Below are 55,531 nucleotides of genomic sequence, written 5' to 3' on the forward strand. Positions count from 1 at the left end.
GGCGCGCACCCGGACGTCCGGGTGCGCGCCTCCCACGCGTGGGCGCGGTGGTCGTCACCAGGACGTGGTCGCGCTCTTCTCCGTCGGCAGCAGCAGCCACAGCGCCAGGTACAGCAGGAACTGCGGACCGGGCAGCAGACAGGACACCAGGAAGATCACGCGCATCGTGGTCGCGGAGGTGCCGAAGCGCCGTGCCAGCGCTGCGCACACTCCGCCGATCATCCGTCCGTCGCGGGGGCGGGCAAGTGCGGCCATGGGGTGCTCCTTCACGAGTCCTTCGTCGGAGCCCCTCCGTCGGGCTCCCGATGACTCCATGTTCACCCGGAACCATCGGAGAATGCGTCGCTCTACGGGGCGATCCCGACCCTGGGAATCGTAGGGGTGGGCCCCTGAGGAGCGTCCTCCCGGAGCAGGGGTCCCCGGTCCTTCCCACGGCGTGCCGGGCGGCGTCCCGAGCGCCCGCGCCGCAGCCGGGCCCGCCCGGCGGGAACGACGAGGAGATGGGCCAGCGCCACCCCGGCGGTGTTGAGCAGCAGCGAGTCCACGTCGACGACCCGGCCCGGCACCGCGGTCTGGAGCAGTTCGATGCCCAGGGACAGCAGCGCCCCCGCCGAGACCGTGCGCGCCAGTGAGGCCCAGGGGGAGACGGCGAGCCTGCCGCCCGCCATCGGGAGCAGTATCCCGAGGGGCGCCAGGAGCAGCAGTCCCTCACCGATCCGGCGGGCCGCGTGGAGGGGGCCCGCCGCGAGGTCGGCCTTGATGCCCGCCAGCGGTTCCAGGTTCGCCGCCGTCACCCACGGCACATCCAGAGGGCGGAGCGTCAGCCACGCCACGAGAGCGAGATGTGCGAGCAGGAGGACGCCTCCTGCCACGCGGAAGCGGATGGCGGCGCTGCCGCCCGAACCTTGACGCTGCACGCCCCCCAAGACGCGACGACCGGCGGGATCGGTTCCGTTCCGGTCGCGCCGGAATCGCTCACCCGCCGGAGCCTCGTCAGGAGGCGGCCGGCGACGGCAGCGGGCCGGCGGTCGGCAGGGCCGTGTCCGGACGCTGCTTCACCGAGTCCGTGCAGCGGTAGCCGCGCGGCGCGTACTCGCCCGGTCCCGCGAGCACCACCGTGCCGCCCGTGCTCGCCGCCTCGCTCTCCGCCAGCGTGCACACGACCTGCGCAAGCGCCGTCGGCGGCAGGTCCTCGGGCTGCCGGCTCAGCCGCAGCGTGCCCGCCGGATCGCCGTCACGCGGCGGGGAGACCGTCAGCGGCCCCCGTACCAGACTCGCGAACCCGGCCTCCCGCTCGGTCTCCGACGGGTCCTCCCGCAACTCCTGGACGAGTGCCTGGGCGATCCGCACCCGGTTGCCGGTCCGTCCCTCGGCGATCGGGACGGTACGGTCCACCGCCTCCAGCGCCGACGCGCAGACCAGGTACACCCGCACCGGCATCTGCGGCTGGGGCCGGGCGGCGGTCTCCTTGCCGGAGAGGGTGCACGGCACCCGGGAGGGCGCCGGGCCGGCGTCGACCGGGACCGCGGTCGTCCTGATGCCGCAGCCGCCCACGGCGGCCACGAGGGCGAGGGCACCGGCCACGGCCACCGCGGTCCGGCGCAGTCCGGGCCCTGCGGGGCCCCGGCCCGGCCCGGCCCCGCGTGACCCACGTACTCGGCTCACCGTGCGCCGCCCTCCTCTTCCTGCTCGCCCTCGCGCTCCCGGGACGCCGCCCGCCCGTGGCCCTCCGGGGTGAGGTCGGAGGCGTCACGGGGCAGCCGCAGCACGAACACCGCACCGCCGTCGCCGTCCGTGCAGTTGGCCGCGGTGATGCCGCCCCCGTGGATCAGTGCGTTCTCCATGGCGATGGACAGCCCCAGGCCGCTGCCCTCGGACCGCGGCCGCGAGGCGCTCGCCTTGTAGAACCGGTCGAAGACGTGCGGCAGAACGTCCTCCGGAATGCCCGGACCGTGGTCCCGTACCTCGATGAGCAGCTCCTCGCCCTCCGTGCGCACCGCCACCCGCACCGGCGAGCCGCCGTGCTTCAGCGCGTTGCCGATCAGATTGGCGAGTATGACGTCGAGGCGGCGCGGGTCGAGACGGGCCATGATGCCGCGCTCCGCGTCCAGTTCGACGGCGTCCAGCCAGGCCCGCGCGTCGATGCAGGCGGTGACCTGGTCGGCGACGTCGACGTCGTCGAGGACCAGTCGCGCGGTGCCCGCGTCGAAGCGGGTCACCTCCATCAGATTCTCCACCAGGTCGTTCAGCCGCCGGGTCTCACTCACCACCAGTTCCACGGCCGGGGCGATCATCGGGTCGAGGGCGTCCTGTTCGCCCTCCAGGATCTCCGTCACGGCGGTCAGTGCGGTCAGCGGTGTACGCAGCTCGTGCGACATGTCGGCGACGAAGCGGCGGCTGGACTCCTCCCGGGCGCTCATGTCCGCCATCTTCTTCTCCAGCGACTCCGCCGCCTTGTTGAAGGTCCGGGACAGATCGGCCAGTTCGTCCGTGCCGGACACCTGCAGCCGGGTGTCCAGCTTGCCCTCGCCGAGCTGCCTGGCCGCCTGCCCGAGCCGCTGGACCGGCTTGAGGACGGTCGTCGCGGCGGCCTGGGCCAGCAGCGCCGAGCCCGCCAGGGCCAGGGCGGTGGCGATGCCCAGCGACCAGGCCAGTGAGTTCAGGTCCTGGCGCTCCTGGTCGAGTGACTTGAACAGATAGCCCGTGGGCCCGCCGCCGACGACGCGCGTGCCGGCCACCAGATAGGGCGTGTTGCCGCGCTGGGTGCGCACCCAGAACAGACGCGGCTGGTCGTTCACCGCCTTCCGCAGCTCCGCGGGCACGTCGTCGAGGGTGAAGACGTCGGGGTCGGAGGCGCCGACGATCGGCTTGCCGGCGGCCCGTTCCCCGAGCAGCAGCACGCTGTATCCGGCGGTGCCGTCGGCCATCTGTTCAGCCGTCGTCTGCAGTTCGCTCTCCGTGGGCCGGGCGGGCAGCGATGCGGCACGGTTCTGCATCTGCTGCCGGAAGTCGCCCAGCGCCGCGTCCTGCGTACGGGTCAGCACGGCCTCCCGGTTCAGCCAGTACGCGATCCCGGACGCGGACACGGCGGCGGTCAGCGCGACCATGCCGAACACGACGACGAGGCGCAGTCTGAGACTGGTCCAGCCAAGTCCCGCGAGTATGGCCCTCTTTGCGGCACCGCTCACTGAGGAGTGTCCAGCCGGTAGCCCACGCCTCTGACCGTGCGGATCAGCGTCGGCGAGGACGGCACGTCCTCCACCTTCGCCCGCAGCCGCTGGACGCAGGCGTCCACCAGCCGGGAGTCGCCCAGGTAGTCGTGCTCCCACACGAGGCGCAGCAGCTGCTGGCGGGACAGGGCCTGGCCGGGGCGCCGGCTCAGCTCCAGCAGGAGCCGCAGCTCGGTCGGCGTGAGCTGCAGGTCCTCGCCGTTCTTGGTGACCGTCATCGCGGAGCGGTCGATGACCAGCGAGCCGAAGGTCGCCGAGTCCGTCGACTCGCGCTCACCCCGCCGCAGCACGGCGCGGATCCGGGCGTCGAGCACCCGCCCCTGCACGGGTTTGACCACGTAGTCGTCGGCGCCCGACTCCAGCCCGACGACGACGTCGATGTCGTCGCTCCGCGCGGTCAGCAGGATGATCGGCAACTGGTCCGTGCGCCTGATCCGCCGGCACACCTCGAAACCGTCGATGCCGGGCAGCATCACGTCCAGCACGATCAGATCCGGCCGCTGCTCGCGCAGCAGTTTCAGGCCGTCCTCGCCCGTCGCCGCGGTGGCCACACGGTGGCCCTGGCGTGACAGGGAGAGTTCGAGGGCCGTGCGGATGGCGTCGTCGTCCTCGATCAGCAACAGGAAAGGCACGGAGGTCATTCTGGCCCATGCGGCCCCGACAGTTCGACCGCCGGACCGCCCCGGCCCCGTCCCGCCGGGGACACGGGGCCCTGTGACAGGCCTGTGACAGTCGGCGGACAGCGGTGTGAAGTCCCCCGGGCAGAGTCTTCTCCACAAGGCACGAACGGACACCTACCGACGGGGGGCGCGGGATGAACGCACTGCACAGCACGTCTTCGAGCGCGGTTGTCACGCGTCTCCACGACGTCGTACGGAACACCGAGAAGTCCGGCGCCGTGAACGGGCGGGGGTGCGTTCGCGGCGCCGGGCGCCAGTACCGGCCGTCGACCGCCGATCAGGGGCGCACGTCCCTCATGACGGTCGTCGACGCCAGGGCAGAGGGGGGCCACGGGGGAAGCGCGTACGGGGAGGCCGCGGGGGAGCGGAGTGTCCCGGGGGAGCAGGCGGACGCCGAAGCGGCGTTCACCGCCTACGTCCGGGAGCGCCGCGCCTCCCTGTACGCGACCGCCTACCACCTGACCGGCGACCGCTACGAGGCGGAGGACCTGCTGCAGAGCGCGCTGTTCTCCACCTACCGGGCGTGGGACCGGATCAGCGACAAGGCTGCGGTCGGCGGCTACCTGCGGCGGACGATGACGAACCTGCACATCAGCGCCTGGCGCCGGCGCAAGATCGACGAGTATCCGACCGAGGAGCTGCCCGAGAGGGCGGGCGACACGGACGCCATGCGCGGCACGGAGCTGCGCGCGGTCCTGTGGCAGGCCCTGGCCCGGCTCCCCGAGCTGCAGCGCACGATGCTGGTGCTGCGCTACTACGAGGGACGCACGGACCCGGAGATCGCGGAGATCCTCGACATCAGTGTCGGCACGGTGAAGTCGAGCATCTGGCGCTCCCTGCGCCGGATGCGCGAGGACGACGCCCTCAGCTTCGGCCGTGACGAGGAAGAGTCCTTCGGCGAGCTGGTGGCCTGAAGGCGGTACGGGGGATCACGGGGGATCCACGGGGGAAACGAAGCGGGGCCGTACAGGACCGGGGGTTCTGTACGGCCCCGCTTCGCACGTCCGCGGGCGGGCGGCCGGAGCCGCGGGCGTCGCCGCGCCGCCACGTCGGCGGACGGTTCCCCGGGGGCTCGGGCCTACACAGCTTCCTTCGCCGGGACGCGGCGGCAGTGTCCCGCGGCGGCCGTGGCGAGACGTCCCAGCGCCTCGTCCGGGCCGCAGGGGTGGGCGCCCAGCGCCGTCTGACGCGCGACGATGCCGCGTTCGGCGCGCATCAGCCGCCAGCCGCGCCGGAACAGGAACGGCGCCGACTTGCGGCCTTCGCGCAGATCCCGCACGAGCCGGCGGCGGAAGGTCGTCGAGGGCCGTCCGCGCAGGCACAGGGCGTCCGCGAGAATGCCGAGCTCCCGACAGCGTTCCACGATGTCCGCGGCGAAGACGCCTTCCGCGACGAAGAGCGGGCTACGGGAGATGTCGACGGACTCGGCGCCGGTCCGGGAACTGGTGGCGATGTCGTACACGGGGACCGTCGTCCGTCCCGTACCGCACAGTTCGGCGATCGCGAGGACCGCGGCGTCGGCGTCCCAGGAGTCGGGGGAGTCCCAGTCGACGGCCGTGGTGCCCGCCATCAGCGGAAGGCTGGGGTCGTTCCCCTCCTTGTAGAAGTCGTCGAGGCGCACCACCGGGAGGCCGGAGCGGGCGGCGAGGGACGATTTTCCGGAACCCGAGGGCCCGGACAGCAGGACGACGCGCGTCGGCGGGGGTTGGGAACTCACGGGACACCAGTGTGAGGCATTGACCCGTGCGTGGGATCCCCCGGAGGTCCGGTTGGTATCGAGCGTCACATCGCAACTACGCTGCGTCGTCGACCGGTTACTACTGGAGGCAGGATTCCATGGCAGGCACGAAATTCCTCAGGGCGGCCGGGCTGACCGTCACCGCGCTGGGCGCGGCGCTCGGAGCCGGGGCCGCACCGGCCCAGGCGGCGCACGCGGACGGCCACGGCTCGGCGACCGTGAACGCCCTCGCGGACAGCGTCGGGTACGTCGGGGCGCCCGTCGAGAACGTTCCGCTGAACCCGCTGGCGCACACCGGTGTGGACCCGCTCGACAACGGAGTCGGCACCCAGGTCGCCGACTTCCAGGCGCTCGACACCCGCCACGTCACCGGGTCCCTGGGCAGTCCGCGGGAGGTGCCGGTCGCCGGCCCGCTGCTCGGCGGGCTCGTCCCGGGCTGACCGGAGGGTGCACGCTCGGCGGGCCCGCGGGGATCGTTCCCCGCGGGCCCGCCGAGCGTGCGGCGCGGTGCGCGCACCGCGGGCTCAGTACGCCGAGCCGGAGGCCCCCAGCGAACCCGTGGGGTGCCAGACCGTCTTGGTCTCCAGGAAGGCCGTCATCCGGTCCGTGCCGGGGTCGGCCGTCCAGTCCTCCTCGCGGGGCCGCAGCACCCGCTTGAGGTTGTCCGCGGCGGCGACCTCCAGCTCCTTTGCGAGCTGCGCCTCGGCCCCGGTGAGGTCGATCGCGTTGACGTCCTGGTGCGCGGCCAGCGGGGCGGCGATCTCGGCCGTGCGGCCGGAGAGGACGTTGACCACGCCGCCGGGGAGGTCGGACGTGGCCAGCACCTCGCCGAGCGAGAGCGCCGGCAGCGGGGCCCGCTCGGAGGCGACGACCACGACCGTGTTGCCCGTCGCGATCGCGGGGGCGATCACCGACACCAGCCCGAGGAAGGACGACTCCTGCGGGGCCAGGACGGTGACGACACCGGTCGGCTCGGGCGTCGACAGGTTGAAGAACGGGCCCGCGACCGGGTTCGCCCCGCCGACGACCTGGCCGATCTTGTCCGTCCAGCCCGCGTACCACACCCAGCGGTCGATCGCTGCGTCCACGACCGCGCCCGCCTTGGACTTCGACAGGCCCTCGGCGTCGGCCACCTCGCGGACGAACTGCTCCTTGCGGCCCTCCAGCATCTCGGCGACGCGGTAGAGGATCTGGCCGCGGTTGTACGCCGTGGCGCCCGACCAGCCGCCGAACGCCTTGCGTGCGGCGACGACCGCGTCGCGGGCGTCCTTGCGTGAGGACAGCGGCACGTTGGCCAGCCACTTGCCCTTGCCCTTGCCCTTGCCCGCCGCGCCGGAGGCTGATGTCGCTGTGGTCACCTCGTACACCCGGCCGCTCTCGCTGCGGGGGAACTTGCCCCCGACGTACAGCTTGTAGGTCTTGAAGACGGACAGACGCGTCGACTCAGACATCGAGGTAGGCCTCCAGACCGTGGCGGCCGCCCTCGCGGCCGAAGCCCGACTCCTTGTATCCGCCGAAGGGCGAGGTCGGGTCGAACTTGTTGAAGGTGTTCGCCCACACGACACCCGCGCGGAGCTTGTTCGCCACCGCGAGGATGCGGGAGCCCTTCTCCGTCCAGATGCCCGCCGACAGGCCGTACTGGCTGTTGTTGGCCTTGGCCACGGCCTCGTCCGGGGTGCGGAACGTCAGCACCGACAGCACCGGGCCGAAGATCTCGTCACGGGCGACGGTGTGGGCCTGGGTGACGTTGGTGAACAGCGTGGGGGCGAACCAGTAGCCGGACGACGGCAGTTCGCACGGTGCCGTCCAGCGCTCGGCTCCCTCGGCCTCGCCGGTCTCGGCGAGGGCCGTGATCCGGGCCAGCTGTTCCGCCGAGTTGATGGCGCCGATGTCGGTGTTCTTGTCCAGCGGGTCGCCGAGGCGCAGCGTGGACAGCCTCCGCTTGAGGGAGTCCAGCAGCTCGTCCTGGATCGACTCCTGGACGAGGAGGCGGGAGCCCGCGCAGCAGACCTGGCCCTGGTTGAAGAAGATGCCGCCGACGATGCCCTCGACGGCCTGGTCGATGGGGGCGTCGTCGAAGACGATGTTGGCGCCCTTGCCGCCCAGCTCCAGCGTGAGCTTCTTGTCGGTGCCCGCGACCTCGCGGGCGATGGCCTTGCCGACCGCGGTGGAACCGGTGAAGGCCACCTTGTTCACGTCCGGGTGGGCCACGAGCGCGGCGCCCGCGTCGCCGTAGCCGGGAACGATGTTGACGACGCCCTTGGGCAGCCCGGCCTGGCGGCAGATGTCGGCGAAGAACAGCGCGGACAGCGGGGTGGTCTCCGCGGGCTTCAGCACCACGGTGTTGCCGGTGGCGAGCGCCGGGGCGATCTTCCAGGCCAGCATCAGCAGCGGGAAGTTCCACGGGATGACCTGGCCGGCGACGCCGAGGGGCCGGGGGTCGGGTCCGTACCCCGCGTGGCCGAGCTTGTCGGCCCAGCCCGCGTAGTAGAAGAAGTGCGCCGCGACCAGCGGGAGGTCGGAGTCGCGGGTCTCCTTGATCGGCTTTCCGTTGTCCAGGGTCTCCAGGACGGCGAGCTCGCGCGAGCGCTCCTGGATGATCCGGGCGATGCGGAAGAGGTACTTGGCGCGCTCGGAGCCCGGCAGCGCGGACCACTTCTCGAACGCCTTGCGCGCGGCCCTCACCGCACGGTCGATGTCCTCGGAGCCCGCCCGGGCGACCTCGGACAGGACCTCCTCGGTGGAGGGGGAGACGGTCTTGAAGACCTTGCCGTCGGCGGCGTCGGTGAACTCGCCGTCGATGAAGAGGCCGTACGACGGGGCGATGTCGACGACCGACCGCGACTCGGGTGCGGGCGCGTACTCGAAGAGAGAATGCTTGTCCATGGTCATGGGGTCTCAGTCCACCGTCACGTAGTCGGGGCCGGAGTAGCGGCCGGTCGCCAGCTTCTGGCGCTGCATCAGCAGGTCGTTCAGCAGGCTGGACGCGCCGAACCGGAACCAGTGGTTGTCCAGCCAGTCCTCGCCCGCGGTCTCGTTGACGAGGACCAGGAACTTGATGGCGTCCTTGCTGGTGCGGATGCCGCCGGCGGGCTTCACGCCGACCTGTACGCCGGTCTGCGCGCGGAAGTCGCGGACGGCTTCCAGCATGAGCAGGGTGTTGGCCGGGGTCGCGTTGACGGCGACCTTCCCGGTCGACGTCTTGATGAAGTCCGCTCCGGCCATCATGCCGAGCCAGGAGGCGCGGCGGATGTTGTCGTAGGTGGAGAGCTCGCCGGTCTCGAAGATGACCTTCAGCCGGGCGGGGCCGGAGGCCTCCTTCACGGCGCGGATCTCCTCGAAGACCTTCAGGTAGTCGCCCGCGAGGAAGGCGCCGCGGTCGATCACCATGTCGATCTCGTCGGCCCCGGCCTCGACGGCGTCACGGGTGTCCGCGAGCTTGACGTCCAGGGCGGCGCGGCCGGCGGGGAAGGCGGTGGCGACGGAGGCGACCTTGACGTCCGCCCCGCCCAGGGCGGCCTTGGCGGTGGCCACCATGTCGGGGTAGACGCAGACGGCGGCCGTCCTCGGCGCGGAGCGGTCGGTCGGGTCGGGGTTGACGGCCTTGGCGGCGAGCGCCCGGACCTTGCCCGGGGTGTCCGCGCCTTCCAGCGTCGTCAGGTCGATCATCGAGATGGCCAGGTCGATGGCGTACGCCTTGGCCGTCGTCTTGATGGAGCGGGTGCCGAGAGACGCGGCGCGCGCTTCCAGGCCGACGGCGTCGACACCGGGCAGCCCGTGCAGGAAGCGGCGCAGTGCGCTGTCGGACGAGGTCACGTCAGCGAATGCAGGTGCAATGGTGGGCATGGTCACCAGACCAGCATATCTACGCGCGTAGCAACCTGTACAGGGGGCACCGGGGACTCGTCATCCGGCGCCACTCGCCCATGGGGCAGAATCGTGAGCATGAAGAGCCCCCAGCAGCCGACCACCGAGCCGGTCTACGCCGACCGCGCCTACCGTTCGCTTTCCGGCATCGCGGCCGGTGTGCTGCTGCTCGCGCTCACCGGCTGGATCGGCGGCGACGCGCTCGTCCGCGGTGAGGGGCTCACGCCCTGGATCGCGCTCGCCGGACTCCTGGTGCTGGTGCCGCTGGTCGTCGCCTTCACGCTGCGGCCGGCGGTCTTCGCCAACGACGACCGGCTTCGCATCAGGAACCCCTTCCGCACCATCGAGCTGCCCTGGCGGACGGTCGCGGAGGTGCGCGCCGCGTACTCCAGCGAGGTCCTCACCGAGGACGGCGCGAAGTACCAGCTGTGGGCCGTGCCGGTGTCGCTGCGGCAGCGCAAGACGGCCGCCCGCAGGCGGTCGAGGGCCGCCGCGGGCGACTCCGGGGGCACCACCGGGCCGGGCGGCGTCCCCACCGCGGGCGGTGCGTCGCACATGGCGCCCGGTGACCGGACGATCGCCGAACTGCGGGAGCTGTCCGAGCGGGCCGCGCACCGGCCGACCGCCGCGGGCGAGCCGCGAGTGCGCTGGGCTTACGAGATCGCCGGACCGGTCGTCGTGGGAGCGGTCGCGCTGCTCGTCCTGCTCGCCCTGGGCTGAGCGGCGCCGGCCTCCCGGGCCGGGTGCGCGGACCGCGGCACGGCACGGAGCCCGCCACGTGCCCCTCACGGCGGGCCCTGCCACACCAGCAGCAGATGCCCGCCCAGCCAGGCCGAGGACAGCACCGCACCGCCCAGGACCAGCAGCGCCGCCGCCCTCCGCGCCCGCGCCACCGCCACCGCCACGGGCAGCAGCAGCGGGAACGCGGGCAGCAGGAACCGGGCGCGCGGGAAGTAGACGCCGCCGCTGCCGAGGACGACGAGCAGCAGCACACCGGTGAACACCACCAGCACCAGCGGCTGCCGGTCGGCGAGACAGAGCAGGAACAGCCCGGTGGCCAGCACCAGGACGACGGAGACGAGCAGCATCAGCAACTGCGGGTCCGGGTCGTACGCGAGTTGCTGGGTGAGCTCCTCCAGCGTCACCTTCCCGCCGTCCCACACATTGGCCCACTGCCGCTGCACGGCGAAGTAGCCGTCCCAGCGACCGAGGCGGAGCGCCACCCAGGCCACGTAGCCGCACCATCCCAGCGGGGCGACCAGCGCTCCCGCGAGCGCCCGTCGGCCGCGGCCGCGGCCGAACGCCACCAGTCCGGCCACCGCCACCGCCGCGGCGATCGCGACGCCCGTCGGCCGGGTGAGCCCGGCCAGGGCCGCCAGCCAGCCGGCCCAGAGCCAGCGGCCGGTGAGCGCCGCGTACAGCGACCACGCCACGAGCGCCGTGAACAGCGATTCGGTGTAACCCATCCACTGGACGACCGCGACGGGCATCGCGCCCCAGAGCACCGCCAGCACGGTCCCGGCGCGCCGGCCGTGCAGCCGTTCGCCGACCGCGAAGACACCCCACGCCGCGGCGACGGACGCCACCACCGAGATCGCCAGGGCCACCGAGGCGAGGCTGCCCGGGCTCACCGCCGCGACGGCCCTCACCAGCACCGGGTAGAGCGGGAAGAACGCCAGGTTGTTGGTGTTCAGGGCGGGTCCGAGCTCGTGGTGGTAGCCGTGGCCGGCGATCCCCAGGTACCAGTGGGAGTCCCAGGAGGCGGCCAGCGTCGGCCAGAGGCTCTCGCCCTTGAGGTGGGCCCACCGGGCGAGCACCAGGAGCCCCGTCAGCCGTACGGCCAGATAGCCGAGCAGCGCCGGGGCGGCCCGGTTCAGCGCCTGGAGCAGCCGGCTCTCCCCGCCGGGTACGGCACCGCCTCCCGAGCCGGGTGCCCGGCGGGAGGCGGGGACGGTGGCGTGGGGGGTTGCGGTCGGGGGCACGGGGGCTCCGGTGATTCGGCGGGCGCTACCGGGGCCACCTTCGCCCGCAGGACACGGAGGGGCACGGCCAGGTAGGTCGGTTGCCGTACGGAAATCACCCGCAAGAAGACCGCCCGCGTCCGCCCACGTCCACCCGCGTCCGCCCGCGTCCGGCCGCGGACGGGCGGCTCCGGCCCGGCGGGCCGTCAGATCCCGGCGGCCTCGGCGAGGTCCCGCTTGACGGCCGCGAGGACCTCGGAGGCACGGGTCCGCGCGGAGGCCAGCTCGCCCGGACCACCGACCGGGACCACTACCTCCAGGTAGCACTTGAGCTTGGGCTCGGTGCCGCTCGGGCGGACGATCACGCGGGCGGCGTACTCGCCCTCCAGGTAGTACCGCAGGCCGTCCGTGGGCGGCAGCGACTCGGTGCCCTTCGACAGGTCCTCCGCCGACACCACCCGCAGCCCGGCCAGCGCCACGGGCGGCTTCCCGCGCAGCCTGCGCATGGCCTCCGCGATGACGTCCAGGTCCTCCACGCGCACCGACAGCTGGTCGGTCGCATGCAGACCGTGGGCCACGGCGAGGTCGTCCAGCAGGTCCGTGAGCGTACGGCCCTCGGCCTTCAGCTCCGAGGCCAGTTCGGCGACCAGCAGCGCGGCGGTGATGCCGTCCTTGTCGCGCACGCCGTCCGGGTCGACGCAGTAGCCGAGCGCCTCCTCGTAGCCGTACCGCAGGCCCTCCGCCCGGGAGATCCACTTGAAGCCGGTCAGGGTCTCCTCGTAGCCGAGCCCGGCCGCGGCGGCGATCCGGCCGAGCAGCGACGACGACACGATCGACGTGGCGAAGGTGCTGCTCGCGTCCTTCGCCGACACGCCCTTGCGGACGAGATGGGCGCCGAGCAGCGCGCCGACCTCGTCGCCGCGGAGCATGCGCCAGCCGCCGTCCGCGCTGCCGTCGGGGACGGCCACCGCGCATCGGTCGGCGTCGGGGTCGTTGGCGATGACGAGGTCCGGCCCGGCCTCGCGCGCCTTCGCGAACGCAAGGTCCATCGCGCCCGGCTCCTCCGGGTTGGGGAAGGCGACCGTGGGGAAGTCGGGGTCCGGCTCGGCCTGCTCGCCGACGAGCACGGGGGCGGGGAAGCCGGCCCGCTCCCAGGCCGCCAGCACCACGTCGCCGCCGACGCCGTGCAGGGCCGTGTGGACCACGCGGGCCGTGCGCGGCGAGTGCGGGCTGAGGACCGCGTCCGTGCGCTCCAGATACGCCTCCAGGACCTCGTCCCCGAGCGTCTCCCAGCCGCCCTCGGGGCGCGGCACGTCGTGGATGCTGCCAACCGCCTCGATCGCCGCGGCGATCGAGGCGTCGGCCGGGGGCACGATCTGGGAGCCGTCCCCGAGGTAGACCTTGTAGCCGTTGTCGCGCGGCGGGTTGTGGCTCGCGGTGACCTCGACGCCGGCGACGGCCCCCAGGTGCCGGATCGCGAACGCGAGCACGGGCGTGGGCAGTGGGCGCGGCAGCAGCGCGGCCCGCAGCCCGGCACCGGCCATGACGGCGGCGGTGTCGCGGGCGAAGTCCGCGGACTTGTGCCGGGCGTCGTAGCCGATCACGACCAGGCCGCCGGCGTGGCCCTGCGCCTTGAGGTGGGCGGCCAGCCCGGCCGCGGCGCGGATGACGACGACGCGGTTCATCCGCATCGGCCCGGCCCCGAGCTCCCCGCGCAGACCGGCCGTGCCGAACTGCAGGGTCCCGGCGAACCGGACACCCAGTTCCGCCGTGTCCCCGGCCTCGATGATCCGGCCCAGCTCGTCGCGGGTCTCCGCGTCGGGGTCCTCGGCCAGCCAAGCCCGGGCCTGCGCGATCAGGTCCTGCGCCACGGTGATGTGCCTCTCTGGTGTCGTCGTGAGCATGAGTGCCGCCGGCTGTGTGCCCGGCAGCGCCTGTGCCCGCCCGTGCCGGGCGGCGGTGTTCCCGCTGCGCTCCGGGCGGCGCGCCCGGCACGCGGGGTCCGTGCCCGGCGCCGCGCCGGCGCCGGGGCGGCGACCCGTCAGATCCGGGCCAGCACCCGGGTCAGCAGCTCGCCCATCCGCGCCGCGGAGTCACGGCCCGCCTGCAGGACCTCTTCGTGGTTCAGGGGCTCGCCCGACAGCCCCGCCGCGAGGTTGGTGACGAGGGAGATGCCGAGCACCTCGGCGCCGGCCTCGCGGGCCGCGATGGCCTCGAGCACCGTGGACATGCCGACCAGGTCACCGCCCATGACGCGGACCATGTTGATCTCGGCCGGGGTCTCGTAGTGCGGGCCGGGGAACTGGACGTAGACGCCCTCCTCCAGCGTCGGGTCCACCTCCTTGCACAGCGCCCGCAGCCGCGGCGAGTACAGATCGGTCAGGTCCACGAAGTTGGCGCCGACGATCGGGGAGGCCGCGGTGAGGTTGATGTGGTCGCCGATGAGGACCGGCTGGCCGGGCCGCATCCCCTCGCGCAGACCGCCGCAGCCGTTGGTCAGGACGACGGTCTTGCAGCCGGAGGCGACGGCGGTGCGCACACCGTGCGCCACGGCGGCCACGCCGCGACCCTCGTAGTAGTGGGTACGGCCGAGGAAGACGAGCGCCCGCTTCTCACCGATCCGGTACGAGCGGATCTTGCCGCCGTGGCCCTCGACCGCCGGGGGCGGGAAGCCGGGCAGCTCGGTGACCGGGAACTCGGCGTCGGGGGCACCGAGGGCGTCGACTGCGGGCGCCCAGCCCGAGCCCATCACCAGGGCGACGTCGTGGGTGTCGGCGCCGGTCAGCTCTCGCAGGCGCGCGGCCGCGGCGTCGGCGGCGGCGTGGGGGTCCGGGGTAAGGGAAACGTTCACGAGAAAAGCCTAGCCTGAGAAACCCTACGCGCGTAGATGACGATGCTCACGACTCTGCAACCGTTTCCTCGTGGAAATGCACAAAGGCGCGCGAAAGCCCGCCGGGCGCACGGCTCGACGGGTCGGGGCAGCCGGTGCGCCCCTCGGAAGGGCCTCCTGGCGCCCCGGTCAGCAGGGGCGCTTGCGCAGCTCCATCACGTAGTCGTGGGGGGCGCCCGCGGATTCGGCCGCGTCGGCGATCTCGCCCAGGTAGCGGGCGGAGGGCAGCCCGCCCTCGTAGCCGTTCAGGACGTACACCCAGGCCGGCTCCTCGCCGTCCAGCGTGTGCACCCGCACCCGCATGCGGCGGTAGATGTCGAGCCCGACGCCTTCCCAGCGGTCCATCGAGTCCTCGTCGAGCGGGGCGATGTCGTACAGCGCGACGAAGACCTGCGAGCGGGGAGCCTCCACGATCGTGGCCAGCGCCCCCTCCCAGCCCATCTGCTCGCCGCCGAACGTCAGCCGCCAGCCGTTGAGCCAGCCCGTGCCGCGCAACGGGGAGTGCGGTGCGCGGCGGGTCATCAGCCGCGCGTCGAGGTTGCCGGCGTACGCGGCGTAGAGCGACATGGGATCGAGGGTACGGGAGGGGAAGCGGTGGCCGCCCGCCCCGATCCCCCGGGGCGGACCCGCGGGGAGGACCGCCGCCGTACGGGCCGGGGCGCGTACTCGCAGGTCCCGCGTCCGCGCCGGGTCTCCTCCTCCTCTCCGCCCGTTCCCTCCCGGTCCGCTCCCGGCCCGGGAGAGCCCCGGGCGCGAAGCAGGTTCCCGCGTGCGGGAGAATGGAGGGGACGGACACCCGGCAGAGCGAGAGCGCGAGGCGTAACCCCAGTGACCCGGATCGTGATCATCGGTGGCGGACCCGGCGGATACGAGGCGGCTCTGGTGGCCGCCCAGCTCGGCGCGGAGGTGACCGTCGTCGACTGCGACGGCCTCGGCGGAGCCTCCGTACTCACCGACTGCGTACCCTCGAAGACCCTGATCGCCACCGCCGAGGTGATGACGAACTTCGACTCCTCGCACGAGGAGCTCGGCATCATCGTCGCGGACGACACCCCGCACATCGAGCAGGCCGCACGGATCGTCGGCGTCGACCTCGGCAAGGTCAACCGGCGGGTCAAGCGGCTCGCGCTCGCCCAGTCCCACGACATCACCGCCGCCGTGACCCGAGCGGGTGCGCGCGTCATGCGCGGCCGGGGCCGGCTGGACGACGGTCAGGCCCTGGACGGCTCCCGCAGGGTCGTCGTCACCGCGGCGGACGGCAGCGAGGAGACACTCACCGCCGACGCCGTGCTGATCGCCACCGGGGGGCACCCGCGCGAGATCCCCGACGCCCAGCCGGACGGCGAGCGAATCCTCAACTGGACCCAGGTGTACGACCTGGACGAGCTGCCCGAAGAGCTGATCGTGGTCGGCTCGGGCGTGACCGGTGCCGAGTTCGCCGGCGCCTACCAGGCGCTCGGTTCCCGGGTCACGCTTGTCTCCTCCCGCGACCGGGTGCTGCCGGGGGAGGACCCGGACGCCGCCGCGGTCCTCGAGGACGTCTTCCGGCGCCGCGGCATGAACGTCATGGCCCGCTCCCGGGCCCAGTCCGCCAAGCGGGTCGGCGACCGGGTCGAGGTGACGCTGGCCGACGGCCGGGTCATCACCGGCACCCACTGCCTGATGGCCGTCGGTGCCGTCCCCAACTCCGCGGGCATGGGCCTGGAGGAGGCGGGGATCAAGCTCACCGAGTCCGGTCACATCTGGACCGACAAGGTCTCGCGCACCACGGCGCCGGGCGTGTACGCGGCCGGCGACGTCACCGGCGTCTTCGCGCTGGCCTCGGTGGCGGCGATGCAGGGACGCATCGCCATGTACCACTTCCTGGGCGACGCGGTGACCCCGCTCAACCTGAAGACGGTCTCCTCGAACGTCTTCACCGACCCGGAGATCGCGACCGTCGGCTACACCCAGGCGGACGTGGACGGCGGCGTCATCGAGGCCCGGGTCGTCAAGCTGCCGCTGCTGCGCAACCCGCGCGCCAAGATGCAGGGCATCAGGGACGGCTTCGTGAAGATCTTCTGCCGGCCCGGCACCGGCATCGTGGTCGGCGGTGTGGTCGTTGCGCCGCGCGCTTCGGAACTGATCCACCCCATCTCGATCGCGGTCGACAACAACCTGACGGTGGAACAGATCGCAAACGCCTTCACCGTGTACCCGTCGTTGTCCGGCTCGATCGCGGAGGTCGCGCGCCAGTTGCACACCCGGAAGGCGACCGGAGGGGCGTAGCGCGGGAGCCGCGGGGATCAACCCCGGCAAGCCGGGACGATAGGGCAGCGGGCCTATACCACTGCCAGTACCCCCGTGTAGGCAACTTCCCGTATTCGGCGCAAAGTGCTGAAAAGCATCGACCGCTGGGGTTACTGTCAGTTTCGTGTTCGCTGCAGAACGTCGTCAATTGATCCTCGAAATGGTGCGCGCCAACGGGGCGGTTTCGCTCCGTGAGCTCGCCCGCGTCGTCCAGACCTCCGAAGTGACCGTACGGCGGGACGTGCGGGCTCTGGAGGCAGAAGGACTGCTCGACCGCCGGCACGGCGGTGCGGTGTTGCCGGGTGGATTCACGCGAGAATCCGGCTTCCCGCAGAAATCCCATCTCGCGACCGCGGAGAAGACAGCCATCGCCGATCTCGCGGCCGGCCTGGTCGAGGAGGGCGAGGCCGTCGTGGTCGGCGCCGGCACGACCACGCAGGAGCTGGCCCGCCGGCTCGCGCGGATCCCAGGGCTCACCGTGGTCACCAACTCGCTGCTGGTCGCGCAGGCGCTGGCGCACGCCAACCGCGTCGAGGTCGTCATGACCGGCGGCACGCTGCGCGGCTCGAACTACGCGCTGGTCGGCAGTGGGGCGGAGCAGTCCCTCCAGGGGCTGCGGGTCTCCCGGGCCTTCCTGTCCGGCAGCGGTCTGACGGCCGAGCGCGGGCTGTCCACGTCCAACATGCTGTCGGCGAGCGTGGACCGGGCGCTGGTGCAGGCGGCCTCGGAGGTCGTCGTGCTGGCCGACCACACCAAGCTGGGCACGGACACGATGTTCCAGACCGTGCCGACGGACGTGATCACCCGCCTGGTGACGGACGAGCCGCCGCAGCACGACGACCGGGCGGCGACGGAGCTGCAGGCGCTCGCGGACCAGGGGGTGCAGGTCGCCGTGGCGGGCACGGCGGCCGACGCGACCCACCCGCGTCGCGAGGTCCCCCTACCGGGCCAGCGCCGCACGACCCACCCGACCACCCCGCTCCGTCCGGCCGCCGCCCTCGCCGCCGAGCCCCCGGAGCGGCGTGTGGCGGACCTGCGCCGCCGCTGAGGGCGCCGGACCGCCGCGACCGCGGGACCGGGGTCGTGGACAGGGGGCCGGGGAGGGCGTCGCGACCGTGCCGATCCGGGTGTGCCGGTGGCGCGGGCCGTCGCCGGTGCCGCGGCCCTCGGGACGACCGCACGGCCGGTCCCGGCCCCCGCCCGGCAGGACGCGCTCCGCCGCCGCACGGGGGAGCGGGCTCCCATGGTCGTGGCGGCGGGCCCCGCGGGGTGCCCCGCCCCATGAGCCGGCTCGGTTCGCCGCGAAGCCCTCGTCGACGAGGGGAGAGCCGCGGCCTACGCCTTCAGACCGCGCAACGTCAGCATCAGCAGCCGGTCCGCCAGTTCGGGGTCGGACGGGGCCTGCTCGGCCGCCAGGGCGATCGCGTTGGTGAGCTGGAGAAGGTCGGTGATGGAGACGTCGGACCGGACCGCGCCGGTCTCCTGGGCGCGGGACAGGAGCCGGGCGCCCGCGTCGCGCAGGGGGACGCTGCACTGGGAGAGGGCGGAACTGGCGTCGTGCGAGGCCGACATGAGTGCCCGGGCCACCCCGCGGTATTCACCCGCATGAGTGATGATGGCGCGCAGCCATTCCACCAGGGCGGCGCACGGCTGGTCCGCCGAGACCAGTTCCCCGGACCGGTCGAGCAGGGACGCCAGTGCGTCCTGGAAGACCGCGTTCATCAGTGCGTGCCGGTTCGGGAAATGGCGGTAGAGCGTGCCGATGCCCACGCCCGCCCGCTTGGCGATGTCCTCGAGGGAGGCGTCCGTGCCGTGCTCGGCGAACGCCCTGCGCGCCTCGACGAGCAGCCGCTCGTAGTTGCGGCGCGCGTCGGCCCGCATCGGCCGTACCGCGCCCGCTGTGGCGCCGGCCGCCGTACTCGTCGTCATGGCACCCAGCATGCCATTGGTGCGAACCCCGCTCGGCCCTCGGCCGGAACGCGGACGGGGCCCGCCGGGAGTATCCGGCGAGCCCCGTCCGCGTAGAACCGGGCGGCGGTGTCAGTCCTTGATCTCGCAGATCACCGCGCCGGAGGTGATCGACGCGCCGACCTCGGCGCTGAGGCCCTTCACGGTGCCGGAGCGGTGCGCGTTCAGCGGCTGCTCCATCTTCATGGCCTCCAGGACGACGACGAGGTCGCCCTCCTTGACCTCCTGGCCCTCCTCCACGGCGATCTTGACGATGGTGCCCTGCATCGGGGAGGCCAGCGTGTCACCGGAAGCGGCGGGGCCGGACTTCTTGGCCGCGCGGCGCTTGGGGCGCGCTCCGCCGGCCGCGGCGGTCCGGGCCAGGGTCATGCCCAGGGAGGACGGCAGCGACACCTCCAGGCGCTTGCCGCCGACCTCGACGACGACCGTCTCGCGGCCCGGCTCCTCCTCCGCCTCGGCGTCGGCCGGGGCGGCGAAGGGCTTGATCTCGTTGACGAACTCGGTCTCGATCCAGCGGGTGTGGACCTTGAACGGGGTGCCGCCCGCCGGGGCGAAGGCCGGGTCCGAGACGACCGCGCGGTGGAACGGGATGGCCGTGGCCATGCCCTCGACCTGGAACTCGGCCAGCGCGCGTGCCGCACGCTGCAGCGCCTGCTCACGGGTGGCGCCGGTGATGATCAGCTTCGCCAGCAGCGAGTCCCACGCGGGGCCGATGACGCTGCCGGACTCCACGCCCGCGTCCAGGCGGACACCCGGGCCGGAGGGCGCGACAAAGGAGGTGACGGTGCCGGGCGCCGGGAGGAAGCCCCGGCCGGGGTCCTCGCCGTTGATGCGGAACTCGAAGGAGTGGCCCCGCAGCGGCGGGTCGTCGTAGCCCAGCTTCTCGCCGTCGGCGATGCGGAACATCTCCCGCACCAGGTCGATGCCGGTGACCTCCTCGGTGACCGGGTGCTCGACCTGCAGACGGGTGTTGACCTCGAGGAAGGAGATCGTGCCGTCGTTGCCGACGAGGAACTCCACGGTGCCCGCGCCGACGTAGCCGGCCTCCTTGAGGATGGCCTTGGAGGCGCGGTACAGCTCGGCGTTCTGCTCCTTGGTGAGGAACGGCGCGGGTGCCTCCTCCACGAGCTTCTGGTGCCGGCGCTGCAGCGAGCAGTCACGGGTGGACACCACGACGACGTTCCCGTGCTGGTCGGCCAGGCACTGGGTCTCGACGTGCCGCGGCTTGTCCAGGTACCGCTCGACGAAGCACTCCCCGCGGCCGAAGGCCGCGACGGCCTCGCGCACCGCCGAGTCGTAGAGCTCGGGGACCTCCTCCAGCGTGCGGGCGACCTTCAGGCCGCGCCCGCCGCCGCCGAAGGCGGCCTTGATCGCGATGGGGAGGCCGTTCTCCTCGGCGAAGGCGACGACCTCGTCAGCGCCGGAGACGGGGTCCGGGGTGCCGGCCACCAGCGGGGCTCCGGCGCGCTGGGCGATGTGACGGGCCGCCACCTTGTCGCCGAGGTCGCGGATGGCGGCGGGCGGGGGGCCGATCCAGGTGAGCCCGGCGTCGATGACGGCCTGGGCGAAGTCGGCGTTCTCGGAGAGGAAGCCGTACCCGGGGTGGATGGCGTCCGCGCCGGAGTCGGCGGCGGCCTGGAGGACCTTCGCCATGTCCAGGTAGCTGGCGGCCGGGGTGTCACCGCCCAGGGCGAACGCTTCGTCGGCCGCGCGGACGTGCAGAGCGTCACGGTCCGGGTCGGCGTAGACGGCTACGCTCGCGATCCCGGCGTCCCGGCATGCACGGGCAACGCGGACAGCGATCTCGCCTCGGTTGGCGATGAGCACCTTGCGCACGATGGCTCCCTCCTTGCTGTTGTCCCGGGGGTGACGCCCCGGTTCGCGGCCACGCCGCGGGCCGGTCCCCGGTCCGGGCGTGCCGGCCGGAGCACTCGGCGGGTCACCGCGCCGAAGACTTCGCTGAAACACGCTGAGTTTAGGGACTACCGACACGGCCTTTCGACCCGTTCCCAGTCGTGAGCTTCCCCACACGGAGGGTGATCCGGGGCGGGACCGTGCTGTGAATGCCCTTGTCGCACCACGGTACGTCTGTTTTCTCCTGTGCAGAGTAGCCGTCAGGTGTGGTCAAGGTCTCTGCCTCGGCGGTCAGCGGCGACACGCGTTTCTTTGTGGAGTCCCTACGAATGGCCGAATGATTCTTTGCCCGTGCCCGGGCCCTTGTCCGCGGGTTTACCCGTTAGTAGCGTTCGCCGTGTCGTTCGTACTGCTGGTAACAGAGGCCGGAAAGCTAAGGGGTGGGCGCCGTGGTACGCAGAACGGTGGCCGTGGTGGCCGCCATCGTGCTCTATCTGGAAGCCGTCGGCATCGTCGTGATCAACGGCATCATGGCCACCTTCGTGAACGGCCAGAGCATGTCCGTGGACGGCCTCGATCCCGATGTCATGGCCACCAGCACCTGGGTGATGGGCGGGGTCTTCGGGCTCTTCCTCGCCGTCTGCGGCACGCTCTTCCTGGTCGCCGCCGTCCGCGACCGCGGCCCCGGCCGCTGGGGCCGGGTGCTGCTGGTCAGCTGTGCGGTGGTGCACGGCGTGCTCGGCGCGCTGACCGTGGGGCTGGTCGGCTGGCACGCGTTCACGTTCCTGATGGTGGTGCTGGGCCTGATCGTGCTCGCCCTGCTGCAGTACGGCGGCACGGAACCCCAGGAGAACGAGGGAGGGGCCGCGCCCGGCGGCGCCGGCCCGTCGGTCTCCATGGACAAGGGGCCCGTCGTCGGCGAGGGTCCGACCACGGCCTGAGGACCTCGGAGCGGGCCCGGCGCCGGTCCCGCGGGCGAGCGGTCCCGGCCCGGTCCGGTCGGTGTCCGCCCGGCCGCGTCCCGGTACGCCCCGGCGCGCGTGGCCCGGCCCGCGACCTGCCAGCCCCGCCCCTTTCGCGCGTCAGGTCCAGAGATCCGTGATGCCGATCCCCAGGTCCGCCAGCAGACGGCGCAGCAGCGGCAGCGACAGTCCGATCACATTGCCGTGGCTGCCGTCGATGGATTCGACGAACGGGGCGGACCGGCCGTCCAGCGTGAACGCGCCCGCCACGTGCAGCGGTTCGCCGCTCTCGACGTACGCGGCGATCTCGGCGTCGGTCGGGTCGCCGAAGCGGACCGTGGTGGAGGCGGTCGCGGAGGCGCGGCGGCCGGTGGCCGTGTCGACGACGCAGTGACCGGTCTGCAGGATGCCCGCACGGCCGCGCATGGACTTCCACCGGGCGGTGGCCTCTTCCTCGTCGGCCGGCTTGCCGAGGGCCTCGCCGTCGAGTTCGAGCACGGAGTCGCAGCCGATGACGAGGGCGCCGGCGACCTCGGGGCGGGCGGCCACCGCCTCCGCCTTGGCCTCGGCGAGGACGAGTGCGAGCGCGCCCGGGCCGGGCGCGGTCAGCGCGTCCTCGTCGACGCCGCTGACGATGACCTCCGGGGCGAGCCCGGCGGCCCGGAGCAGTCCGAGGCGGGCGGGGGAGGCGGAGGCGAGGACGACGCGGCGGGGCTGATCGGTCATGCGGGCCATCGTAGGCGGCCGGGGTGACGGCCAGGAGGCCGCTGCGGCAACCCGCTCCGGGTGCCGGCGCCGGGCCCGGGCGCGCGGTGCGCACGGCATCACCGTCCCGGTCGGCGGAGTCGGTCCCTTCCCCTTCCCCGTCGCCGTCCGTCAGCGCAGTCCGACGACGAACATCGCGACGATCATGGCCAGTGCCAGCAGGACGCCCGCGCGGCGCATCATCGCCTGCATGTCGCGCATTTCCTGCGGGGGTTCGTTCTCCGGGTCGGACCACAGCATGGTTCCGATCGTGGCGGTGGGACGCCGAGGGCGCCTGAGTACGGATACTCAGGCGCCCTGGTGGCCGGGGACCGATCACGGAACCGCGGAGCCCTCGGGGACCCCCGCTCGCGGGCTCAGCCCGGCCAGTACGTCCGCGTCCACGCCCGCGGTCCCACCCGCAGTGCCCGGGCCCGGGCGATTCGGGCGGGGTCCGACCACTCCTCGGGCGGCAGCGGCGCACCGGACACGGCGGAGGCCGTCGCGGCGGCGCGTGCCTGGACCACCGCCAGGGCGGCGGCCAGTTCCTCCGGGGTCGGGTTTCCCCGTACGACCCTGATCATCACTGCTCCTCGTGGTCCTCGGGGATCTACAGGGGGATGTTGCCGTGCTTCTTCGGGGGGAGGTTTTCCCGCTTGGTCCGCAGCTGACGCAGGCCCTTCACGATCTGGGCGCGGGTGTCGGAGGGCATGATCACGGCGTCGATGTAGCCGCGTTCGGCGGCGACGTACGGGTTGAGGAGCGTGTCCTCGTAGGCCGTGATCAGCTCGGCCCGCAGCTTCTCCTGGGCCTCGGCGTCCGAGGCGGCGGCGAGCGTGCGGCGGTGCAGGATGTTCACCGCGCCCTGCGCGCCCATCACCGCGATCTGGGCGGTCGGCCAGGCCAGGTTCAGGTCGGCGCCCAGGTGCTTGGAGCCCATCACGTCGTACGCGCCGCCGAACGCCTTGCGTGTGATCACGGTGATCAGCGGCACGGTCGCCTCGGCGTAGGCGTAGATCAGTTTCGCGCCGCGCCGGATGATGCCGCCGTACTCCTGGTCCACGCCCGGCAGGAAGCCGGGCACGTCGACGAACGTGACCACGGGGATGTTGAACGCGTCGCAGGTGCGCACGAAGCGGGCGGCCTTCTCGCTCGCGTCGATGTCGAGACAGCCCGCGAACTGCATCGGCTGGTTGGCGACGATGCCGACGGGGAAGCCCTCGACCCGTCCGAAGCCGGTGACGATGTTCGGTGCGAACATCCCCTGGGTCTCCAGGAACTCACCGTCGTCCAGCACGTGCTCGATGATCGTGTGCATGTCGTACGGCTGGTTGGCGCTGTCCGGCATCAGCGTGTCCAGCTCCTGGTCCTCCGCGGTGAGTTCCAGGGAGGCGTCCTCCGGGAAGGACGGCGGCTCTGACAGGTTGTTCGACGGCAGGTACGACAGCAGCGACTTGACGTACTCGATCGCGTCCTTCTCGTCGCCGGCCATGTGGTGGGCGACACCGGACGTGGTGTTGTGGGTGCGGGCGCCGCCCAGTTCCTCGAAGCCCACGTCCTCGCCGGTGACCGTCTTGATGACGTCCGGTCCGGTGATGAACATGTGCGAGGTCTGGTCGACCATCACCGTGAAGTCGGTGATCGCGGGTGAGTACACGGCGCCGCCCGCGCAGGGGCCCACGACCAGGGAGATCTGCGGGATCACCCCGGACGCGTGGGTGTTGCGACGGAAGATCTCGCCGTACATGCCCAGCGCGCTGACGCCCTCCTGGATGCGCGCGCCACCGGAGTCGTTGATCCCGACGACCGGGCAGCCGGTCTTCAGCGCGAAGTCCATCACCTTGATGATCTTCTGGCCGAAGACCTCGCCCAGGGCCCCGCCGAAGACCGTGAAGTCCTGTGAGAACACGGCCACCGGCCGGCCGTCGACCGTGCCGTAGCCGGTGACGACGCCGTCGCCGTACGGGCGGGTCTTCTCCAGTCCGAAGTTGGTGGAGCGGTGCCGTGCGAGTTCGTCCAGCTCGACGAACGACCCCTCGTCGAGGAGGAGTTCGATCCGCTCACGGGCAGTCAGCTTGCCCTTGGCGTGCTGCTTCTCGACCGCGCGTTCGGAGCCCGCGTGCGTCGCCTCGTGGACACGGCGCTGGAAATCCGCGAGCTTGCCAGCGGTGGTGTGGATGTCGATCTCTTGGTGCTCTGCCGGCTCGGACATCGGGATGCGGCTCCCTGCCTGGTCACGGGGGTGTTGGCTACGTAAGGAGAGGTCTGGCTACTGACTCGTAGCGTATCGGCGCGGATACCGTTCGGCAGTGCGGCGTTGGCCACACCCCGTAGTGCTTGCGCGCAGGGCCCGACACGGTCCGTCCCCGCGGTTCGCGTCTCGGGGACGGATGGGGCCAAGCTGTGCGGCATGACGCCTCACGACACCTCCGGCAGCCCGTCCGACGAGCCCACCGGCGGCCCCGCAGGCGGCCGCTGGTCCGACCTCGACCGCCCGCCGCTCAACGCCGCCGCCCTGCGCCGCGCACTGATCCGCCCCGGCGGGCTGTGGACCTCGCTCGACGTCGTCGAGGCGACCGGCTCCACCAACTCCGACCTCGCGGCCCGGGCCGCGGAGCTCGGCGAGGGGGCCGTGCTCGTCGCCGAGGAGCAGACGTCCGGACGCGGCCGTCTCGACCGCAGCTGGACCGCACCCCCGCGCTCCGGACTCTTCCTCTCCGTACTGCTGAAGCCCGACGTGCCCGTGGACCGCTGGGGCTGGCTGCCGCTGCTGACCGGTGTCGCCGCGGCGACGGGCCTGGCCAGGGCGGCCGGCGCCGACTTCGCGCTGAAGTGGCCGAACGACCTGATGGTGAAGGTCGGCGGGGAGGAGCGGAAGGCGGGCGGCATCCTCGCCGAGCGCGTGGGCAACGACGGCGTCGTCGTCGGCATCGGGATCAACGTCACCCTTCGCGAGGACGAGCTCCCCGTGCCCCAGGCGGGCTCCCTGGCCCTCGCGAACGCCGTCTCCACCGACCGCGACCCCCTGCTCCGGGCGTTGCTGCGCTCGCTGGAGGACTGGTACGGCACCTGGCGGGCGGCGAACGGCGACGCGCATGCCTCGCGGCTGCAGGAGACGTACGCGGCCGGCTGCTCGACCCTGGGGCTCACGGTCCGCGCCGAGCTCCCCGGCGACCGCAGCCTGATCGGCGAGGCGGTCGCGATCGACGGCGACGGGCGGCTCGTGGTGACCACCCCCGACGGCAAGGACCACCCCATCGGGGCCGGCGACATCGTCCACCTGCGGCCGAACGGCCGGTGACCGGGGGTGCGGCCGTCCGGCGTGACCGGTCGGACACCCCGGACGGGCCGCGCCACGGGGACGTGAGCCAGGGCACACCTGCCGTATCGTTGAGGCCGCGCCGGGCTTCCCGCGGCCGTACGCGGACCGGCACGCACGACAGATCGGCAGGGCAGTGCGCAGGGAACGGGCAGGAGGCGGCCGGTGACCGTCGACGACAGCGCCTCCGGCGCGGACGCTTCCGGCGGGGACTCCCCGGGCGGGAGTGCGCCGGGGACGGAGCCCTCCGGCGGGGGCGCGTCCGCCGGGGCGGACTCCTCCGGGGGCGGCTCCGGCCGGAGGCAGACGTCGGACGTCCACCCGACGCCGCACCACGAGGTGGACCACACGGCCGAGCCGACCAAGGACCCGCTGGCCATCCGGCTGGAACAACTGATCCTGGGCGCGGACCGCCGCTACACCCCCTTTCAGGCCGCCAGGACCGCCGGGGTGTCCATGGACCTGGCGTCCCGCTTCTGGCGGGCCATGGGATTCGCCGACATCGGCCAGGCCAAGGCCCTGACCGAGGCCGATGTGCTCGCGCTGCGCCGACTGGCCGGTCTGGTGGAGGCCGGGCTGCTGAGCGAGCCGATGGCGGTCCAGGTGGCGCGGTCCACCGGCCAGACCACGGCCCGGCTCGCGGAGTGGCAGATCGACTCCTTCCTCGAGGGCCTCACCGAACCGCCCGAGCCGGGGATGACCCGTACCGAGGTCACCTATCCCCTGGTCGAGCTGCTGCTGCCGGAGCTGGAGGAGTTCCTCGTCTACGTGTGGCGCCGCCAGCTGGCCGCCGCCACCGGCCGGGTCGTGCAGGCCGCGGACGACGAGGAGATGGTCGACCGGCGGCTCGCGGTCGGCTTCGCGGACCTCGTCGGCTTCACCCGGCTCACCCGCCGCCTGGAGGAGGAGGAGCTGGGCGAGCTGGTCGAGGCGTTCGAGACGACCTGTGCCGACCTGGTCGCCGCGCACGGCGGCAGGCTGATCAAGACCCTCGGGGACGAGGTGCTCTTCGCCGCGGACGACGCGGGGACGGCCGCGGAGATCGCGATGCGGCTGATCGAGACGCTGTCGCACGACGAGACCATGCCGGCGCTGCGGGTCGGCATCTCCTTCGGGACGGTGACGACCCGGATGGGCGATGTGTTCGGTACGACGGTGAACCTGGCGAGCCGGCTGACCTCGATAGCGCCGAAGGACGCCGTCCTGGTGGACGGGGCGTTCGCGGAGGAGCTGGCGCGCACCGGCGACGCGCCAGTGTCGGAGGCGGAGGCCGCGGAGGCGGCGGCCGCCGCCGAGAAGGAGGGCGAGGAGCCCCCGTCGTACCGCTTCGCGCTGCAGCCCATGTGGCAGCGGCCGGTGCGCGGGCTGGGCGTGGTGGAACCCTGGCTGTTGACGCGGCGCCCGGCCTGAGGGCTGGTCCCGTGGTCCCCGGCGGGCGCACGACGCCGGCCACGGCACCTCGCGGTGTTGTCGGATCGCCCGAACACGCCCGGTACGAGGGCGGCTCTCCGCCTCGCGGTGCACCGCATCCGACGCCGGGTGCCGATCCAGCGGCGAACACGGGACAGCCCCTGGCGTCGCGTCAGGTGACGTCTGCCCCCGTCGCGACGCCCGGCCCGGCGACCCGCGGCGTTGCCGAATCGGCCGAGCAGGCGCACTGGGAGTTCGATCCGGCGCCTTGCGACCCTTCCCCTCGGCCCGGAGGGCCTGGGGTGACCCCAGGCACCGGACGCCGCTCCGCGCCGGGCAATCCTTGCCCGGCGCGGCACTAGGATCTCCTGCCGGTGAACCGTCGTTAACCGGGAGGTCGTCGATCATGTCCGAGGTCAGCTCCGAGGTCGGGTCCGCAAGCGTGTCAGAGCAGCGCTTCGGGGACTTCGTCGCCGTACGTCGCCACGAGGGCGGGCACGTCGCCGAACTGGTGCTCGACCGCCCCAAGGCCATGAACGCCGTCTCCACGGAGATGGCCGGCTCCATCGCCGCGGCCTGTGCCGCGCTGGCGGCGGACCGTTCGGTCCGGGTGACGGTCGTGACCTCGTCGAACGACCGGGCCTTCTGCGTCGGTGCCGACCTCAAGGAGCGCAACTCCTTCACGGATGCCGAATTGGTCCGGCAGCGCCCGACCGCCCGCGCCGCGTACACCGGCGTGCTGGAACTGCCGATGCCCACGATCGCCGCGGTGCACGGCTTCGCCCTGGGTGGCGGGTTCGAACTGGCACTCTCCTGCGATGTGATCGTGGCCGACGCGACGGCCGTCGTCGGCCTGCCCGAGGTGTCCGTCGGCGTGATCCCCGGCGGCGGCGGTACACAGCTGCTGCCGCGCCGCGTCGGGGCGGCGCGGGCGGCGGAGCTGGTGTTCACGGCCAGGCGCGTGGAGGCCGCCGAGGCCCGGGAGTTGGGCCTGGTCGACGAACTCGCCCACGACGCCCGTCCTGCCGCCCTCGCCCTGGCGGCCCGGATGGCCGCCAACTCCCCGGTCGGCCTGCGGGCCGCGAAGCGGGCGCTGCGGCTCGGCCACGGGCTCGACCTGCGGGCGGGGCTCGACGTAGAGGACGCGGCATGGCGTTCGGTGGCGTTCTCCGGCGACCGGGCCGAGGGCGTCGCGGCCTTCAACGAGAAGCGGAAGCCGGAGTGGCCCGGCGAGTGAAACACATACAAAAATCCCTAAGCTGGGGTAATGGGTGAGGATGTCCGGCTGCGAGCCGTCGTCGCGCTGGCACAGGCGATGGCGGCCGCACGCACACCGCGGGAGCTGTGGCGTGGCGCGGCGGCGGCCGCGTGCGACGCGCTGAGGGGGAGTTTCGCCGCGCTCTCCGTCTGGGAGCGGGACCGGGGGCGGCTGAAGGTGCTCGTGAACGCCGGAGCCCGCGCCCCGGACGAGGAGGAGTTCCCTGACGGCGAGACCTATCCGGTGCATCGCTTCCCGGAGATCACCGAGTTCCTGCACGAGCAGTGGGCCGGGGGCGGTGCGCCGCGCGCCTGGGTGGAGACGGCGGACGGCCCGGCGGAGGGTGAGCACGGATACAGCCACCAGCGGGTCGACGCGCTGAGGCAGCGCGGGCGCGGCTGCTGTGTCGTCGCGCCGATCGTGCTGCACGGCCGGGCCTGGGGCGAGCTGTACGTCGCCCGTCCCGCGGGGGAGGCCGTGTTCGACCGGGACGACGCGGACTTCGCGACCGTGCTCGCCCAGGTCGTGGCGGCCGGGATCGCGCAGCAGGAACGGCTGGAGGAGGTCCGCAGACTCGCGTTCACCGATCCGCTGACCGGGCTCGCGAACCGGCGGGCCGTGGACGTCCGGTTGGACGAGGTGCTGGAGCGGCACCGGGTGGACGGCTCGGTGGTCTCGCTGGTGGTGTGCGACCTCAACGGGCTCAAGCGGGTCAACGACACCCACGGCCACGCGGCGGGCGACCGGCTGCTGGAGCGCTTCGGTTCGGTGCTCTCGCTGTGCGGGGCGATGCTGCCGGGGGCGCTGGCCGCCCGGCTCGGCGGCGACGAGTTCTGTCTGCTCACGGCGGGCCCTTCCGCCGACGACGTCGTGCAGGTCGCCGAGGAACTCTGCGAGCGGGCCGGTGAGTTGAAGCTGGGGGAGGGCGTCGCGTGCGGTGTGGCGTCCACCGGCGACCCGATCGGCGCGGTCCGCTCCGCCCGTCGGCTGTTCCGGCTCGCGGACGCCGCGCAGTACCGTGCGAAGGCCGCCCGGGCGACCGGGCCGGTGGTCGCGGGCCGGGACGGCTCGGTGCTCCCGCTCGCGGACACCCCGCCGTCGTCGCCGCAGGACCGCCGCCGCTTCCGGGACGCCCCTCACTGAGCCGTGGCGGCGTGCGCGGTCGTGTCGCGGGGTGCTTCCGTGCCGCGCGCGCCGGGGCGGTCGTTCCCGCCGGGGCCGGCGGGGCCGCCCACCCCGTGACAGAGCGGGATTCAATCCGTAGGGTGCTGAATATGGATATGCACACTGTCGTGGTGGGGACGTCCGGGACCACCGCCGAAGACGTCATCGCCGTGGCCCGCGGCAACGCCAGGATCGAGCTCTCCGACGACGCGCTCACCGCGCTCGCCGCCGCACGCGCGACCGTGGACGCCCTGGCCGCGAAGCCCGAGCCGGTGTACGGGGTCTCGACCGGGTTCGGCGCCCTGGCGACCCGGCACATCGGTCACGACCTGCGCACCCAGCTGCAGCGCAACATCGTCCGCTCGCACGCCGCCGGCATGGGCCCGCGCGTCGAGCGCGAGGTCGTCCGCGCCCTGATGTTCCTGCGACTGAAGACCGTGGCCTCCGGGCACACCGGCGTACGCCCCGAGGTCGCACGGACCATGGCGGACGTCCTGAACGCAGGGATCACGCCGGTCGTTCACGAGTACGGCTCCCTCGGCTGCTCGGGAGACCTCGCTCCGCTGTCGCACTGTGCTCTGACGCTGATGGGCGAGGGCGACGCGGAAGGCCCCGACGGCACCGTCCGCCCCGCCGGCGAACTCCTCACCGCCCACGGCATCGAGCCCGTCGAACTGCACGAGAAGGAGGGCCTCGCCCTCCTCAACGGCACCGACGGCATGCTCGGCATGCTGATCATGGCTCTCGCCGACCTGCGCAGGCTCTACACCTCCGCCGACATCACCGCCGCCCTCACGCTTGAGGGCCTGCTCGGTACGGACAAGGTCCTCGCGCCCGAACTGCACGCCATCCGCCCCCACCCGGGCCAGGCCGCCGCGGCCGCCAACATGAGCGCGGTGCTCAAGGGCTCCGAGCTGACCGGCCACTTCCAGGAGGAGGAGGCCCCTCGGGTCCAGGACGCCTACTCTGTGCGCTGCGCGCCGCAGGTCGCCGGTGCAGGGCGGGACACCATCGCCCACGCCGCCCTGGTCGCCGACCGCGAACTCGCCGCCGCCATCGACAATCCGGTGGTGCTGCCCGGCGGAGGCCCCGGCGCGGGCAGGGTCGAGTCCAACGGCAACTTCCACGGCGCGCCCGTCGCTTACGTGCTCGACTTCCTCGCCGTCGCCGCCGCCGATCTCGGCTCCATCGCCGAGCGGCGCACCGACCGGCTGCTCGACAAGAACCGCTCGCACGGCCTGCCGCCCTTCCTCGCCGACGACGCGGGTGTGGACTCCGGCCTGATGATCGCCCAGTACACCCAGGCGGCCCTGGTCAGTGAGATGAAGCGGCTCGCCGTCCCGGCCTCCGCCGACTCGATCCCCTCCTCCGCGATGCAGGAGGACCACGTCTCCATGGGCTGGTCGGCCGCGCGCAAGCTGCGCACGGCCGTCGACAACCTGGCCAGGATCATCGCCGTCGAGCTCTATGCGGCGACCCGCGCGATCGAACTGCGCCGCGGGCTCACTCCCGCGACTGCGAGCCAGGCGGCCATCGCGGCCCTGCGTGCGGCGGGCGTGGACGGACCCGGGCCGGATCGTTTCCTCGCCCCGGACCTGGCGGCCACCGAGGCGTTCGTCCGGGACGGGCGGCTGATCGGGGCCGTGGAGTCGGTGACCGGTCCACTGGCTTAGCGAAGGGCGGGTGCCGCGTCCGCTCGGGACCGGCGGCCGTGCGCGGCCGCCCGTGTCCCGTTGGGCCGGCGCTCGTACGGCTTCGGCGGCCGCTCGGCTTCGGCCACTCGTCGTCGTCCCGGCCGTTCAGCGCCGCCGGCCGGCGGCGCCCGTCGCCCGTGGGCGGGGTCCGCGCGCGGAAGGGCCTCCCCGCCCGGGAGGCGCCTCCGCCACGTCCGAGGGGGTTGGAGGCGCCTCCCGGGCGGGCCCGGTCCGGTCCGACCGCGGCGGGTCAGACCAGTCGGCCGCCGCTCCTGCGTGCGGCAAGGCTCACGAACCCGGCCCCGACCCCGAGGAAGAGCGTGCCCCCGACGAGATACGGCGTCGTGTCCACGCTTCCGGTGTCCGCCAGCGACAGGCTCTGCGCGCCGCCCTGCGGGCCCTCGGCGCCCGCCGGGACGCCGGCTGCGGCCGGGGTGTCGCCGGTGCCCCCGGCGTCGGGCACGGCCGGCGCGCCGCCCGCCGGGTCCGTGCCCCGGCTGCCGTGGACGACGGCGGAAGCGGAATCCTCGGACCGGGACCGGTCCGGCTGCCCGTGCTCACCGTCCGCCGTGGCGTTCGCCGAGGGTACGAACCACAGCGCACAGAGCAGGGAACCGGCCGCGGTGGCGGTCAGCAGCGGACGACGGGCGACGGGCACGGGAAACGATCCCCCTTGTGACAGCGGCGAATTGACCGCGTGAGGCGATGCTCCGGCGATGCTAATGAAAGCAGCGGGTCGCAGGAAAGTCGGGAGGCCCCCGCGCTCTAGTCTCCGTCGTATGACCACTTCTGAGACATCACGCTATGTGCGGCTACACGTCGAATTGGTGCTGGAGGTGGCCGAACCGGAAGAGCTCGCCGGGGCGGCCCTCGACCGTATCGAGACGGACGAACTCATGCCGGACGAGGAGCGCGCGCACGCCTCCTCGTCCGTGAGCGACGACTCCGCGGAGGCCCTGGCGTACCTCGTCGACCCGTTCGACCTGATCGGCGACGTTCCCGGCGTGGAACTCGCCCAGGCGTCGTGGAGCTGTGAGCAGATCGACTACGACCCCGACGCCGACGACTGGGATATCGACGAGGAAGATGGGGAGACGGACGAGGACGGGCAGGACGACGGGGCGGACCGCGCCGGGCGCCCGTGACGTGACGGGAGCCGAACGGACCGACCGGGCCCCGGGCGCCGCGGGCGGCGAACCGGGGCCCGTCCCCGCCGTCGGGGTCCGCAGGAAAGGCATGAAGGATCGCCGGGACCGGAACAGGAGGGCGCGCGACCGCAACCGGCGCGCCCTCGGACGCGTCGATGAGTGGTGTTGCCCACAAAATCCGCCAGGACTGGAACCGGGCGGGGCGTTTTGGGTCTTCTTGATAGAGATCGCAGGTAAATCGGTGACGATGGAGAAGCGTGTGATGACGGACAGCAAGCGGCGCGGACGTCTGACCGTGTCCGCCCTGCTCGGCGGCGTACTGGTACTCACGGGCTGCAGCAGTGCCGATGCCGACGGCCCCGGTGCCGAGAGCTCGACGAAGTCGCAGGAGCAGGTGGACGAGGCGGCCGCCAAGGACGCCTCGGACGCCCGAATAGTCATCTCGCCCAAGAACGGCGCGACCAACGCGAGCATCAACAACGACGCCAAGGTCACCGTCAGCGAGGGCACGCTCACCGAGGTCGCCATGACCACCGGCGACGGCGAGACCGTCGAGGGCACGCTCAGCAGCGACGGCAAGAGCTGGAAGCCCAACGGGCAGCTGGAGCGGGCCACCGTCTACAAGATCTCGGCCTCCGCCAAGGACGGGAAGGGCCGCGAGGCGCACGAGAACTCCTCGTTCACCACGGTCTCGCCCGACAACAGCTTCATCGGCAACTTCACGCCCGAGGACGGCTCCACCGTCGGCGTCGGCATGCCGGTCTCGATCAACTTCAACAAGGCGATCACGGACCGCAAGGCCGTGCAGTCCGGCATCACCGTCTCCTCCAGCAGCGGCCAGGAGGTCGTCGGCCACTGGTTCAACTCCCAGCGGCTGGACTTCCGCCCGGACGACTACTGGCAGGAGGGTTCCACCGTCACGCTGAAGCTGAACCTGGACGGTGTGGAGGGCGCCGACGGCGTCTTCGGCGTCCAGCAGAAGACGGTGACCTTCACCATCGGCCGCAACCAGGTCTCCACCGTGGACGCTGCCGCCAAGACCATGACGGTCACCCAGGACGGCAAGACCGTCAAGACCATCCCGATCTCCGCCGGCTCGCCCGAGAACCCGACCTACAACGGCCGGATGGTCATCTCGGAGAAGTTCAAGGAGACCCGGATGAACGGTGCCACCGTCGGCTTCACGGACGACGACGGCAAGGGCGAGTACGACATCAAGGACGTCCCGCACGCCATGCGGCTGTCCACCTCCGGCACGTTCATCCACGGCAACTACTGGGGCGCCGACTCGATCTTCGGCAGCGCCAACACCAGCCACGGCTGCGTGGGTCTGAACGACGTCAAGGGCGCCGGCGACCCGAAGCAGCCCGCGGCCTGGTTCTACGACAACTCGATCGTCGGTGACGTCGTGGTCGTCAAGAACTCCAAGGACAAGACGATCCAGCCGGACAACGGCCTCAACGGCTGGAACATGAGCTGGGCGGACTGGAAGGCCGGCTCGGCGGTCTGATCCCGCGTCGGGCCCGTCGGCCCGCCCCGCGGGGCCGGCCGCCCGTCCACCGAACCTGCCGCACCAAGGCGGTGGCACCCGGATCGCACCGGGGCCACCGCCTTCGTCGTGCTGGTGCTCGTGCTCGTATGCGCCGGGCGTGGCTGTCGGTCGCACGAGTCTTCCCTATGGTGCCCGGCCATGAGATCGCCGGCGTCGTCACCGAGGCCGGCCCCGGGGCCACCAGGTTCGCGGTCGGCGACCGCGCCGGCGTCGGCTGCCCGCTGGTCCCCCGGGTCCGGTCGTCCCCTCGTCCACCTGCCCCGGAAGCAGATCGTCCCGGCCGCATGACCCCGGAGGTAATCGACCGGGCGTCCGGCCCGGGCCACGATCGGGGCATGAGTGCATACGCGATCGGCAACCTCTTCCCCGCGGCCCGTCTCGACGACGAGGTCCTGACGTACATGGAGCGCATACAGTCCACCCTCGACCCCTTCGACGGCCGCTTCCTCGTGCACGGTGCCGGCGAACGCGACGTCCTCGAAGGCGAGTGGCCCGGCGCGCTCGTCGTCATCGCCTTCCCCACGATGAAGGCCGCCCGCGACTGGTACGCCTCCCCGGACTACCAGGCCCTTCTCCCGCTGCGCACCCGCCACGTCCCCGGCGACGTCCTGCTCGTCGACGGCGTACCGGACGGATACGAGGCGGCCGCCACCGCGGCGGAGTTGCGCGAGGCGCGGAAGGTGGCGGGCGGGCGCCGTCCGGAGTGACGGGCCGCCGCCTGCGTCAGCAGGGGCTGCCCGCCACCCCGTCCGGACGGTCGCCCCGCCCGCTCACCCGCGCGGCCCACCGCCCGCCGTGGTACGAATCGGACAGTGGGCCCACGGGGCATGGCGAGCGGAGCACGCGTGATCCGGGTAATGGTGGTCGACGACGAGGCCCTGATCCGCACGGGCTTCCAGCACATCCTCGACGCGGCCGACGACATCGAGGTCGTGGGCGCGGTCCCCGGCGCCGAGGCGGTACGCACCGCCGAGGAGTCCCGCCCCGACGTCGTCTTGCTGGACATCCGCATGCCGGACGTGGACGGACTCACCGTCCTCGGCCGCCTGCGCCGCCTGCCGCACCCTCCGGTCGTCGCCATGCTCACGACGTTCGACATGGACGAGTACGTGGCGACGGCACTGCGCGCGGGCGCCGCCGGCTTCCTGCTCAAGGACACCGACCCCGAGGGGCTGCCGTTCCTGGTGCGGACCCTCGCCGACGGCGGAACCGTGCTGTCGTCCAAGGTCACCAGGACCGTCGTGGACGGCTATCTCGACGCGGGACCCGAGGAGGCCGCCGCACGCGGCATCGCCCGGCTGAGCGACCGGGAACGCGCCGTGCTCGTACTGATCGCCGAGGGACTCTCCAACGCCGACATCGGCGCCCGGCTGCACCTGGGCACCGGCACGGTGAAGGACCACGTCAGCGCCATCCTCACCAAACTCGAAGTGGCCGGCCGGGTGCAGGCCGCCCTGCTCGCGGAGCGGGCCGGCCTGCTCAGACCACCCCGGGACCAGGAGGCGCCATGACCTCCCGCCGCGTACCGCCCCCCGTGATGGACGCCGTGCTGGTCGGGGTGGCACTGCTCGACGTCTGGGTCAACGTCACCGCGGCCGAGCCGCTGCGCCTGGGCTTCGCCCTGGTCGCCGCGTTCGCCCTCGCGCTGCGCCGCCGGGTGCCGCTGCTCGTCTTCCTGATCACGCTGCCCGCCGTCGCCCTGAACGACGCGATCTTCGCCGGGCTGGCCGCGCTCTACACCCTCGCCTCGCTGTCCCGCCGCCGCATCCTGCTCGCCGTCTGCGCGCTGGCCTTCACGGTCAGCGACATGATCTCGCTGCCCTCGCCGGAGCTCGACCTGACGAAGACCTCCACCCTCATCACCCTGGGCTACACCGCAGCGACGGCCGCCGCGCCCGTCTTCCTGGGCCAGCTCGTCCAGACCCGGCGCGACCTCTCCCTGCGGCTGGCGGAGATCTCAGAGGCTCGGGACCACGAGCGGCTGCTGACCACCCAGACCGTCCTGGCAAAGGAGCGTGCCCAGCTCGCTCGCGAGATGCACGACGTGGTCTCCCACCAGGTCAGCCTGATCGCGGTGCGCGCCGGAGCGCTCCAGGTCGGCACCCGCGACCCCGAGGTCAGGGACGCGGCGGCCACGATCCGGCGGCTGAGCGTGCAGACCCTGGACGAACTGCGCCACATGGTCGGTGTCCTGCGGGCCTCCGGCGGCCGACCCGCCGAACTCACCCCCCAGCCGTCCATGGCGGATCTCCAGCGGCTCGTGGACGGCAGCGGCATCCGGGCCGAACTGCACACGGACCTGCCGTCTGCGGGCCGCCGACCGCCGGCCGGTCCGGCACCCGGCGCAGACGCCGCTCCGCCGCCGGCCGGTGCGACGCCGGTCCAGGACGGGCTGCCGCCGACCGTCCAGCGTGCCATCTACCGCACCGTGCAGGAGGCCCTGACCAACGTCCGCAAGCACGCGCCCGGTGCCACGGCCACGGTCCGTGTGCGGCGCGACGGCGGCGCGGTCCGCGTCACGGTCACCAACACGGCTCCGACCCGGCCCGCCCTGCCCCTCCCCAGCGCCCACTACGGCCTCGTCAGCCTGCGCCAGCGAGCCGAGCTCCTGGGCGGTACGGTCGACTCCGGCCCGACGGCGGACGGTGGCTACGAACTCCGCCTGGAGCTACCGGCGGAGGGGCACGTCTGACGGTCGCGATGCATGCGCATCCTGGACGAGCGGGGCGAGCGCGATCCGTCGGCGAGTGGTGTGACCGACGTCGCCGACGTCGATGCCCCTATCGGCAAGTTCGACGAGCTGGCCGACGAGACGTTCCACTTCCGCCACCACATGATCAGGAATGCCGCCCGTCGCATGGTCGTGATCGGGGTCGTACCCCCAGCGCCAGCCCCCAGCTCACCGGGCCGGGAGACCGATGGCCGCCGTCCGCTTCGGCCGCGCCGTTGGGGCGGGGCGCCCCCAGGTGCCCACGCCGCAGCTCCGGTCGACTGCCCCGGTCCGCACGCACCGGCCAGGAGATCCCCGTCCCGGCCCTGCCGGTGGTGCCGTGCGACATGAGTGGCGGCCGGACCCCGGACGAACGTGCCCCGTCACGAAATCGGACGGGCCATCAGTTCGTCCCCGGCGGGGTACGGCCGATCGTGGGGCAGCAGTCGGGTCGCGGAGTCCAGGTCGCCGCTGCCGACGAGTGCGTGGATCTCACGGGCGAGCGGAGTCACGTCGTTGATCGAGACCGTCCACTCGTCCGCGTAGCGTCGTACGGCTTCGCCGGAGAGCCCGAGTTGCAGCGAGCGGTACGGCAGCGGCTGCAGGTGCAGATCCCGCTCGGGGTCCCACTGGACGCGGGCCGGTGCCTGCTTCAGCCGGCGTTGCCAGGTGCCGCGGTCGGGATCCAGCCCACGGACGTAACTCGACAGGCACGCGTTGCGCAGCGCCCACTCGAAGCCCTCACGAGTGATCTCGACGGCGAGGACGGTCTCCTGCCCGGGCTTCGTGCCCCAGCCGCAGCGGTACATCATCCACAGGAACGACGGCTTGACCCACGTCATCCGGTCCCGCTTCCACGCAGCGGGGAAACGGCCCTGGCGAGCCGCAGGTACGCCGATCTCCGCTGAGTAAGCCTGATAGACGGTGATCGTGGACGGCGTGTGGAGCGCGCGGATTCTGCGTTGCGGTTCTTCCATGGCGAACAGGGTGGGTCCGACCGATTCCCCTCGGCCATTGATTTTCGGCTCTGCCGCGGGCGGCGCACCCGGTTGTCCGCGTAAGCCGTGCTGGTCATCAGGGCCATGTCTGCCGGCGAGCAGACGAGGTGTCCGGCCGAAGGCGGCCCGGATGTCGGTCGGGTCACAGCCGCGCTCGTACGACGGTCATGGCTCGGTGCTCCTGGCCGGGAAGGTCACTTCCCGGGTGCCCCGGCGACCCCCACCGGGCAGGAGACGCCCGTGCCTCCGATACCGCAGTAGCCCGCCGGGTTCTTGTCGAGGTACTGCTGGTGGTATCCCTCGGCCGGGTAGAAGGTCCGGCCCTCCGCGGGCAGGATCTCCGTCGTGATCGTGCCGTGGCCCGCGCCCGTCAGCACCTTCTGGTAGGCGACGCGGGATGCCTCCGCGGCCTCGGCCTGGGCCGGTGTGTGGGTGTGGATCGCCGAGCGGTACTGCGTGCCCACGTCGTTGCCCTGGCGGAAGCCCTGGGTCGGGTCGTGGGCCTCCCAGAAGACCTTCAGCAGTTGCTCGTAGGAGACGACGGACGGGTCGTACACGACGCGGACGGCCTCGGTGTGGCCGGTGAGGCCCGAGCAGACCTCTTCGTACGTCGGGTTCGGGGTGTAGCCGCCCTGGTAGCCGACGAGAGTGGTCCACACACCGTCGATCCGCCAGAACGTGCGCTCGGCGCCCCAGAAGCAGCCCAGCGCGAAGTCGGCGACCGCCAGGCCCTCGGGGTAGGGGCCGAGGAGCGGCTTGCCGAGGACGGTGTGGCGGGCGGGCACGTCGAATTCGGGGGTTTCGCGACCGCGCAGGGCCTGGGCGGGGTTGGGCAGCTCAGGGACGCGGCGGTTCAGGAACATGCGAATCTCCTCCGGGAGTGGTTGCACCCGCCAGAACGCACTCCGGGCCCGCGGGATTCCCCCGCGGGCCCGGAGCGGCCGGCCGCCGAGCGGTTCCGTGCCGTCAGTGCGGCAGAGTCGCGGGGCTGCCGCCGTTCGCCTCGTAGCCCGCGACCGCGAGCGCCCGGTAGACCGTGTACTCACCGGCCGGGTCGCTGCCGTGGGTCCAGGGCAGGGCGCCGACGTGGCCGTCGACGTGGACCAGCTGGTGCATGGCCTCGGCCCAGCGCTCGGACCTGACCAGGAAGAAGATCAGCAGATGGCGGACGTGGGGGAGGACCGGGTCGTTCGCCGACGCGTGGTGCGCGGCGTGCAGGGCGCCCTCCACGGCCTTGGTGACGACCGCGCTCTGGTAGAAGCCGGAGACCAGGTTGACCTCGGGCAGGTGCTCGAACACGGCGAACAGCGGCAGGGCGGACAGCAGCGAGCCCTGGGGGGCGCGGGCGGCCGAGGTGGTGGCGAAGTGGTCGGCCTCCTCCCGCGAGCCGTGCCACTTCTCGCACCAGTAGTGCAGGGCCGCGAGATGGGCGCCCATGTGCGCGGGGGCGCGGTCGATCACCTTGGCCCACACCTGGTCGAACTGCTCGTGGGAGTAGCCGAGCCCCCGGGCCACGGCGAGCTCGGTGATGTACGGGACGGGGTCGCCCGGCGCGAGCAGGGCGGCTTCCCCGCACACCGAGCGGGCCTCCTCCAGGATGATCCGGAAGTCGTCGCTGCCGACTCCGCCGGAGGACCGCCAGGCCTGCTGCACCAGGAACTCCGCGTGGACGGCGGCGCCGCCCGCGTCCTTCGGCGACTCCGCCCGCCAGGCGCGCAGCCACGATCCCCCGGTCCCGGGCTGGTGCTGGAGTTCCAGCGACGCGGCGCCCGCGAACGCCTGCACCCGCTGCCAGCGCCGTTCGCCCTCCTTCTCGGTGCCCGCGAGAAGCTGGGACGCGGCCCGCCAGTCCTGGGTGCGCTGCACCAGGTCGAGTACGTCGAGGAGGTCCTGGTCGGGCCCGGGCAGCCGCAGGTCGAGTTCCTCCTGGCGCACGAATCCGTAGGCGGCGGGGTCGGCGGCGTCCGGCGAACCGGGGGCGACCTGTCGTACGGCGTGGCGGCGGCGCATCACGAACGGGCCGATCGCCGCGGCCAGCAGGCCGAGCGCGATCAGGAACCAGAGAATCTCCATGGGGCCATTGTCCCGGACGGCCGAGCGATGGGAACCGGCCGGGGAGCGCCCGGAGGCCCGAGGGGGGACTACGCTCGGGTCGCATGAGCGACCAGCACAGTTTCGAGACCCTCGCCATCCACGCGGGCAACACCGCCGACCCGCTGACCGGCGCGGTCGTCCCGCCCATCTACCAGGTGTCCACCTACAAGCAGGACGGTGTGGGCGGGCTGCGGGGCGGTTACGAGTACAGCCGCAGCGCCAACCCGACCCGTACGGCGCTGGAGGAGAACCTCGCGGCGCTGGAGGGCGGCAGCCGTGGCCTCGCCTTCGCCTCCGGGCTCGCCGCCGAGGACTGCCTGCTGCGCGCGCTGCTGGTGCCCGGCGACCACGTGGTGATCCCGAACGACGCCTACGGCGGAACGTTCCGGCTGTTCGCCAAGGTGGTGCAGCGCTGGGGCGTGGAGTACTCGGTGGCGGACACCTCCGACCCCGCGTCGGTGCGGGCCGCCCTCACCGACCGTACGAAGGTGATCTGGGTCGAGACCCCGTCGAATCCGCTGCTCGGTATCACCGACATCGCCGCCGTCGCGGACATCGCCCGTACGGCCGGGGCGAAGCTCGTCGTGGACAACACCTTCGCCAGCCCGTACCTGCAGCAGCCCCTCGGGCTCGGTGCCGACGTGGTCGTGCACTCGCTCACCAAGTACATGGGCGGTCACTCGGACGTGGTCGGCGGGGCGCTGGTCACGGCCGACGCCGGTCTCGGCGAGGAACTGGCGTACCACCAGAACGCGATGGGCGCGGTTGCCGGGCCCTTCGACTCGTGGATCGTGCTGCGGGGCATCAAGACGCTCGCGGTGCGCATGGACCGCCACAGCGAGAACGCGGCGCGGGTGGCGGAGATGCTCAGCGGCCACCCCAAGGTGACGCGGGTGCTGTACCCCGGTCTGGAGGGGCACCCGGGGCACGGGATCGCGGCGAAGCAGATGAGGAACTTCGGCGGAATGGTCTCGTTCCAGGTCCAGGGCGGCGAGGAGGCGGCCGTCGAGGTCTGCAACCGTGCCCGGCTGTTCACCCTCGGTGAGTCCCTGGGCGGTGTCGAGTCGCTGATCGAGCACCCGGGCAGGATGACGCACGCCAGTGTCGCCGGCTCCGCGCTGGAGGTCCCGGCGGACCTGGTGCGGCTTTCGGTGGGCATCGAGTCGGCGGACGATCTGCTGGCCGACCTCCAGCAGGCGCTGGGCCGGTGACGGACGGGCCGTGTGTCCGGCCGGCGCGTTCGGGAGGTGGGTGCTCCCCTGCGCCTCCGGGCGCGCGGTCCCGCTGTTCACGGCCGGTGGTGCACGTCCAGACCCGTGCGTCCGGCGGGGCCGTGTGCCCGGTCGGCGTCCCGTGTGCGTGATCCGGTGTGCGGGGCGGGTGACCTGACTGCGGGTCAGGCGCCGACTTTCTCGTCCTCGAGCATTCCGCGTATCTGCTCGCGGAGTTCGGGCGACTCGGTGTGACCGTGGACGGAGACGGCGTGGTCGGTGGCGGCTCGCAGGACTTCGTCCTCCTCGCCCGAGATGGTGAGCGTGCAGTCCGTCTCGCTGGGGAACTTGCGGCAGTCGGCAACTTTCCTGGTCATGGCGACCTCCTGGTGCTGAGGCGTTGCGCCGCTGGTTCCAGGATAGGTCCGGACGGCGGGGCCCTCACCAGCCGTCGATCTCCGGGGTCGTCGCCGAGGGCGGTACGACCCACGGCTGGACGGCCACCGCCCACACGGCGAAGGCGATCGCCGCCGCCAGCAGCAGCACGAACCCCACGTGGTGGAGCGTGCGGCGCCGGCGGCGCAGCCGGGCGCCGCGGCGCGCCGCCCGGACGTGCAGATCGGCCGGCACGAGGGGGTGCGGGGCGTCCAGCATCCGCCGTACCTCCTCCTCCTTGCGTCCCGGGCGGCTCATCGGGCGTCCGCCCGGCCGCCGGTCCAGCTCGGTGCGCGCAGCCGCGGCGGGCGGGTGCTGCGCAGCAGGGACACCGCACGGGTGCCGATCGTCCTTACCCGCTCCACCGGCAGCCCAAGCAGCGCGGCCGTCTGCTCCTCGGGCACGCCCTCGTACAGCCGCAGCACCACGACGAGCCGCTCCTGCGGACCGAGCCTGGCGAGCACCCCGCGCTCCGCCCCGGAGTCCCAGACGCGGGAGCGCCGGTGCAGGCGCCAGGCGCTGCGCGCGAAGCGGGTGACGAGCTCCTGGCGGGTGCGGTCGTACGGATCCTCGTCGCGCAGTCGGTCCCACTCGGCGTACATGTGGGCCAGGGCGCCGAGCAGCAGCCGCTGGGACGCGGGGCACCGGCCTGGGGGCTCGGCGGTCAGCAGGGCCGCGACGTGCAGCAGCCGGCCACCGGCGCCCGCGACGAATGCCTCGAACTCGCGGGCCCTGCGGCCGGCGAGCGTGGACTCCCGGCTCTCGCGCACGTCCTCATATCAAGGCAGGCGGCGGTCCGGGTCAAGAGGTCGGGGACGCCTCCGTCGCTTCGGCGGGCAGCCCGGCCTGCCGGGCGGAGAGCGCCGAGTTGAAACGGGTGAGCAGGGTGCAGAACGATTCCCGCTCCTCCGGAGTCCAGCCGCCGGTCACCTGGGCCATGAGTTCGCGCCGTGAGGAGCGGACCTCCTCCAGGCGGGCCAGGCCGCGGGGGGACAGCTGCAGTACGACGGCGCGGCCGTCCTCCGGGTGGGACGTGCGCTTCACCAGGCCGGTGTCGACGAGCGGGGCGACCTGGCGGGTGACGGTCGAGGAGTCGATGCCCATGCCCGCCGCGAGGGCCTTGACGCCCATCGGGCCTTCCCGGTCGAGCCGGTTGAGCAGCAGATAGGCGGCACGGTCCATCGAGTTGCGGACCTGGCCGACACCGCCCAGCCGCGTCTGTTCTGCCCTGCGCGCGAAGACGGCCACCTGGTGCTGGAGGGCATCGAGGAGACCGGCGTCAAGATCAGTCGTCATGTCCTGAGATGTGGGCATGGCTACGGGGGGCTCTCTCGTGCGGTGGTCGGTTGGTGGGGGACAGAGTACGCGCAGCCGGGCGGGTCCGTACCGGCCCTGGGGAAACCTGTGGACGGCCGCCTTCCCGGGGCCGCCGTCCCGCCGCTGAGCTGCGAGACTTGCTGTCATGAGCTTCCGTACCACTGGCCCCTTTCACCCGGTCATCCTCGACGACGTGCGGGGCGCCCAGAAGATGCTCTCCGGGGTCGCCCGGCTGACGCCCATGGAGGGCAGCCGTCATCTGTCCGGCCTGGTCGGGGCCCCGGTGCACCTGAAGTGCGAGAACCTCCAGCGGACGGGGTCGTTCAAGCTGCGCGGCGCCTACGTGCGGATCTCGGGGCTGCGGCCCGAGGAGCGGGCGGCCGGTGTGGTCGCGGCGTCGGCGGGCAACCACGCGCAGGGCGTCGCGCTCGCCTCCTCGCTGCTCGGTGTGCGCTCCACGGTCTTCATGCCGAAGGGGGCTCCGCTGCCGAAGGTCGCCGCGACCCGTGACTACGGCGCCGATGTGAGGCTGCACGGCCATGTCGTCGACGAGACCCTGGCCGCGGCGCAGGAGTACGCCCACGAAACCGGTGCCGTCTTCATCCATCCCTTCGACCACCCGGACATCATCGCCGGGCAGGGCACGGTGGGGCTGGAAATCCTCGAGCAGTGCCCGGAGGTGCGGACGATCGTCGTCGGGGTCGGCGGCGGCGGCCTCGTCGCGGGCATGGCGGTGGCGGTGAAGGCGCTGCGACCCGACGTGAAGCTGATCGGGGTCCAGGCGGAGGGGTCGGCCGCGTACCCGCCGTCGCTCGCCGCGGGGCGGCCGGTGTCGATCGATTCCCCGGCGACCATGGCGGACGGCATCAAGGTGGGGCGGCCGGGGGACGTCCCGTTCGCGCTCGTGGAGGAGCTGGTCGACGACGTGCGCACGGTCTCCGAGGACGCGCTCTCCTCGGCGCTCCTGCTGTGCCTGGAGCGGGCGAAGCTGGTGGTAGAGCCGGCGGGGGCGAGTCCCGTCGCGGCGCTGCTGACCGACCCGCAGGCGTACCAGGGGCCCGTCGTGGCCGTGCTGTCGGGCGGCAACGTGGACCCGCTGCTGATGCAGCGCGTCCTGCGCCACGGAATGGCCGCCGCGGGCCGCTATCTGTCGCTGCGGCTGCGCCTGCCGGACCGGCCGGGGGCGCTGGCGACGCTGCTGGGGGTGTTGTCGGTGGCGGATGCGAACGTTCTCGACGTGGGGCACGTGCGGACGGATCCGCGGCTCGGTCTGACGGAGGTCGAGGTGGAGCTCCATCTGGAGACGAAGGGGCCGGAGCACTGCGCGGAGGTCGCGGATGCGCTCCGGGAAGCGGGCTACCGCGCGGCCGGCTGACCCGGCGGCCGAGCCCGCGGCCCTCCCGTGCGGTTTCGCGCCCGCCCCGGCGGCCGTCCGGCAGGCCCGGGGCGGGCGACGGGGCGTGCGGCCGCGCGCGAGTCGTCGCGACGGGTCGGGTGCCGCCCGGCTGTGTCACCGGGGTTGTGTGTCGCGATGTATCGCGTTACGGTGGGCCCGGGCCGTAAATTCGCCTGCGCCGGCGGTTGGCGAAATCTAAGCTTGCGCAGCAATCGACTGAAGTAAGCGAACGGTAAGCACCACCGCCACCACCCGACTGGGAGTACCCACATGCCAGGCGCCATTTACGCCGAGGGTCTGGTCAAGACCTTCGGCGAGGTAAGGGCTCTGGACGGAGTTGACCTCGATGTTCCCGAGGGCACCGTCCTCGGGCTCCTCGGTCCGAACGGCGCGGGCAAGACCACCGCCGTGCGCGTCCTGACCACCCTGCTCCGCCCCGACAGCGGCAGGGCCGTCGTGGCGGGCGTCGACGTCCTCCAGAACCCCAATGAAGTCCGGCGGTCGATCGGGCTCTCCGGCCAGTTCGCCGCGGTCGACGAGTACCTGACCGGCCGCGAGAACCTGCAGATGGTCGGCCGGCTCTACCAGATGAACGCCAGGGCCGCGAAGGCCAGGGCGGGCGAGCTGCTGGAGCGCTTCAACCTCGCCGACGCCGCCGACCGCCCGGCGAAGACCTACTCCGGCGGCATGCGCCGGCGCCTCGACCTCGCCGCCGCTCTCGTCGTCTCCCCGCCCGTGATGTTCATGGACGAGCCCACGACCGGTCTCGACCCGCGCAACCGCCAGGCGCTGTGGGAGGTCATCAAGGAACTCGTCAGCGGCGGTACGACCCTGCTGCTGACCACCCAGTACCTGGAGGAGGCCGACCACCTGGCCGACGACATCTGCGTCGTCGACCACGGCAGGGTCATCGCCCGGGGCACCGCGGACCGGCTCAAGGCCCGCACCGGCGGGGAGCGCGTCGAGGTCGTCGTCCACCGGCCCGACGAGATCGCCCCGGCCCGCGACATCCTCCACCGGTTCGGCGTGGACGGAGCGGCCACGGGCGACATCGCGGTCGAGGAGCACACCCGCAGGCTCACGGTTCCGGTGACCGGCGGGGCCAAGCTCCTCGCCGAGGTGATCCGCGAGCTGGACGCCGCCGGCATCGAGATCGACGACATCGGTCTGCGCCGCCCGACCCTCGACGACGTGTTCATCTCCCTGACCGGCCGCCATGCCGAGCAGGGCGCCGAGGACGGCGGCGAGGTGCCGGCCGCCCGGCGGAACAAGGACCTCAAGGCCGGGAAGGAGGCCGTGAAGTGACCACCGTCCAGGAAGCGGCGGACCGCGTAGCGGCGTCCCGCCCGCGCGGCGGCATCGCGCAGTCGGTGAACGACTCGCTCGTCGTCGCCAAGCGCAATCTGATCCGGATGACCCGGATCCCGGAGATGATCATCTTCGGGATGATCCAGCCGATCATGTTCGTGGTGCTGTTCAGCTATGTCTTCGGCGGCTCCATGCAGATCGGCGGGTCGACGTCCCCGTCCGTCTACCGGGAGTTCCTGATGGCGGGCATCTTCGCCCAGACCGTCACGTTCGCGACCGCGGGCGCCGGGGCCGGCATCGCCGACGACATGCACAAGGGCCTCATCGACCGCTTCCGGTCGCTGCCCATGACGCGCGGCGCGGTGCTCACCGGCCGTACCCTCGCGGACCTGGTGCAGACGGCGCTGACGGTCGTGGTTCTCGCCATCGTCGCCCTGCTCGTCGGCTGGCGGATCCACGAGGGCGTTTTCAAGGCACTCGCGGCCTTCGCACTGCTCTTGCTGCTCGGCTACGCCTTCTCGTGGATCGGCGCGCTGATCGGCCTGTCGGTCCGCACGCCCGAGGCGGCCACGTCCGGCGGTCTGATCTGGCTCTTCCCGGTGACGTTCATCTCGAACGCGTTCGTCGACTCCAGCAAGATGACGCCGTGGCTGCAGACCATCGCCGAGTGGAACCCGTTCAGCGCCACCGTCCAGGCCTGCCGCGAACTCTTCGGCAACCCGGGTGTCTCGACGTCCGACGCCTGGCCCATGCAGCACCCGGTGCTCGCGTCGATCATCTATTCCATCCTGATCATCGCGGTCTTCCGGACCCTCGCGGTGCGCAAGTACCGCTCGGCGGTCTGACCCCACGACCCCGCCTCGTACCGTCCCGCGGACGGCGGACGGCCCCGGCAGCGTCGGATCGCTGCCGGGGCCGTCTGGTGCGCGGGGGCCGTGCTGACGCGGCGGCTCAGCCCTGGTACGGCTTGGCCTCGAGGATCCTCACCATGGCCGTCTTGCCGTTGGGAAGCTCGTACTCCGCGTCCTGGCCGACCTTCTTGCCGTTCACGCCCGAGCCGAGGGGGGACTGCGGCGAGTACGTCGAGATGTCGCCCGAGGCGTACTCGCGGGAGGCGAGCAGAAAGGTCTCCGTGTCGCTCTCGTCGCCGTCGAAGGCGACCGTCACGACCATGCCGGGAGCCACCGTGCCGTTGTCCGCCGGGGCCTCACCGACCTTGGCCTTCTCCAGGAGCTGGGTCAGCTGGCGCACACGGAGCTCCTGCTTGCCCTGCTCCTCCTTGGCCGCGTGGTACCCGCCGTTCTCCCGCAGGTCGCCCTCCTCACGGGCCGCCTCGATCTTCTTCGCGATCTCGACGCGCGCGGGACCAGACAGGTGTTCCAGCTCGGCCTTGAGCTGGTTGTACGCCTCCTGGGTGAGCCAGGTGACGTCTTCGCTGGTCTGGGTCACAGGTGCTCCTCGTAGGTACTGGGGATACAAAGCATCGCCCTACCCAGAAGGATGTACCTTCACGAGTGGGCGAAACCACGAGCCTAACAATTGGCGACGAAAAGGGGGAGGACCGAAAGCCATCAAAAATGCGTCCGCGCAGGTCAGAGCGGACGTGACCGGAAAAACGTCAGCCCTTCGGCCCGTCGTCGGCGGTGCAGCCCGCAAGCTCGGCACTCGTCGCCCTGGCCGTCGTGCGCACGGTGACGACCCGGTCCACCCGCGTCTCGCGCATGTCGAAGCGGACGTCCCGGCGGCCGACCTCGGAGCCGTCCTCGGCCCGCGAGCGCAGGGTGCAGTAGCCCTGGGCGTCGCCGTCCTTGCGGACCTCCAGATGGACCTGGACCCGGTCCTCCGCGGTGACGTCGAACTTGATGACCTCGGCGCTGATCCGCTGGCCGCTCACGTAGTCGTAGCCGAACCAGGCGATCATGGCGAGGAAGCCGGCGCCGAGCACCGCGCCGATGATCTTGAGTTTGCGGTCGGCGCGCTCGTCGGCCGAGCGCCCGTAACGGCCCTCGGGAAGCCCTTCGCGCACCGCGCCCATGATCGTCCTCTCATTCCCGAAAGACGCCGGAATTTTCGCCCCCCGGTTTCCGTCACTATAGAAGCCGTCCGATGCGACACATCACCGAGGATCGAGTCTTGACTGAGCAGCTGCGACTGATGGCCGTCCACGCCCACCCCGACGACGAGTCGAGCAAGGGCGCTGCCACGATGGCCAAGTACGTGTCCGAGGGGGTGGACGTGCTGGTCGTGACCTGCACGGGAGGCGAGCGCGGCTCCATCCTCAACCCCAAGCTCCAGGGCAACCGGTACATCGAGGAGAACATCCACGAGGTACGGCGCAAGGAAATGGACGAAGCGCGCGGGATCCTGGGCGTGAAGCAGGAGTGGCTCGGCTTCGTCGACTCCGGCCTCCCGGAGGGCGACCCGCTGCCCCCGCTGCCCGAGGGCTGCTTCGCGCTGGAGGACGTCGACAAGGCGGCGGGCGAGCTGGTGCGGAAGATCCGCTCCTTCCGTCCGCAGGTCATCACCACCTACGACGAGAACGGCGGTTACCCGCACCCGGACCACATCATGACCCACAAGATCACGATGGTGGCCTTCGAGGGCGCGGCCGACACCGAGAAGTACCCCGAGTCCGAGTACGGCCCGGCCTGGCAGGCGCAGAAGGTGTACTACAACCAGGGCTTCAACCGCCCGCGCACCGTCGCCCTCCACGAGGCGCTGCTCGAGCGCGGCCTGGAGTCCCCGTACGGCGAGTGGCTGGAGCGCTGGAAGCAGTTCCAGCGCGCCGAGCGGACCCTCACCACGTTCGTGCCGTGCGCGGACTTCTTCGAGACCCGCGACCGGGCGCTGATCGCGCACGCCACCCAGATCGACCCCGACGGCGGCTGGTTCCGGGTCCCCATGGAGATCCAGAAGGAGGTGTGGCCGACCGAGGAGTACGAGCTCGCCAAGTCCCTCGTCGACACCTCCCTGCCCGAGGACGACCTCTTCGCCGGAGTCCGCGAGCGGGCCTGACCCGGCCGTTCCCCGGCCCCCGTCGCGCCCTCTCCCGGCCCCGGGTGGGCCGGGAGAGGGCGTCGTGGGCGCCCGGGTATGGTCGGTACATCCACACAAGGAGCGACCGATGAGCAGCACAGGCCTGGCGATGACGCACCTCGTCCCTCTCGCCAAGGAGCTCGACGAGAACAAGGTGACGCCCGGCGTCCTCGGATTCATCGTCTTCGCGGTGATGGCGGCCGGTGTCTGGCTGCTGATGAAGTCGATGAACCGCCATATGAACCGGGTGGACTTCGAGGAGGCCCCGGCGCCGGGCGCGACGGCAGGCACCGCGTCCCGGGCCGCCGCCGAGCCGGCGAAGGGCGAGTAGGACCTCTCCTCCGGACCCGTCCCTGACCGTGCGGCCCGGGCCCGGCGGGGCACATCGGCCGGGCGTGCCTGCCCCCGCCGTGCCGTGTCCACCGCCGCGCCGGAAGTACCACGTCGTACTGCCGCGCCGGAAGTACCACGTCGTACCCCGCGTCGGCCGTACCACGGCCGTACCGCCGCGCCATCGGCGTCGACGGACCGTCAGCCGCCTGCCGGTCGGGTCGGAGCGGCGGGGTGTCGCCGCTGACGGGGCTCACGTGTCCGCCCGCGGCCTTCCGACCGCCCGGACCGGCCGCTGTGGATGCATCGGCTCAGTCCACGGGCACCCCCATCACCTCCCGGGCCTGCCGGCCCGGCACCATGCCCAGCTGCCACGCCTGCCAGTCGTCCTCCAGCCGCACCCCGCGCCCCAGGACCAGGGCGAACGCCTCCATGCAGTCCTCCAGCCGCCCGTCGCGGGCCGGGTGGGACGCCTCGCGGAGCGCGGCCAGCTCCTCCTGGGCGACGACCGTGCCCACCTCCACCCCGCCCGCCGAGGCGTACGGCAGCAGTGTGCAGCGCAGGAAACCGGCCCAGTCCGCGCCCCGGCGATCGCCGTACGAGGCGAACAGCCCGGCCGCCTCGTCGCACAACGCCAGCGCCTGGGCCGAGCGGCTGTTGCCCGCGTCGATCACCGCCAGTTCCAGACAGGTCCACGCCTCTCCGTGGGCCACCCGGATGCGCTGGAAGTCGGCGCGGGCGTCGACCAGGAGCTGGCGGGCGAAACCCGAGTTGCGCAGATTGCCCGTCTGCGCCGCGCGCTGGTCGCGGGTGGCGCGGCCGGAGTGGTGGCGGGCGCAGGCCAGCCCGTACACGTCCCGCATCCGGGAGAACATCGTCCGGGCGCGCTCCAGTTCACGCACCGCCTGGTCGCGTTCACCCCGCTCTTCCAGCGCCTGGCCCAGGTAGTAGAGGGTCCACGCCTCACCGCGCGCGTCCTCGTTCTCTCGGTGCCGGGCGAGGGCCTGGTTCAGCTGTTCGACCGCCGGTGACGGTTCGCCGTCCACCAGCCGGGCACGGGCCAGCTGGGTCAGCGCCCACGCCGCGCCCCGCTCGTCCTGGGTCCGCCCGTAGAGGTCCAGCGCCAGCCTCAGTGACGACTCCGCGTCCGGCACCGCGCCCATGCGCAGATGCACCTGGCCGAACTGGAAGTGGGACCAGGCCTCGCCGTGCAGCGACTCGCTCTCGCGGTGCAGCCGGACGGCCGTTGTGAGCAGCGCCCGCGCCTCGGCGAGGTTCGCCCGGTCCCGCTCCACCGCCGCCAGCGCGTGCAGGGTCCACGCCCGGTCCGCGGCCAGTTCCTCGGAGGACTGCAGGTCGACCGCCTCGCGCAGCTTCGCCGCCGCCTCGGTCAGATTGCCCTGGTGGTGGAGCGTGATGCCGAGCGAGCACAGCGCCCGGGCCGCGCCCGCCTCGTGCTGCGCCTCGCGGTACAGGTCCACGACCGACGACAGGGTGGTGCGCGCCTTGTCCAGCTCACCGAGCTGCCGGGCGGCGATACCGGTGCGCCACTGCACCGAGCGGACCAGAAGGCCCTGGTCGACGGCCTGTGTCAGCTCGTTGATCTCCCCGAGCCGGTAGAGGTCGCCACGCAGCAGGCAGTAGTCGCACAGCGCGCCCAGGAGGTTCAGCACGACCTGCTGGTCCACGCCCTCGGCGTGCCGGAGCGCCGCGGTGATGAAGCTCGACTCGTCGTCCAGCCAGCGCAGTGCCGCCTCCAGCGAGGAGAAGCCGTGACCGGCCGACGTCCGGGCGAACATGTCGGCCCGGGTGGAGGTCTTCCCGTCGACGAGCCGGATCACCGTGTCCGCGAGTTCCGCGTACCCGATGACCAACCGCTCCTGCGCGGCCGTGCGTTCCGCCTGCTCCTCCTCGTCCAGCAGCCGCTCCCGGGCGAAGGCCCGCACGGCGTCGTGCAGCCGGTAGCGCTCTCCTCCCGCTCCTCCGGCGACCTGCGGGCGCGGCGGCACCCCCGACGGCGTGGAAGGTCCCCCGCGCACACGGTCCAGCAGCCCCGCGCGCGCCAGCTCCGACAGCAGCCGCTGCGCCTCGTTCTCGTCGGTGCCCAGCAGGGCCGACGCCGCGGCTGCTCCCAGGGACGCCCGGCCCGCGAGAGCCAGCCTGCGCAGCAGCCTGCGGCCCTGGTCCGGGAGATCCGTGTAGCGCAGCCACAGGGCCCGCTCGACCGGCCCCACCGGCCCGTACGCGCCGAGGTCGGCGGCCAGCGCGTGCGGGGTGCGGGCGCCGAGGGACGAGCCCGCGATCCGCAGCGCCAGGGGCAGTCCGCCGGACAGCTCCCGGATCGTGTCCATCGAGCGCGAGTCGTAAGGGCCTTCCAGCGGCTCCCCCGCGGAGGCCGCGAGGAGTTCCTCGGCTCCCGCCGCGTCCAGCGCCTCCACCGGCAGCCGGTGCACCCACGCCGGGACGTCCTCCGGGAGTTCCAGCGGTTCCCGGGCGGTCACCAGCACCAGACTGTCCGAGCGCTCCGGGACGAGGGTCCGCACCTGCTCGGGGTCGCTCGCATCGTCCAGGACGACGGTGACGGGCAGGCCGGTCAGGTACTGGTGGTAGAGCTCGCCGAGGCGGCGGACCTGCTGCTCCGCAGACGACCGCTCCCGGAACAGCAACTGCTCGCGCGGGGCACCGAGCCGGTTCAGCAGGTGCAGCAGCGCGTCCCGGGTCGACAGCGGCTGCCCGTCCGCGGAGGCGCCACGCAGGTCCACCAGGCACGCGCCCCGGAACTGGTCCTTCAGCTGACGGGCGGCCCGCACCGCGAGCGTGGTGCGGCCCGACCCCGGCTCGCCGTACAGCACCACGACCGTCGGCTTCGTCTCCGTCGACGCCCGCGCCGCGTGCACCCACCGAGCGATCTGCGCCATCGCCTCCCGGCGGCCGGCGAACGGCCCCCCGGGCTCGGGGAGATGGGCGAAGGACTGCTCCAGCACATTGCGCCGGCGGGCCGCCTGGCTGCGGTCCGCCCCGCGCAGCGGCGGGCCCGCGGCCGTCTTCTTCACGGGGCGGGCGGCGGCGGCCGTCAGCATTCGCTGCCGGTCCAGGAACGGCCGGATGCCCCGGACCTCCAGCGCGGTCAGCCACTGCAGCCGCAACTGCTCAGGCCCGCCCGGCTGTCCGAGCGCACCGGCCCTGCGGTGCGCCGCCGGCCAGTGGGAGGCGGTCACCTTGGCGACGGTCGCCGCCGCCCCGGCGACCACGACCACGGCACCGGCGCCCAGCGCCGTACCCGTGGCCGTACCGAGGGCCATGTCCGCCCCGATCGCGGCGGCTGCGGCAACCGCCGTGACGAGTACGGGAGTCGACATGTCCTCCCGGCGGAACCGCTCGGTCAGGGACGAGTGCCCCGCCTCGGCCTCCTCCACGGCACGGAGGTACGCGGCGTACTCCTCGTCCGCACTCGCCGCCATCGTCTCCAGTGCCTCGTGGCCGCGTGAGAGCAGCGCGCCGGAGTCCGTTCTGCCGCCGGAGCGGCGCACCTCCTCCTCGACGGCACGTACCAACAGCCTCTCGGCTTCCGCCCGATGGCTGTCCCGCATGTGGGTCCCCCTCCGAGAGCCTCCGCTTTCGTTCCGGTGCCAAGTGTCCTGCGGGACGCGCGGCGGCGCGAGGGAGTCCGGCGATCAAGCCCCCTCATCGGGGATCCCCCGCACGCCTGCGGAGACGCCCGCTGCGGCCGGATTCACCCGATCAGCGGACGTTTGTCCTTAATCGGTCAGGGCAGCCGGACGGTATCGGACCGGCAACCACGAAGGGAGGACCCCTGGCAGACACCCGAGTTCCCCGTCCCGACTGCGAGAAGGAGGACACCACGAGGAGAAGGACCGCCAGATGAGTGGCGGCACCGGGTGGTCATCACGAAGTCTCGCTGCGCTGCTTCCTGCCGACGGCCACCCGGGAGCCGCTCCGCCGGCCGCCGGACGGCAGCCGATCCTCCGGCGCGCCGGGCCGCCACCCGGCCCGGCGGGAGCGGGGAGAGATGCGGGTCTCTCCCCGCTCCGCCGTGAAAGGTGAGTGGTGGCCCGGCGCGCCGGAGGCCTTCGACGAAGGCGGCGGCGCGACGTGCCCGTTCCGGGGCAATCGGCTGCTCCGCATGTCACTGCATCACTGCATCACTGCATCACTGCATCACTTCACCATTGCGTCACCGTCGCGATTCCCGTCGCTCATGTGCCGCCCCGGCTGTCCGTCCGGGGCGGCTTCCTCGTGTTCCCACCGGGAGGCCCGCCGTGACGAGGTTCCGGCCCGACGGCCGTGTCTCGCTCTGCGGGGACGACCACCCGTGGGGTGCCGAACCGGTAGCGCCTGCCCCTGGTTGGGCTACGCCCCAAGGACCGCCTACCGGCCGGCTCCCACCGCGAAGAACGCTCGGAGGCATGGGGAGTCGACTGCCCCCGGTGCGCCGGAGCACCAGCCCGGGTGAGGGAGAGCGGCCCGGAAGTTCCCGCGTGCGGCGGCCGGCGATCCCGGCCCCGGCTCGGGGAACACGCCCTGGGTGCGACCCGCTCTCGATGCCGTCGCACCGCTCCTCGGACCAGGAGCCGTACGGTTCCGCGCTGATCTGCGCATGCGTCCACGCGGGCCACCGCCACGGCTGGTCATGGGGTACCTCCTTCGGGGAGCCTTCGCAGGTCCGGTGCTGCTGCGCCCAGCCTGCTGTTCCGAGGTGTCGGGCCGCTCGACTCGGCGCCACGTGCGATTCGGCCGAGCGAGGAGGGGCCGTGAGGGTTTCGTCTGCCGTGCCAGGCGCTGTGAGAGGCTGGAGTGTATGAACCGGTTGGCTGGTGTGACCTCGCCTTATCTGCTTCAGCACGCTGACAATCCGGTCGACTGGTGGCCGTGGGGACCCGACGCGTTCGAAGAAGCCCGGCGGCGCGATGTCCCCGTGCTGCTGAGCGTCGGCTACAGCGCCTGCCACTGGTGCCACGTCATGGCCCACGAGTCCTTCGAGGACGACGACACCGCGGCGTATCTGAACGAGCACTTCGTGTCCGTCAAGGTCGACCGCGAGGAGCGTCCCGACGTGGACGCCGTGTACATGGAGGCCGTGCAGGCGGCCACGGGCCAGGGCGGCTGGCCCATGACCGTGTTCCTCACGCCCGGGGCGCAGCCCTTCTACTTCGGCACCTACTTCCCGCCCGCCCCTCGGCACGGCATGCCGTCGTTCCGCCAGGTCCTGGAAGGCGTCACCGCCGCCTGGACGGACCGCCGAGGCGAGGTCGACGAGATGGCCGGGAAGATCGTCCGCGATCTGGCGGGACGGACCCTGGCGTACGGGGGACAGGGGACCCCGGGAGAGCAGGAGCTGGCCCAGGCTCTGCTCGGCCTCACCCGGGAGTACGACCCAGCGCACGGCGGTTTCGGCGGGGCGCCGAAGTTCCCGCCGTCGATGGTCCTGGAGTTCCTGCTGCGGCACTACGCGCGCACCGGCGCCGAGGGCGCGCTGCAGATGGCCGCCGACACCTGCGAGGCGATGGCCCGGGGCGGGATCTACGACCAGCTCGGCGGCGGCTTCGCCCGGTACTCGGTGGACCGCGAGTGGGTGATTCCCCACTTCGAGAAGATGCTCTACGACAACGCCCTGCTCTGCCGGGTGTACGCCCATCTGTGGCGGATCACCGGCAGTGATCTCGCCCGCCGGGTCGCCCTGGAGACCGCCGACTTCATGGTGCGGGAACTGAGGACGCCGGAAGGCGGTTTCGCCTCCGCCCTCGACGCCGACAGCGCTCTTCCCGACGGTTCCGGGAAGCATGCCGAGGGCGCGTACTACGTCTGGACGCCCGGCGGACTGAGGGAGGTACTGGGTGAGGACGACGCCGAGTTCGCCATGCGGTACTTCGGTGTGACCGAGGAGGGCACCTTCGAGCACGGCTCCTCGGTGCTCCGGCTTCCGCAGGACGCGGGCGTCGCCGACGCCGAGAGGGTCGCGTCCGTGCGGGAGAGGCTGCTGGCGGCGCGCGAGCAACGGCCGCGACCGGGCCGCGACGACAAGATCGTCGCAGCGTGGAACGGTCTCGCGATCGCAGCGCTGGCGGAAGCGGGCGGCTACTTCGACCGACCGGACCTCGTCGAGCGCGCCACCGAGGCCGCCGATCTGCTCGTCCGGCTCCACCTGGACGACGGTGCGCGGCTGGCCCGTACCTCCAGGGACGGCCGTGCGGGCGCCAACGCCGGGGTGCTGGAGGACTACGCCGATGTCGCCGAGGGCTTCCTGGCCCTCGCCTCCGTCAGCGGCGAGGGCGCATGGCTGGAGTTCGCGGGATTCCTGCTGGACGGCGTCCTGGAGCGGTTCACGGGACCCGAGGGGCAGCTGTACGACACGGCTCGCGACGCCGAGCGGCTGATCCGGCGGCCCCAGGACCCCACGGACAACGCCGCCCCCTCCGGCTGGACGGCCGCGGCCTGCGCGCTGCTCTCCTACGCCGCGCACACCGGCTCGGAGGCCCACCGCACCGAGGCGGAGAGGGCGTTGGGCGTGGTGAAGGCGCTCGGCCCGCGCGCCCCCCGGTTCATCGGGTGGGGACTGGCCGCCGCGGAGGCGCTGCTCGACGGCCCGCGGGAGGTGGCGGTCGTCGGAGCGCCCGGTGACGCCGGGATGCGGAATCTGCACCGGGCCGCCCTGCTGGGGACGGCGCCGGGAGCCGTGGTCGCCGCCGGTGGGCCGGGCAGTGATGAGTTCCCGCTGCTCGCGGACCGCCCGCTGGTCGACGGGCAGCCGGCGGCCTATGTCTGCCGGCATTTCGTCTGTGCCGCCCCGGTCACCGAAGTGGAGGAGCTACGGCGGGAGTTGACGCCTCGAGGCTGAACGTCGGCGGACGATTTCGGTGGCCTGCCCGAAACGCGCCATTCATCGAAACAGGCGTACGTCGGTCACACAATCCGCCTATTCTCTTCACCGCTGACACAGCAGCTGCGTA

At 72.5% G+C, this 55,531-nt stretch carries 53 protein-coding genes and 1 pseudogene; 24 read left to right on the plus strand and 30 right to left on the minus strand.

Annotated features, from left to right (window positions below; translation table 11 throughout):
• Positions 1–54 precede the first annotated feature (54 nt).
• The 5 genes from AB0J10_RS11010 to afsQ1 all read right to left on the minus strand — a co-directional run bounded on the left by AB0J10_RS11010 (position 55) and on the right by afsQ1 (position 3,862).
• The gene (locus AB0J10_RS11010; RefSeq protein WP_363060094.1) at positions 55–255 is read right to left on the minus strand and encodes a PspC domain-containing protein; all 201 of its coding nucleotides are present in this window, start codon (positions 253–255) and stop codon (positions 55–57) included.
• 92 nt (positions 256–347) lie between these two features.
• Positions 348–872 (minus strand): VanZ family protein, encoded by a 525-nt coding sequence (locus AB0J10_RS11015; RefSeq protein ID WP_363060096.1) that lies wholly within the window; start codon positions 870–872, stop codon positions 348–350.
• Between the two features lie 121 nt (positions 873–993).
• A complete protein-coding gene (locus tag AB0J10_RS11020; protein ID WP_363060098.1) occupies positions 994–1,665 on the minus strand; it encodes a hypothetical protein in 672 nt (223 codons plus the stop codon).
• Positions 1,662–3,188 (minus strand): HAMP domain-containing sensor histidine kinase, encoded by a 1,527-nt coding sequence (locus tag AB0J10_RS11025; RefSeq protein ID WP_363060100.1) that lies wholly within the window; start codon positions 3,186–3,188, stop codon positions 1,662–1,664. Before AB0J10_RS11025 ends, AB0J10_RS11020 begins: the two co-directional genes overlap by 4 nt.
• A complete protein-coding gene (gene afsQ1, locus AB0J10_RS11030; protein ID WP_026165053.1) occupies positions 3,185–3,862 on the minus strand; it encodes a two-component system response regulator AfsQ1 in 678 nt (225 codons plus the stop codon). Before afsQ1 ends, AB0J10_RS11025 begins: the two co-directional genes overlap by 4 nt.
• Positions 3,863–4,044: 182 nt before the next feature.
• On the opposite strand from afsQ1, the gene AB0J10_RS11035 reads away from it, so the two are divergent.
• Positions 4,045–4,824: a SigE family RNA polymerase sigma factor gene (locus AB0J10_RS11035; protein WP_363060103.1), complete on the plus strand. Its 780-nt coding sequence runs from the start codon at positions 4,045–4,047 to the stop codon at positions 4,822–4,824.
• Positions 4,825–4,988: 164 nt separating this feature from the next.
• Here the strand turns inward: AB0J10_RS11035 and AB0J10_RS11040 are convergent, their stop codons facing one another.
• Positions 4,989–5,696 carry a uridine kinase gene (locus tag AB0J10_RS11040; RefSeq protein WP_363060105.1) on the minus strand — a complete coding sequence of 236 codons (708 nt, stop codon included), beginning with the start codon at positions 5,694–5,696 and terminating at the stop codon, positions 4,989–4,991.
• A 50-nt stretch (positions 5,697–5,746) separates the two neighbouring features.
• Between AB0J10_RS11040 and AB0J10_RS11045 the strand changes: the two genes are divergently transcribed.
• Complete coding sequence (locus tag AB0J10_RS11045; protein WP_363060107.1) at positions 5,747–6,088, plus strand: hypothetical protein; 342 nt, start codon at positions 5,747–5,749, stop codon at positions 6,086–6,088.
• An 84-nt stretch (positions 6,089–6,172) separates the two neighbouring features.
• Here the strand turns inward: AB0J10_RS11045 and AB0J10_RS11050 are convergent, their stop codons facing one another.
• The 3 genes from AB0J10_RS11050 to deoC are packed head-to-tail and all read right to left on the minus strand — an operon-like array spanning position 6,173 to position 9,494.
• A complete protein-coding gene (locus tag AB0J10_RS11050) occupies positions 6,173–7,099 on the minus strand; it encodes an aldehyde dehydrogenase family protein (protein ID WP_363060109.1) in 927 nt (308 codons plus the stop codon).
• Entirely contained in the window at positions 7,092–8,540 is a 1,449-nt protein-coding gene (locus AB0J10_RS11055; RefSeq protein ID WP_363060112.1) for an aldehyde dehydrogenase family protein, read from the minus strand. The genes AB0J10_RS11050 and AB0J10_RS11055 overlap by 8 nt, the downstream gene beginning before the upstream one ends.
• Positions 8,541–8,546: 6 nt before the next feature.
• A complete protein-coding gene (gene deoC / locus AB0J10_RS11060) occupies positions 8,547–9,494 on the minus strand; it encodes a deoxyribose-phosphate aldolase (RefSeq protein WP_363060514.1) in 948 nt (315 codons plus the stop codon).
• A 99-nt stretch (positions 9,495–9,593) separates the two neighbouring features.
• On the opposite strand from deoC, the gene AB0J10_RS11065 reads away from it, so the two are divergent.
• On the plus strand, positions 9,594–10,235 hold the full coding sequence (locus AB0J10_RS11065; RefSeq protein ID WP_363060114.1) for a PH domain-containing protein: 642 nt from the start codon (positions 9,594–9,596) through the stop codon (positions 10,233–10,235).
• A 65-nt stretch (positions 10,236–10,300) separates the two neighbouring features.
• On the opposite strand, the gene AB0J10_RS11070 is transcribed toward AB0J10_RS11065, so the two are convergent.
• The 4 genes from AB0J10_RS11070 to AB0J10_RS11085 form a co-directional block, all read right to left on the minus strand.
• Positions 10,301–11,497 carry a hypothetical protein gene (locus AB0J10_RS11070; protein ID WP_363060116.1) on the minus strand — a complete coding sequence of 399 codons (1,197 nt, stop codon included), beginning with the start codon at positions 11,495–11,497 and terminating at the stop codon, positions 10,301–10,303.
• Positions 11,498–11,682: 185 nt separating this feature from the next.
• Positions 11,683–13,380 (minus strand): phospho-sugar mutase, encoded by a 1,698-nt coding sequence (locus AB0J10_RS11075; protein ID WP_363060118.1) that lies wholly within the window; start codon positions 13,378–13,380, stop codon positions 11,683–11,685.
• Between the two features lie 137 nt (positions 13,381–13,517).
• On the minus strand, positions 13,518–14,327 hold the full coding sequence (locus AB0J10_RS11080) for a purine-nucleoside phosphorylase (RefSeq protein ID WP_363060120.1): 810 nt from the start codon (positions 14,325–14,327) through the stop codon (positions 13,518–13,520).
• Positions 14,328–14,495: 168 nt separating this feature from the next.
• Positions 14,496–14,933, minus strand: coding sequence for a gamma-glutamylcyclotransferase (locus AB0J10_RS11085; RefSeq protein WP_018889198.1), 438 nt, complete (start codon positions 14,931–14,933; stop codon positions 14,496–14,498).
• A 261-nt stretch (positions 14,934–15,194) separates the two neighbouring features.
• On the opposite strand from AB0J10_RS11085, the gene AB0J10_RS11090 reads away from it, so the two are divergent.
• Together AB0J10_RS11090 and AB0J10_RS11095 are read left to right on the plus strand one after the other, a co-directional pair.
• On the plus strand, positions 15,195–16,634 hold the full coding sequence (locus tag AB0J10_RS11090) for an NAD(P)H-quinone dehydrogenase (RefSeq protein ID WP_363060123.1): 1,440 nt from the start codon (positions 15,195–15,197) through the stop codon (positions 16,632–16,634).
• Positions 16,635–16,779: 145 nt separating this feature from the next.
• Complete coding sequence (locus AB0J10_RS11095) at positions 16,780–17,703, plus strand: DeoR/GlpR family DNA-binding transcription regulator (protein WP_363060125.1); 924 nt, start codon at positions 16,780–16,782, stop codon at positions 17,701–17,703.
• Positions 17,704–17,990: 287 nt separating this feature from the next.
• Here the strand turns inward: AB0J10_RS11095 and AB0J10_RS11100 are convergent, their stop codons facing one another.
• Together AB0J10_RS11100 and AB0J10_RS11105 are read right to left on the minus strand one after the other, a co-directional pair.
• A complete protein-coding gene (locus AB0J10_RS11100; RefSeq protein ID WP_363060127.1) occupies positions 17,991–18,596 on the minus strand; it encodes a helix-turn-helix domain-containing protein in 606 nt (201 codons plus the stop codon).
• 99 nt (positions 18,597–18,695) lie between these two features.
• Positions 18,696–20,459, minus strand: a complete 1,764-nt coding sequence (locus AB0J10_RS11105; RefSeq protein WP_363060130.1) for a biotin carboxylase N-terminal domain-containing protein — start codon at positions 20,457–20,459, stop codon at positions 18,696–18,698.
• Positions 20,460–20,917: 458 nt separating this feature from the next.
• On the opposite strand from AB0J10_RS11105, the gene AB0J10_RS11110 reads away from it, so the two are divergent.
• The gene (locus AB0J10_RS11110) at positions 20,918–21,418 is read left to right on the plus strand and encodes a hypothetical protein (RefSeq protein ID WP_363060132.1); all 501 of its coding nucleotides are present in this window, start codon (positions 20,918–20,920) and stop codon (positions 21,416–21,418) included.
• A gap of 141 nt (positions 21,419–21,559) precedes the next feature.
• Here AB0J10_RS11110 and AB0J10_RS11115 read toward each other — a convergent pair whose 3' ends face one another.
• The 4 genes from AB0J10_RS11115 to AB0J10_RS11130 form a co-directional block, all read right to left on the minus strand.
• Positions 21,560–22,174, minus strand: a complete 615-nt coding sequence (locus tag AB0J10_RS11115; RefSeq protein ID WP_363060134.1) for a nucleoside triphosphate pyrophosphatase — start codon at positions 22,172–22,174, stop codon at positions 21,560–21,562.
• Between the two features lie 141 nt (positions 22,175–22,315).
• Positions 22,316–22,444, minus strand: a complete 129-nt coding sequence (locus tag AB0J10_RS11120; RefSeq protein WP_269728731.1) for a hypothetical protein — start codon at positions 22,442–22,444, stop codon at positions 22,316–22,318.
• A gap of 116 nt (positions 22,445–22,560) precedes the next feature.
• Positions 22,561–22,767, minus strand: coding sequence for an acyl-CoA carboxylase epsilon subunit (locus AB0J10_RS11125; RefSeq protein ID WP_138053499.1), 207 nt, complete (start codon positions 22,765–22,767; stop codon positions 22,561–22,563).
• A gap of 26 nt (positions 22,768–22,793) precedes the next feature.
• Complete coding sequence (locus AB0J10_RS11130) at positions 22,794–24,395, minus strand: acyl-CoA carboxylase subunit beta (protein WP_363060136.1); 1,602 nt, start codon at positions 24,393–24,395, stop codon at positions 22,794–22,796.
• A gap of 198 nt (positions 24,396–24,593) precedes the next feature.
• Here AB0J10_RS11130 and AB0J10_RS11135 point away from each other — a divergent pair, with 198 nt between their 5' ends.
• The 5 genes from AB0J10_RS11135 (at position 24,594) to hutH (ending at position 31,007) form a co-directional block, all read left to right on the plus strand.
• Positions 24,594–25,484: a biotin--[acetyl-CoA-carboxylase] ligase gene (locus AB0J10_RS11135; RefSeq protein ID WP_363060138.1), complete on the plus strand. Its 891-nt coding sequence runs from the start codon at positions 24,594–24,596 to the stop codon at positions 25,482–25,484.
• 183 nt (positions 25,485–25,667) lie between these two features.
• Positions 25,668–26,912, plus strand: coding sequence for an adenylate/guanylate cyclase domain-containing protein (locus AB0J10_RS11140; RefSeq protein ID WP_363060140.1), 1,245 nt, complete (start codon positions 25,668–25,670; stop codon positions 26,910–26,912).
• 406 nt (positions 26,913–27,318) lie between these two features.
• Positions 27,319–28,149: an enoyl-CoA hydratase-related protein gene (locus AB0J10_RS11145; protein WP_363060141.1), complete on the plus strand. Its 831-nt coding sequence runs from the start codon at positions 27,319–27,321 to the stop codon at positions 28,147–28,149.
• Between the two features lie 30 nt (positions 28,150–28,179).
• Entirely contained in the window at positions 28,180–29,313 is a 1,134-nt protein-coding gene (locus tag AB0J10_RS11150; protein ID WP_363060143.1) for a sensor domain-containing diguanylate cyclase, read from the plus strand.
• Positions 29,314–29,450: 137 nt separating this feature from the next.
• Complete coding sequence (hutH, locus tag AB0J10_RS11155; RefSeq protein ID WP_363060516.1) at positions 29,451–31,007, plus strand: histidine ammonia-lyase; 1,557 nt, start codon at positions 29,451–29,453, stop codon at positions 31,005–31,007.
• A 271-nt stretch (positions 31,008–31,278) separates the two neighbouring features.
• Here hutH and AB0J10_RS11160 read toward each other — a convergent pair whose 3' ends face one another.
• Positions 31,279–31,686 carry a hypothetical protein gene (locus tag AB0J10_RS11160; RefSeq protein ID WP_363060144.1) on the minus strand — a complete coding sequence of 136 codons (408 nt, stop codon included), beginning with the start codon at positions 31,684–31,686 and terminating at the stop codon, positions 31,279–31,281.
• 121 nt (positions 31,687–31,807) lie between these two features.
• On the opposite strand from AB0J10_RS11160, the gene AB0J10_RS11165 reads away from it, so the two are divergent.
• The 6 genes and pseudogenes from AB0J10_RS11165 to AB0J10_RS11190 all read left to right on the plus strand — a co-directional run bounded on the left by AB0J10_RS11165 (position 31,808) and on the right by AB0J10_RS11190 (position 36,420).
• Positions 31,808–32,173, plus strand: a complete 366-nt coding sequence (locus AB0J10_RS11165) for a hypothetical protein (protein WP_363060146.1) — start codon at positions 31,808–31,810, stop codon at positions 32,171–32,173.
• A 250-nt stretch (positions 32,174–32,423) separates the two neighbouring features.
• Complete coding sequence (locus AB0J10_RS11170; protein ID WP_363060147.1) at positions 32,424–33,686, plus strand: Ig-like domain-containing protein; 1,263 nt, start codon at positions 32,424–32,426, stop codon at positions 33,684–33,686.
• 128 nt (positions 33,687–33,814) lie between these two features.
• Positions 33,815–33,931, plus strand: a pseudogene (locus AB0J10_RS11175) (alcohol dehydrogenase catalytic domain-containing protein); the annotation flags it as partial.
• 132 nt (positions 33,932–34,063) lie between these two features.
• Positions 34,064–34,435 (plus strand): DUF1330 domain-containing protein, encoded by a 372-nt coding sequence (locus AB0J10_RS11180; protein WP_363060518.1) that lies wholly within the window; start codon positions 34,064–34,066, stop codon positions 34,433–34,435.
• A 138-nt stretch (positions 34,436–34,573) separates the two neighbouring features.
• Positions 34,574–35,239, plus strand: coding sequence for a response regulator transcription factor (locus AB0J10_RS11185; RefSeq protein ID WP_363060519.1), 666 nt, complete (start codon positions 34,574–34,576; stop codon positions 35,237–35,239).
• Positions 35,236–36,420: a histidine kinase gene (locus tag AB0J10_RS11190; protein WP_363060149.1), complete on the plus strand. Its 1,185-nt coding sequence runs from the start codon at positions 35,236–35,238 to the stop codon at positions 36,418–36,420. The genes AB0J10_RS11185 and AB0J10_RS11190 overlap by 4 nt, the downstream gene beginning before the upstream one ends.
• 401 nt (positions 36,421–36,821) lie before the next feature.
• On the opposite strand, the gene AB0J10_RS11195 is transcribed toward AB0J10_RS11190, so the two are convergent.
• The 3 genes from AB0J10_RS11195 to AB0J10_RS11205 form a co-directional block, all read right to left on the minus strand.
• Complete coding sequence (locus AB0J10_RS11195; protein WP_363060151.1) at positions 36,822–37,415, minus strand: DUF4291 domain-containing protein; 594 nt, start codon at positions 37,413–37,415, stop codon at positions 36,822–36,824.
• A 215-nt stretch (positions 37,416–37,630) separates the two neighbouring features.
• The gene (gene msrA / locus AB0J10_RS11200) at positions 37,631–38,299 is read right to left on the minus strand and encodes a peptide-methionine (S)-S-oxide reductase MsrA (protein ID WP_363060153.1); all 669 of its coding nucleotides are present in this window, start codon (positions 38,297–38,299) and stop codon (positions 37,631–37,633) included.
• A gap of 103 nt (positions 38,300–38,402) precedes the next feature.
• Positions 38,403–39,509, minus strand: a complete 1,107-nt coding sequence (locus AB0J10_RS11205) for a hypothetical protein (protein ID WP_363060155.1) — start codon at positions 39,507–39,509, stop codon at positions 38,403–38,405.
• 83 nt (positions 39,510–39,592) lie between these two features.
• Between AB0J10_RS11205 and AB0J10_RS11210 the strand changes: the two genes are divergently transcribed.
• A complete protein-coding gene (locus AB0J10_RS11210) occupies positions 39,593–40,741 on the plus strand; it encodes a cystathionine gamma-synthase (RefSeq protein WP_363060157.1) in 1,149 nt (382 codons plus the stop codon).
• Positions 40,742–40,926: 185 nt separating this feature from the next.
• Here the strand turns inward: AB0J10_RS11210 and AB0J10_RS11215 are convergent, their stop codons facing one another.
• The 4 genes from AB0J10_RS11215 to AB0J10_RS11230 all read right to left on the minus strand — a co-directional run bounded on the left by AB0J10_RS11215 (position 40,927) and on the right by AB0J10_RS11230 (position 42,490).
• Positions 40,927–41,118: a DUF1059 domain-containing protein gene (locus tag AB0J10_RS11215; RefSeq protein WP_269728719.1), complete on the minus strand. Its 192-nt coding sequence runs from the start codon at positions 41,116–41,118 to the stop codon at positions 40,927–40,929.
• Positions 41,119–41,182: 64 nt separating this feature from the next.
• Positions 41,183–41,434, minus strand: a complete 252-nt coding sequence (locus tag AB0J10_RS11220) for a hypothetical protein (RefSeq protein ID WP_363060159.1) — start codon at positions 41,432–41,434, stop codon at positions 41,183–41,185.
• On the minus strand, positions 41,431–41,946 hold the full coding sequence (locus AB0J10_RS11225) for a sigma factor-like helix-turn-helix DNA-binding protein (RefSeq protein WP_363060161.1): 516 nt from the start codon (positions 41,944–41,946) through the stop codon (positions 41,431–41,433). Before AB0J10_RS11225 ends, AB0J10_RS11220 begins: the two co-directional genes overlap by 4 nt.
• A gap of 31 nt (positions 41,947–41,977) precedes the next feature.
• Complete coding sequence (locus AB0J10_RS11230) at positions 41,978–42,490, minus strand: MarR family transcriptional regulator (protein WP_363060163.1); 513 nt, start codon at positions 42,488–42,490, stop codon at positions 41,978–41,980.
• 148 nt (positions 42,491–42,638) lie between these two features.
• On the opposite strand from AB0J10_RS11230, the gene ilvA reads away from it, so the two are divergent.
• The 3 genes from ilvA to AB0J10_RS11245 all read left to right on the plus strand — a co-directional run bounded on the left by ilvA (position 42,639) and on the right by AB0J10_RS11245 (position 46,042).
• Entirely contained in the window at positions 42,639–43,868 is a 1,230-nt protein-coding gene (ilvA, locus tag AB0J10_RS11235) for a threonine ammonia-lyase (RefSeq protein WP_363060165.1), read from the plus strand.
• A 291-nt stretch (positions 43,869–44,159) separates the two neighbouring features.
• A complete protein-coding gene (locus AB0J10_RS11240) occupies positions 44,160–45,194 on the plus strand; it encodes an ATP-binding cassette domain-containing protein (protein ID WP_363060167.1) in 1,035 nt (344 codons plus the stop codon).
• Positions 45,191–46,042, plus strand: coding sequence for an ABC transporter permease (locus tag AB0J10_RS11245; protein WP_363060169.1), 852 nt, complete (start codon positions 45,191–45,193; stop codon positions 46,040–46,042). The genes AB0J10_RS11240 and AB0J10_RS11245 overlap by 4 nt, the downstream gene beginning before the upstream one ends.
• A gap of 106 nt (positions 46,043–46,148) precedes the next feature.
• On the opposite strand, the gene greA is transcribed toward AB0J10_RS11245, so the two are convergent.
• Both greA and AB0J10_RS11255 read right to left on the minus strand, forming a co-directional pair.
• Entirely contained in the window at positions 46,149–46,646 is a 498-nt protein-coding gene (greA, locus tag AB0J10_RS11250) for a transcription elongation factor GreA (RefSeq protein WP_269728712.1), read from the minus strand.
• Between the two features lie 169 nt (positions 46,647–46,815).
• Complete coding sequence (locus tag AB0J10_RS11255) at positions 46,816–47,232, minus strand: DUF4307 domain-containing protein (RefSeq protein WP_363060172.1); 417 nt, start codon at positions 47,230–47,232, stop codon at positions 46,816–46,818.
• Between the two features lie 98 nt (positions 47,233–47,330).
• Between AB0J10_RS11255 and mca the strand changes: the two genes are divergently transcribed.
• Positions 47,331–48,212, plus strand: a complete 882-nt coding sequence (mca, locus tag AB0J10_RS11260) for a mycothiol conjugate amidase Mca (protein ID WP_363060174.1) — start codon at positions 47,331–47,333, stop codon at positions 48,210–48,212.
• Between the two features lie 109 nt (positions 48,213–48,321).
• Entirely contained in the window at positions 48,322–48,564 is a 243-nt protein-coding gene (locus AB0J10_RS11265; protein ID WP_363060176.1) for a hypothetical protein, read from the plus strand.
• 310 nt (positions 48,565–48,874) lie between these two features.
• Here the strand turns inward: AB0J10_RS11265 and AB0J10_RS11270 are convergent, their stop codons facing one another.
• On the minus strand, positions 48,875–52,153 hold the full coding sequence (locus AB0J10_RS11270; RefSeq protein ID WP_363060178.1) for a tetratricopeptide repeat protein: 3,279 nt from the start codon (positions 52,151–52,153) through the stop codon (positions 48,875–48,877).
• Between the two features lie 1,229 nt (positions 52,154–53,382).
• Here AB0J10_RS11270 and AB0J10_RS11275 point away from each other — a divergent pair.
• Positions 53,383–55,419, plus strand: a complete 2,037-nt coding sequence (locus tag AB0J10_RS11275) for a thioredoxin domain-containing protein (RefSeq protein WP_363060180.1) — start codon at positions 53,383–53,385, stop codon at positions 55,417–55,419.
• Positions 55,420–55,531 lie beyond the last annotated feature (112 nt).

It is taken from the genome of Streptomyces sp. NPDC049887 (genome assembly GCF_040656535.1).
Lineage (GTDB): Bacteria > Actinomycetota > Actinomycetes > Streptomycetales > Streptomycetaceae > Streptomyces.

Excerpts from the sequence above, each read along its gene's own strand:
- AB0J10_RS11135 (WP_363060138.1), top strand. The coding sequence starts at position 24,594 with ATGACGCCTCACGACACCTCCGGCAGCCCGTCCGACGAGCCCACCGGC.
- AB0J10_RS11075 (WP_363060118.1), bottom strand. The coding sequence starts at position 13,380 with ATGCTCACGACGACACCAGAGAGGCACATCACCGTGGCGCAGGACCTG.
- AB0J10_RS11035 (WP_363060103.1), top strand. The coding sequence starts at position 4,045 with ATGAACGCACTGCACAGCACGTCTTCGAGCGCGGTTGTCACGCGTCTC.
- AB0J10_RS11130 (WP_363060136.1), bottom strand. The coding sequence starts at position 24,395 with ATGTCCGAGCCGGCAGAGCACCAAGAGATCGACATCCACACCACCGCT.
- AB0J10_RS11010 (WP_363060094.1), bottom strand. The coding sequence starts at position 255 with ATGGCCGCACTTGCCCGCCCCCGCGACGGACGGATGATCGGCGGAGTG.
- AB0J10_RS11050 (WP_363060109.1), bottom strand. The coding sequence starts at position 7,099 with ATGTCTGAGTCGACGCGTCTGTCCGTCTTCAAGACCTACAAGCTGTAC.
- AB0J10_RS11240 (WP_363060167.1), top strand. The coding sequence starts at position 44,160 with ATGCCAGGCGCCATTTACGCCGAGGGTCTGGTCAAGACCTTCGGCGAG.
- AB0J10_RS11150 (WP_363060143.1), top strand. The coding sequence starts at position 28,180 with ATGGGTGAGGATGTCCGGCTGCGAGCCGTCGTCGCGCTGGCACAGGCG.
- AB0J10_RS11085 (WP_018889198.1), bottom strand. The coding sequence starts at position 14,933 with ATGTCGCTCTACGCCGCGTACGCCGGCAACCTCGACGCGCGGCTGATG.
- AB0J10_RS11100 (WP_363060127.1), bottom strand. The coding sequence starts at position 18,596 with ATGCTGGGTGCCATGACGACGAGTACGGCGGCCGGCGCCACAGCGGGC.
- AB0J10_RS11145 (WP_363060141.1), top strand. The coding sequence starts at position 27,319 with ATGTCCGAGGTCAGCTCCGAGGTCGGGTCCGCAAGCGTGTCAGAGCAG.
- AB0J10_RS11270 (WP_363060178.1), bottom strand. The coding sequence starts at position 52,153 with ATGCGGGACAGCCATCGGGCGGAAGCCGAGAGGCTGTTGGTACGTGCC.
- AB0J10_RS11265 (WP_363060176.1), top strand. The coding sequence starts at position 48,322 with ATGAGCAGCACAGGCCTGGCGATGACGCACCTCGTCCCTCTCGCCAAG.
- AB0J10_RS11120 (WP_269728731.1), bottom strand. The coding sequence starts at position 22,444 with ATGCTGTGGTCCGACCCGGAGAACGAACCCCCGCAGGAAATGCGCGAC.
- msrA (WP_363060153.1), bottom strand. The coding sequence starts at position 38,299 with ATGTTCCTGAACCGCCGCGTCCCTGAGCTGCCCAACCCCGCCCAGGCC.
- ilvA (WP_363060165.1), top strand. The coding sequence starts at position 42,639 with ATGAGCTTCCGTACCACTGGCCCCTTTCACCCGGTCATCCTCGACGAC.
- deoC (WP_363060514.1), bottom strand. The coding sequence starts at position 9,494 with ATGCCCACCATTGCACCTGCATTCGCTGACGTGACCTCGTCCGACAGC.
- AB0J10_RS11190 (WP_363060149.1), top strand. The coding sequence starts at position 35,236 with ATGACCTCCCGCCGCGTACCGCCCCCCGTGATGGACGCCGTGCTGGTC.
- AB0J10_RS11205 (WP_363060155.1), bottom strand. The coding sequence starts at position 39,509 with ATGGAGATTCTCTGGTTCCTGATCGCGCTCGGCCTGCTGGCCGCGGCG.
- AB0J10_RS11125 (WP_138053499.1), bottom strand. The coding sequence starts at position 22,767 with ATGATCAGGGTCGTACGGGGAAACCCGACCCCGGAGGAACTGGCCGCC.
- AB0J10_RS11275 (WP_363060180.1), top strand. The coding sequence starts at position 53,383 with ATGAACCGGTTGGCTGGTGTGACCTCGCCTTATCTGCTTCAGCACGCT.
- AB0J10_RS11180 (WP_363060518.1), top strand. The coding sequence starts at position 34,064 with ATGAGTGCATACGCGATCGGCAACCTCTTCCCCGCGGCCCGTCTCGAC.
- AB0J10_RS11255 (WP_363060172.1), bottom strand. The coding sequence starts at position 47,232 with ATGGGCGCGGTGCGCGAAGGGCTTCCCGAGGGCCGTTACGGGCGCTCG.
- AB0J10_RS11170 (WP_363060147.1), top strand. The coding sequence starts at position 32,424 with ATGGAGAAGCGTGTGATGACGGACAGCAAGCGGCGCGGACGTCTGACC.
- AB0J10_RS11215 (WP_269728719.1), bottom strand. The coding sequence starts at position 41,118 with ATGACCAGGAAAGTTGCCGACTGCCGCAAGTTCCCCAGCGAGACGGAC.
- AB0J10_RS11065 (WP_363060114.1), top strand. The coding sequence starts at position 9,594 with ATGAAGAGCCCCCAGCAGCCGACCACCGAGCCGGTCTACGCCGACCGC.
- AB0J10_RS11195 (WP_363060151.1), bottom strand. The coding sequence starts at position 37,415 with ATGGAAGAACCGCAACGCAGAATCCGCGCGCTCCACACGCCGTCCACG.
- AB0J10_RS11165 (WP_363060146.1), top strand. The coding sequence starts at position 31,808 with ATGACCACTTCTGAGACATCACGCTATGTGCGGCTACACGTCGAATTG.
- AB0J10_RS11220 (WP_363060159.1), bottom strand. The coding sequence starts at position 41,434 with ATGAGCCGCCCGGGACGCAAGGAGGAGGAGGTACGGCGGATGCTGGAC.
- AB0J10_RS11230 (WP_363060163.1), bottom strand. The coding sequence starts at position 42,490 with ATGCCCACATCTCAGGACATGACGACTGATCTTGACGCCGGTCTCCTC.
- AB0J10_RS11210 (WP_363060157.1), top strand. The coding sequence starts at position 39,593 with ATGAGCGACCAGCACAGTTTCGAGACCCTCGCCATCCACGCGGGCAAC.
- AB0J10_RS11045 (WP_363060107.1), top strand. The coding sequence starts at position 5,747 with ATGGCAGGCACGAAATTCCTCAGGGCGGCCGGGCTGACCGTCACCGCG.
- AB0J10_RS11055 (WP_363060112.1), bottom strand. The coding sequence starts at position 8,540 with ATGACCATGGACAAGCATTCTCTCTTCGAGTACGCGCCCGCACCCGAG.
- hutH (WP_363060516.1), top strand. The coding sequence starts at position 29,451 with ATGCACACTGTCGTGGTGGGGACGTCCGGGACCACCGCCGAAGACGTC.
- AB0J10_RS11115 (WP_363060134.1), bottom strand. The coding sequence starts at position 22,174 with ATGGCCCGCATGACCGATCAGCCCCGCCGCGTCGTCCTCGCCTCCGCC.